This is a genomic window from Lentibacillus sediminis (assembly GCF_002763455.1).
GTDB lineage: Bacteria > Bacillota > Bacilli > Bacillales > Amphibacillaceae > Lentibacillus_D > Lentibacillus_D sediminis_A.
In genome coordinates, this window is sequence record NZ_NIXK01000005.1 from 115,343 (window position 1) to 173,013 (window position 57,671).

The 57,671-nt window shown below is 45.0% G+C and carries 60 protein-coding genes and 1 riboswitch (2 of these 61 running past the window's edge); of the genes, 15 read left to right on the top strand and 45 right to left on the bottom strand.

The features are described from left to right. From CEG13_RS09500 to gltC, 8 genes are all read right to left on the bottom strand, one after another. On the bottom strand, positions 1-1,635 hold the 5' portion of the coding sequence (locus tag CEG13_RS09500; RefSeq protein ID WP_100011645.1) for an AAA family ATPase. Its footprint begins 555 nt before the window's first position; 1,635 of the gene's 2,190 nt are visible here — the first part of the coding sequence; it begins with the start codon at positions 1,633-1,635; its stop codon lies beyond the left edge, outside the window. Positions 1,636-1,710: 75 nt separating this feature from the next. Then, complete coding sequence (locus CEG13_RS18590) at positions 1,711-2,091, bottom strand: hypothetical protein (protein WP_143469662.1); 381 nt, start codon at positions 2,089-2,091, stop codon at positions 1,711-1,713. A gap of 310 nt (positions 2,092-2,401) precedes the next feature. Continuing rightward, positions 2,402-2,878: a signal peptidase II gene (gene lspA / locus CEG13_RS09510; RefSeq protein WP_100011647.1), complete on the bottom strand. Its 477-nt coding sequence runs from the start codon at positions 2,876-2,878 to the stop codon at positions 2,402-2,404. 717 nt (positions 2,879-3,595) lie between these two features. Beyond that, complete coding sequence (locus CEG13_RS09515; RefSeq protein WP_100011648.1) at positions 3,596-5,530, bottom strand: hypothetical protein; 1,935 nt, start codon at positions 5,528-5,530, stop codon at positions 3,596-3,598. Between the two features lie 565 nt (positions 5,531-6,095). After that, positions 6,096-6,629, bottom strand: a complete 534-nt coding sequence (locus CEG13_RS09520; RefSeq protein ID WP_100011649.1) for a VUT family protein — start codon at positions 6,627-6,629, stop codon at positions 6,096-6,098. Positions 6,630-6,640: 11 nt separating this feature from the next. Beyond that, complete coding sequence (gene queC, locus CEG13_RS09525; RefSeq protein ID WP_100011650.1) at positions 6,641-7,291, bottom strand: 7-cyano-7-deazaguanine synthase QueC; 651 nt, start codon at positions 7,289-7,291, stop codon at positions 6,641-6,643. A gap of 473 nt (positions 7,292-7,764) precedes the next feature. Next, on the bottom strand, positions 7,765-8,265 hold the full coding sequence (gene queF / locus CEG13_RS09530; protein ID WP_100011651.1) for a preQ(1) synthase: 501 nt from the start codon (positions 8,263-8,265) through the stop codon (positions 7,765-7,767). 120 nt (positions 8,266-8,385) lie between these two features. Then, positions 8,386-8,432: riboswitch (PreQ1 riboswitch) on the bottom strand. Positions 8,433-8,558: 126 nt separating this feature from the next. Further along, a complete protein-coding gene (gltC, locus tag CEG13_RS09535; protein WP_100011652.1) occupies positions 8,559-9,461 on the bottom strand; it encodes a glutamate biosynthesis transcriptional regulator GltC in 903 nt (300 codons plus the stop codon). 162 nt (positions 9,462-9,623) lie between these two features. On the opposite strand from gltC, the gene gdhA reads away from it, so the two are divergent. Then, positions 9,624-11,006, top strand: coding sequence for an NADP-specific glutamate dehydrogenase (gene gdhA, locus CEG13_RS09540; protein ID WP_100011653.1), 1,383 nt, complete (start codon positions 9,624-9,626; stop codon positions 11,004-11,006). 184 nt (positions 11,007-11,190) lie between these two features. Here the strand turns inward: gdhA and rlmH are convergent, their stop codons facing one another. Then, positions 11,191-11,670, bottom strand: coding sequence for a 23S rRNA (pseudouridine(1915)-N(3))-methyltransferase RlmH (gene rlmH, locus CEG13_RS09545; protein WP_100011654.1), 480 nt, complete (start codon positions 11,668-11,670; stop codon positions 11,191-11,193). A 157-nt stretch (positions 11,671-11,827) separates the two neighbouring features. Between rlmH and CEG13_RS09550 the strand changes: the two genes are divergently transcribed. The 3 genes from CEG13_RS09550 to CEG13_RS09560 are packed head-to-tail and all read left to right on the top strand — an operon-like array spanning position 11,828 to position 13,268. Continuing rightward, positions 11,828-12,376: a PadR family transcriptional regulator gene (locus CEG13_RS09550; protein WP_100011655.1), complete on the top strand. Its 549-nt coding sequence runs from the start codon at positions 11,828-11,830 to the stop codon at positions 12,374-12,376. 11 nt (positions 12,377-12,387) lie between these two features. Further along, positions 12,388-12,735, top strand: coding sequence for a DUF4260 domain-containing protein (locus CEG13_RS09555; RefSeq protein ID WP_100011656.1), 348 nt, complete (start codon positions 12,388-12,390; stop codon positions 12,733-12,735). A gap of 38 nt (positions 12,736-12,773) precedes the next feature. Continuing rightward, positions 12,774-13,268 carry a DUF4188 domain-containing protein gene (locus tag CEG13_RS09560; RefSeq protein WP_100011657.1) on the top strand — a complete coding sequence of 165 codons (495 nt, stop codon included), beginning with the start codon at positions 12,774-12,776 and terminating at the stop codon, positions 13,266-13,268. 231 nt (positions 13,269-13,499) lie between these two features. On the opposite strand, the gene CEG13_RS09565 is transcribed toward CEG13_RS09560, so the two are convergent. Beyond that, the gene (locus CEG13_RS09565; protein WP_100011658.1) at positions 13,500-14,918 is read right to left on the bottom strand and encodes a YfcC family protein; all 1,419 of its coding nucleotides are present in this window, start codon (positions 14,916-14,918) and stop codon (positions 13,500-13,502) included. Positions 14,919-14,978: 60 nt separating this feature from the next. Here CEG13_RS09565 and CEG13_RS09570 point away from each other — a divergent pair, with 60 nt between their 5' ends. Both CEG13_RS09570 and CEG13_RS18595 read left to right on the top strand, forming a co-directional pair. After that, positions 14,979-15,158 (top strand): monooxygenase family protein, encoded by a 180-nt coding sequence (locus CEG13_RS09570; RefSeq protein ID WP_239984614.1) that lies wholly within the window; start codon positions 14,979-14,981, stop codon positions 15,156-15,158. Positions 15,159-15,269: 111 nt separating this feature from the next. After that, positions 15,270-15,437, top strand: coding sequence for a Spo0E family sporulation regulatory protein-aspartic acid phosphatase (locus tag CEG13_RS18595; RefSeq protein ID WP_143469663.1), 168 nt, complete (start codon positions 15,270-15,272; stop codon positions 15,435-15,437). Positions 15,438-15,494: 57 nt separating this feature from the next. Here CEG13_RS18595 and dacB read toward each other — a convergent pair whose 3' ends face one another. Then, the gene (gene dacB, locus CEG13_RS09575) at positions 15,495-17,006 is read right to left on the bottom strand and encodes a D-alanyl-D-alanine carboxypeptidase/D-alanyl-D-alanine endopeptidase (protein ID WP_100011660.1); all 1,512 of its coding nucleotides are present in this window, start codon (positions 17,004-17,006) and stop codon (positions 15,495-15,497) included. A gap of 140 nt (positions 17,007-17,146) precedes the next feature. Here dacB and CEG13_RS09580 point away from each other — a divergent pair, with 140 nt between their 5' ends. After that, entirely contained in the window at positions 17,147-17,506 is a 360-nt protein-coding gene (locus tag CEG13_RS09580) for a Lin0512 family protein (RefSeq protein ID WP_100011661.1), read from the top strand. A gap of 44 nt (positions 17,507-17,550) precedes the next feature. On the opposite strand, the gene CEG13_RS09585 is transcribed toward CEG13_RS09580, so the two are convergent. The 3 genes from CEG13_RS09585 to CEG13_RS09595 all read right to left on the bottom strand — a co-directional run bounded on the left by CEG13_RS09585 (position 17,551) and on the right by CEG13_RS09595 (position 21,745). Continuing rightward, on the bottom strand, positions 17,551-18,717 hold the full coding sequence (locus tag CEG13_RS09585; protein ID WP_100011662.1) for a TraB/GumN family protein: 1,167 nt from the start codon (positions 18,715-18,717) through the stop codon (positions 17,551-17,553). Positions 18,718-19,081: 364 nt separating this feature from the next. Then, the gene (locus CEG13_RS09590; protein WP_100011877.1) at positions 19,082-21,313 is read right to left on the bottom strand and encodes a molybdopterin oxidoreductase family protein; all 2,232 of its coding nucleotides are present in this window, start codon (positions 21,311-21,313) and stop codon (positions 19,082-19,084) included. An 18-nt stretch (positions 21,314-21,331) separates the two neighbouring features. After that, positions 21,332-21,745 carry a hypothetical protein gene (locus CEG13_RS09595; protein WP_100011663.1) on the bottom strand — a complete coding sequence of 138 codons (414 nt, stop codon included), beginning with the start codon at positions 21,743-21,745 and terminating at the stop codon, positions 21,332-21,334. 352 nt (positions 21,746-22,097) lie between these two features. Here CEG13_RS09595 and CEG13_RS09600 point away from each other — a divergent pair, with 352 nt between their 5' ends. Then, on the top strand, positions 22,098-22,634 hold the full coding sequence (locus CEG13_RS09600) for a GNAT family N-acetyltransferase (protein WP_100011664.1): 537 nt from the start codon (positions 22,098-22,100) through the stop codon (positions 22,632-22,634). A gap of 27 nt (positions 22,635-22,661) precedes the next feature. Beyond that, positions 22,662-23,231, top strand: coding sequence for a histidine phosphatase family protein (locus CEG13_RS09605; RefSeq protein WP_100011665.1), 570 nt, complete (start codon positions 22,662-22,664; stop codon positions 23,229-23,231). A 9-nt stretch (positions 23,232-23,240) separates the two neighbouring features. Here CEG13_RS09605 and CEG13_RS09610 read toward each other — a convergent pair whose 3' ends face one another. Then, complete coding sequence (locus CEG13_RS09610; protein ID WP_239984615.1) at positions 23,241-23,579, bottom strand: YqzG/YhdC family protein; 339 nt, start codon at positions 23,577-23,579, stop codon at positions 23,241-23,243. A 115-nt stretch (positions 23,580-23,694) separates the two neighbouring features. Here CEG13_RS09610 and CEG13_RS09615 point away from each other — a divergent pair, with 115 nt between their 5' ends. Next, complete coding sequence (locus CEG13_RS09615; RefSeq protein ID WP_100011666.1) at positions 23,695-24,477, top strand: class I SAM-dependent methyltransferase; 783 nt, start codon at positions 23,695-23,697, stop codon at positions 24,475-24,477. Between the two features lie 208 nt (positions 24,478-24,685). Here CEG13_RS09615 and CEG13_RS09620 read toward each other — a convergent pair whose 3' ends face one another. Further along, the gene (locus CEG13_RS09620; protein ID WP_100011879.1) at positions 24,686-26,401 is read right to left on the bottom strand and encodes an ABC transporter ATP-binding protein; all 1,716 of its coding nucleotides are present in this window, start codon (positions 26,399-26,401) and stop codon (positions 24,686-24,688) included. Positions 26,402-26,628: 227 nt separating this feature from the next. Further along, entirely contained in the window at positions 26,629-27,480 is an 852-nt protein-coding gene (locus tag CEG13_RS09625; RefSeq protein WP_100011667.1) for an AraC family transcriptional regulator, read from the bottom strand. 369 nt (positions 27,481-27,849) lie between these two features. Between CEG13_RS09625 and CEG13_RS09630 the strand changes: the two genes are divergently transcribed. Continuing rightward, positions 27,850-28,230, top strand: a complete 381-nt coding sequence (locus tag CEG13_RS09630; protein ID WP_239984616.1) for a DoxX family protein — start codon at positions 27,850-27,852, stop codon at positions 28,228-28,230. A gap of 403 nt (positions 28,231-28,633) precedes the next feature. On the opposite strand, the gene CEG13_RS09635 is transcribed toward CEG13_RS09630, so the two are convergent. The 10 genes from CEG13_RS09635 to CEG13_RS09680 form a co-directional block, all read right to left on the bottom strand. After that, complete coding sequence (locus CEG13_RS09635) at positions 28,634-29,851, bottom strand: S1C family serine protease (protein WP_100011668.1); 1,218 nt, start codon at positions 29,849-29,851, stop codon at positions 28,634-28,636. A 319-nt stretch (positions 29,852-30,170) separates the two neighbouring features. Further along, complete coding sequence (locus CEG13_RS09640) at positions 30,171-30,959, bottom strand: MBL fold metallo-hydrolase (protein ID WP_100011669.1); 789 nt, start codon at positions 30,957-30,959, stop codon at positions 30,171-30,173. After that, entirely contained in the window at positions 30,956-31,888 is a 933-nt protein-coding gene (locus CEG13_RS09645) for a two-component system regulatory protein YycI (RefSeq protein ID WP_100011670.1), read from the bottom strand. Before CEG13_RS09645 ends, CEG13_RS09640 begins: the two co-directional genes overlap by 4 nt. Positions 31,889-31,890: 2 nt before the next feature. Further along, the gene (locus tag CEG13_RS09650) at positions 31,891-33,195 is read right to left on the bottom strand and encodes a YycH family regulatory protein (RefSeq protein ID WP_100011671.1); all 1,305 of its coding nucleotides are present in this window, start codon (positions 33,193-33,195) and stop codon (positions 31,891-31,893) included. Then, positions 33,195-35,024 carry a cell wall metabolism sensor histidine kinase WalK gene (walK, locus tag CEG13_RS09655; RefSeq protein WP_100011672.1) on the bottom strand — a complete coding sequence of 610 codons (1,830 nt, stop codon included), beginning with the start codon at positions 35,022-35,024 and terminating at the stop codon, positions 33,195-33,197. Before walK ends, CEG13_RS09650 begins: the two co-directional genes overlap by 1 nt. Before the next feature lie 6 nt (positions 35,025-35,030). After that, positions 35,031-35,732, bottom strand: coding sequence for a response regulator YycF (gene yycF / locus CEG13_RS09660; protein WP_100011673.1), 702 nt, complete (start codon positions 35,730-35,732; stop codon positions 35,031-35,033). Positions 35,733-36,055: 323 nt separating this feature from the next. Next, positions 36,056-36,601, bottom strand: a complete 546-nt coding sequence (locus CEG13_RS09665) for a hypothetical protein (RefSeq protein WP_100011674.1) — start codon at positions 36,599-36,601, stop codon at positions 36,056-36,058. A gap of 68 nt (positions 36,602-36,669) precedes the next feature. Further along, positions 36,670-36,999 (bottom strand): HepT-like ribonuclease domain-containing protein, encoded by a 330-nt coding sequence (locus CEG13_RS09670; protein ID WP_100011675.1) that lies wholly within the window; start codon positions 36,997-36,999, stop codon positions 36,670-36,672. Then, positions 36,996-37,286 carry a nucleotidyltransferase family protein gene (locus CEG13_RS09675; protein WP_204758487.1) on the bottom strand — a complete coding sequence of 97 codons (291 nt, stop codon included), beginning with the start codon at positions 37,284-37,286 and terminating at the stop codon, positions 36,996-36,998. Before CEG13_RS09675 ends, CEG13_RS09670 begins: the two co-directional genes overlap by 4 nt. A 123-nt stretch (positions 37,287-37,409) precedes the next feature. Next, positions 37,410-38,696, bottom strand: a complete 1,287-nt coding sequence (locus CEG13_RS09680; RefSeq protein WP_100011676.1) for an adenylosuccinate synthase — start codon at positions 38,694-38,696, stop codon at positions 37,410-37,412. A 195-nt stretch (positions 38,697-38,891) separates the two neighbouring features. Between CEG13_RS09680 and CEG13_RS09685 the strand changes: the two genes are divergently transcribed. Together CEG13_RS09685 and CEG13_RS09690 are read left to right on the top strand one after the other, a co-directional pair. Beyond that, on the top strand, positions 38,892-39,098 hold the full coding sequence (locus tag CEG13_RS09685) for a hypothetical protein (RefSeq protein ID WP_420843798.1): 207 nt from the start codon (positions 38,892-38,894) through the stop codon (positions 39,096-39,098). A gap of 32 nt (positions 39,099-39,130) precedes the next feature. After that, positions 39,131-39,535 carry an HIT family protein gene (locus CEG13_RS09690; protein ID WP_100011677.1) on the top strand — a complete coding sequence of 135 codons (405 nt, stop codon included), beginning with the start codon at positions 39,131-39,133 and terminating at the stop codon, positions 39,533-39,535. A gap of 66 nt (positions 39,536-39,601) precedes the next feature. Here the strand turns inward: CEG13_RS09690 and dnaB are convergent, their stop codons facing one another. The 4 genes from dnaB to CEG13_RS09710 are packed head-to-tail and all read right to left on the bottom strand — an operon-like array spanning position 39,602 to position 44,431. Continuing rightward, on the bottom strand, positions 39,602-40,966 hold the full coding sequence (dnaB, locus tag CEG13_RS09695) for a replicative DNA helicase (RefSeq protein ID WP_100011678.1): 1,365 nt from the start codon (positions 40,964-40,966) through the stop codon (positions 39,602-39,604). Positions 40,967-41,023: 57 nt separating this feature from the next. Next, a complete protein-coding gene (gene rplI / locus CEG13_RS09700; RefSeq protein WP_100011679.1) occupies positions 41,024-41,470 on the bottom strand; it encodes a 50S ribosomal protein L9 in 447 nt (148 codons plus the stop codon). Continuing rightward, positions 41,467-43,443 carry a DHH family phosphoesterase gene (locus tag CEG13_RS09705; RefSeq protein WP_100011680.1) on the bottom strand — a complete coding sequence of 659 codons (1,977 nt, stop codon included), beginning with the start codon at positions 43,441-43,443 and terminating at the stop codon, positions 41,467-41,469. The genes rplI and CEG13_RS09705 overlap by 4 nt, the downstream gene beginning before the upstream one ends. A 46-nt stretch (positions 43,444-43,489) precedes the next feature. Beyond that, entirely contained in the window at positions 43,490-44,431 is a 942-nt protein-coding gene (locus CEG13_RS09710; protein ID WP_100011681.1) for a YybS family protein, read from the bottom strand. Positions 44,432-44,707: 276 nt separating this feature from the next. On the opposite strand from CEG13_RS09710, the gene CEG13_RS09715 reads away from it, so the two are divergent. Next, the gene (locus CEG13_RS09715; RefSeq protein WP_100011682.1) at positions 44,708-45,196 is read left to right on the top strand and encodes a DUF1189 family protein; all 489 of its coding nucleotides are present in this window, start codon (positions 44,708-44,710) and stop codon (positions 45,194-45,196) included. Positions 45,197-45,327: 131 nt separating this feature from the next. Here CEG13_RS09715 and rpsR read toward each other — a convergent pair whose 3' ends face one another. The 7 genes from rpsR to CEG13_RS09750 all read right to left on the bottom strand — a co-directional run bounded on the left by rpsR (position 45,328) and on the right by CEG13_RS09750 (position 50,231). Continuing rightward, the gene (gene rpsR, locus CEG13_RS09720) at positions 45,328-45,558 is read right to left on the bottom strand and encodes a 30S ribosomal protein S18 (RefSeq protein ID WP_100011683.1); all 231 of its coding nucleotides are present in this window, start codon (positions 45,556-45,558) and stop codon (positions 45,328-45,330) included. Positions 45,559-45,594: 36 nt separating this feature from the next. Beyond that, positions 45,595-46,104 carry a single-stranded DNA-binding protein gene (gene ssb / locus CEG13_RS09725; protein WP_100011684.1) on the bottom strand — a complete coding sequence of 170 codons (510 nt, stop codon included), beginning with the start codon at positions 46,102-46,104 and terminating at the stop codon, positions 45,595-45,597. Between the two features lie 15 nt (positions 46,105-46,119). Beyond that, positions 46,120-46,407, bottom strand: a complete 288-nt coding sequence (rpsF, locus tag CEG13_RS09730) for a 30S ribosomal protein S6 (RefSeq protein ID WP_100011685.1) — start codon at positions 46,405-46,407, stop codon at positions 46,120-46,122. Between the two features lie 357 nt (positions 46,408-46,764). Continuing rightward, a complete protein-coding gene (ychF, locus tag CEG13_RS09735) occupies positions 46,765-47,865 on the bottom strand; it encodes a redox-regulated ATPase YchF (RefSeq protein WP_100011686.1) in 1,101 nt (366 codons plus the stop codon). Positions 47,866-48,069: 204 nt separating this feature from the next. Next, a complete protein-coding gene (locus CEG13_RS09740; RefSeq protein WP_100011687.1) occupies positions 48,070-48,267 on the bottom strand; it encodes a DUF951 domain-containing protein in 198 nt (65 codons plus the stop codon). 36 nt (positions 48,268-48,303) lie between these two features. After that, positions 48,304-49,188: a mechanosensitive ion channel family protein gene (locus tag CEG13_RS09745; protein WP_239984617.1), complete on the bottom strand. Its 885-nt coding sequence runs from the start codon at positions 49,186-49,188 to the stop codon at positions 48,304-48,306. Between the two features lie 20 nt (positions 49,189-49,208). After that, positions 49,209-50,231, bottom strand: coding sequence for a YkvI family membrane protein (locus tag CEG13_RS09750; protein WP_100011689.1), 1,023 nt, complete (start codon positions 50,229-50,231; stop codon positions 49,209-49,211). An 86-nt stretch (positions 50,232-50,317) separates the two neighbouring features. On the opposite strand from CEG13_RS09750, the gene yyaC reads away from it, so the two are divergent. Beyond that, positions 50,318-50,935, top strand: coding sequence for a spore protease YyaC (gene yyaC / locus CEG13_RS09755; RefSeq protein ID WP_100011690.1), 618 nt, complete (start codon positions 50,318-50,320; stop codon positions 50,933-50,935). Between the two features lie 173 nt (positions 50,936-51,108). Here yyaC and CEG13_RS09760 read toward each other — a convergent pair whose 3' ends face one another. The 7 genes from CEG13_RS09760 to mnmG form a co-directional block, all read right to left on the bottom strand. Continuing rightward, the gene (locus CEG13_RS09760; protein ID WP_100011691.1) at positions 51,109-51,726 is read right to left on the bottom strand and encodes a transporter; all 618 of its coding nucleotides are present in this window, start codon (positions 51,724-51,726) and stop codon (positions 51,109-51,111) included. 33 nt (positions 51,727-51,759) lie between these two features. Beyond that, entirely contained in the window at positions 51,760-52,464 is a 705-nt protein-coding gene (locus CEG13_RS09765) for a DUF554 domain-containing protein (protein ID WP_100011692.1), read from the bottom strand. A 224-nt stretch (positions 52,465-52,688) separates the two neighbouring features. Continuing rightward, positions 52,689-53,528 carry a ParB/RepB/Spo0J family partition protein gene (locus tag CEG13_RS09770; protein WP_100011693.1) on the bottom strand — a complete coding sequence of 280 codons (840 nt, stop codon included), beginning with the start codon at positions 53,526-53,528 and terminating at the stop codon, positions 52,689-52,691. Further along, complete coding sequence (locus CEG13_RS09775; RefSeq protein WP_100011694.1) at positions 53,509-54,282, bottom strand: ParA family protein; 774 nt, start codon at positions 54,280-54,282, stop codon at positions 53,509-53,511. Before CEG13_RS09775 ends, CEG13_RS09770 begins: the two co-directional genes overlap by 20 nt. A 281-nt stretch (positions 54,283-54,563) precedes the next feature. Beyond that, complete coding sequence (gene noc / locus CEG13_RS09780) at positions 54,564-55,433, bottom strand: nucleoid occlusion protein (RefSeq protein WP_100011695.1); 870 nt, start codon at positions 55,431-55,433, stop codon at positions 54,564-54,566. A gap of 405 nt (positions 55,434-55,838) precedes the next feature. Beyond that, on the bottom strand, positions 55,839-56,555 hold the full coding sequence (gene rsmG, locus CEG13_RS09785) for a 16S rRNA (guanine(527)-N(7))-methyltransferase RsmG (protein WP_100011696.1): 717 nt from the start codon (positions 56,553-56,555) through the stop codon (positions 55,839-55,841). Positions 56,556-56,618: 63 nt separating this feature from the next. Beyond that, positions 56,619-57,671, bottom strand: the 3' portion of a protein-coding gene (mnmG, locus tag CEG13_RS09790; protein ID WP_100011697.1) for a tRNA uridine-5-carboxymethylaminomethyl(34) synthesis enzyme MnmG. The gene runs 834 nt beyond the window's last position; 1,053 of the gene's 1,887 nt are visible here — the last part of the coding sequence; its start codon lies beyond the right edge, outside the window; the stop codon is at positions 56,619-56,621.

Sequence of the window (57,671 nt, forward strand, 5' to 3'; positions counted from 1 at the left end):
TGTTAATACAGAAAACAACGAACCAAATGCCTTATCAATATCAGCTCTGTTGATTTCATCTATAATAAGCCAGTTATTTTTTGGCTTGTTCGTTACTTTATCCTTGACGCAATTTAAGAATATACCTTCATTGAAATATAAGTGCCCTTCTTTGTCAGGAAAATATCCGCCGATCGTTTCATAAGTAGACCAGTTTGATGCTGCAGTTACCATGGTCGAATTAACATCATACATTTTGCATATTCTGCTAGCCAGTTTCGACTTCCCTGTGCCAGGCGGTCCGGTTAATATAATATGCTTACCATATTGAAGTGCTGTCTTCACCTGATCCATGAGAACATCGATGTTTTCAAATACCAGTCCATCTTCAACTGGTTCCACATCAAAATTTACGGTTGGAATTTGTACTCTATTGCCCAAAGTTTCTTTAACCTCTTCGGCATCATATACTCCCTTATCTAATAGACGCTGAATACTTGTATATTTAATAGGGTTTCCCGCACTTGTATGTATTTGGCTCACGTCCACATTAAGTAGTTTATTCCTTAATTGCTTGTCCGCCTTTGTGCCCTCTAAAGCGTACCGTTCTCCTTTCTTTTTATAATCTTTCAATTCGTATACCTCTTTGATTTGATTGTTATATACCGCACAAAAATAGCGCAAATTACCAGATTCCAGCTTTCTTTTACTAAGCTTCCAGGCTTGGCTTGTGGCATTATAAAGCTCGACGGATAACATATCTTCTTTATAACTTACACCGATTTTGATTAAAATTGTGTCGTCGATCTGTTCTTCCTCATTGTTTAACTTCTCTTTACTAGCTGATGCAGATGTCCGCCACATCTCAGCTATTCCGGGAGTTTCATAAAAATCAATTTGGTCAGTTCCATATTCGTCCTCCAGTTTTTCACGGATAATATATAATTGCTTATCCAAATCATTGGTTTCACCATCTTCAATTAAATTAGCATAGGCCTTAACTATACGTTCTTTATGGCCCCAACTTGCAATTCGTTCAAAATATCCCGGCAATAAAAGGTGGAGGATAATATGTTGCATCTGCACTCTTTTTCCTACTTGAGAACGAACCTCTTCTGCTACTTGTTTTAACTTTTCCGGTTGTTCCAGAATTACTTTTCGTTTCTCTATCAGTTGAATCTTCAAATATTCAGCAAAAGAGAACAGGAATGATACTTCAAAGTATTTACTTGCACTATAGAATACACCAGGCATCCCTATACCTTTTTTAAATGCATTAAATACAGGTAATGAAGTATCTATTTCAATATCTTTCCATGAGGCGATTGTTTCGAGTTTGCGTATCTTTGTTTTATAACTGAAGGCTTTTTTAGATGGAAATAAGTAATAAATGAACAATAACTCAATGACAAATTTATAAACATCTTCAGATTCATTGCTCAGCTGCTTTTTTAGCTTATCGTCGAAGGAGTCACCTGGTTCATCAGGACGTTCAATAAAAATAGATCTAAATCTACTCATATTTTCTACAGTCCAAATAGATTCCCCTTCCCATATCAATGATTTGTCGTCCAATAAGCAATTATATTTCCATTTTTCCGCAGCACCGTAAATTGCTTGTTTTTCACTTTCTTTTAATTTGTAGTTAACAGCCAATTACTCCACCTGCTTTTTATGTAGTGTCTTACTATTAAGATACCAAAATGAGAGGGTGAAAACTACACCATAGCTTTAATCCTCAAAATACATATGCAACGTGCCATGGATGTCAGAAACGTATGCTACCTTCGTCTCGGCTACCACTGATTGATTAAGCAAATAAGCATGAACCTCATCAAAATAAACTTGACCCTTACCCGTGGAATTCGTCCTAAATACAAGCAAGGCATTATCGATTCCGCATGTTGCCTTTGCAATATTAACTAATTCTTCAATTCTGGATCGATTACGGACATTCATGATTCCTATTACATTGTCGGGCATGTTTTCACGTTCGCAAAAGAGTTTATCCAATGTCTCCTCATCTTTGTTATAAAGGTTCTCTCGCTCCAAGTGTAAAATGAGATCATACCAATACTCATTATCGTAACTGCCCCACCATGACAAATCCATTGCCCTACTCGCTCCACCATTTGTGTCCTCGGTAAATGGATGATAACCCAACATTGATCCCAGTCTGGAAAAGTACTCTATTTCATTCATTGTAAATGGATGTCTACCATGTTGAACCGAGAGATTAAGCGTATGGTAGTTTTTTACATATCCATCGAATAACTTCATTAAATTTAATTGAGTCAATTTGTACCATCCCATTCTCACTCGTTTATTAAGCGCTTTCAAATGTTTTGCGTCAATCATTGTGCTTTCTTACTGGGAGAATTGTTCCTCTTGTTCAAAGACCTTACAATAAATTTTAAGCATCTTAATTCTGATCCGCTGTCTTCCTCTTTTTCAAAGCCTCTAGGATAGTGGCATCTATAAAAATCAAAACCACACCAAAAATAAGCGCATAATCCGCCAAATTAGGAATTCCTTCGCGAAAGGAGAAATCAATAAAGTCTGTTACCTGATTAAATAAAATTCGGTCAACTGCGTTTCCAATGGCACCACCTGCATAAAGTGCAATCCCTGTTTCCAAAAGCTTTCCATTTATATGGCCTTTCTTCAGCATATAAATACATGCTGCCGCAATGATGATGGCAACGGGAACAAACAGACGGCCATACCCTTCAAATAATCCGAAAGCAGCGCCGCTATTTTGAATGTGTGTAAAGTTTAACACACCCTCCAAAACCTCCATCGTCTCTCCAACATTTAACTGGGAACGAATCCAATACTTCGATAGTTGATCAATGAAAATGACTAGAATAGTAACGCTATAGAAAAGGATAGGAATCACACTTTCTTTGCTTTTGGGTGTGTCGGTTTCTTCATTACTAGTCCACTTTGTTCATTGTGTTTACCACATACTCCTACTATAGCAGATGTCCGCCCATAACTACGGGAGGGACACCTTTTCTTTCATCTAAATTTATCGTCCAAATACTCCCGCACTGGCCCAGGCAATAATTGATAAAATAATCCCTTATATTTTAAATCGAGCAGCCCAGCAATGAAAACAGTAATGAAGATAAACAGTAAAATTGGTTGTTTATTTTTATTGAACACGGTAAGTACTCCTCTTTGAATTGATTATGTGATGTTATTTTAGATCAATCTTACCATAATTATAATTGCAAAAGTGTTTTTTACCTATACAAAAACACCCCAAAAGGTTAGGCTTTTTCCTCTAACTTTAAGGGTGCAGTATTTTTCTGATTATTGCAGATGAATTGAGCCCCGAGTGCGGAGTTTCGACCCAGTGATTGCGGAGGAAAGAGCCACCATCTGCGGATTAGAGAGCCAGTAGGATAAATAAAAAAACTCTTGTATAATAAGAAGGCGTAGTAAAAACATGACTTAATTATACAGGAGGCTCTTTTATCGTAAGGTTCTGGAACTTTATTTGAAGAAATTGGTCAATGAACAATAATTCAAGTACTGGTCACTCTAGAAATAAGATTTCAGAAGTCATTCGAGAGGTTACAGGCACTCGTAAACAACTATTTTATTATGACTATTCATCCAACCCAAGTTTATAAGGTGTGCTGTTAGAAAGCTTTCTTTCTAATAAATTTCCATCATAAATCTCTTTTATAAAGTAATTTTGGAGATTAAATTGTCCGTCCGAATATACGTTCAAGATTCTATTAAACAATGAATTTGTATATGCCTCGGAAAAGTTAACTAGATATGGAACAAGGTTTTTATCAACATAACCATTATGGACTATTTGATTTCTACACTTATAAATGTAATCAACAGTTAATTTAACTTCACTTCTTTTTTCTCTAAATTGTTTTAAGGCCTCTTTATTATCTTTATAAAAAGTGATTGTATTTTCAATTTCATCCAAAAAACTTTCTTTTGTAGTATACTCTTTTAATTCATCCATTCTGTTATAAAAATGAACTAAAGAGACTACAGAATCTTCAGAACGAGACACATAAATTCCAACATCATGAAGGAAATCATTCGGTATATTTATAGTATCATCTCTTTCATATGAACTCCGGCTATAAAATTCGGTTAATCTAAAAAGATCATGAAGAGGTCTGTGTTGTTCCCAAAGAAAATACATATTAGAGATAGTTTCTTTAACGAAATTAAATTTAGATTGCTCAACTTTCTTTGATATGTTTGCTAAACTCTCAATAGCAATCCAATAATTCAAAAGCTTATTTTCTTCATTCTGCCATCGTGCCTGTGACATTATATCCATAACACTTAAGATAGTATTTACTTCATAATACAAATCTCTTTTCCCTAATTCTTCTATAATACGTGAAACTTTTTTGATATCTTCGTATTTTTTATCGCTTAAAAATTTAGGGTTATCCCTACTTAGATTCCTTCTCATTTGTTTATCATCACTAGAACCAAGCAAAGTACCGAAAGAGCCATAATCTTCATCGACTTTTTGACCTATATATTGACCGTCCCAAAAAAATTCGTGGTACTTGTGACCATAATACAGATTTAGTAAATTCAATAAGTTTGAAAACTTTGACTCAGCTATTTTTACTGCAGAATTTAAAGATGTTGCTGTCACTAGAATCTTTGCATTACATCTACTTCGATATTTATATCTATCTTTAGGATCAATCTCTTTACTTCGCTCTCCGATGTAGCTTATATCAAATGTTTCATCAAAATAATCACCTTCTCCAAACATTTTTTCCACATCAGGACTATACAACTGACAGCCAAAGATTGAAATATCATCACTTTCTTGAGGTAATTTAATCATACCCCAAATAGGATAAATAAAAATATATTCGTTTTCATAAGAAAGTAGCTTTTTCCGGAAGAAATCCAATCGATCTTGAATACTCAAACCGTCTATATAATCCTTTCTTTCTTCATCCGTATTTAGTTCTCCCGGTATTTCTTTATAAATTATATATATATCTCCATCATGAATCTGATACGATTGAAATGTTTCTGAAACTAATTTTTTAACATCTTCAATATCCATTCCAGAGGTTACCAAATCAACTATTATTTCTTTTGTCAATTCTTTTATTTTTAATCGATCTTTTTTTTGAAATAATTTTTTCTCTAAAATTGAATACAATTCATCAAATAGAGCATGTGCAAAACTTTGGTTAGAAATTAAACTAGACAATTCTTTAGAGATAACATAAACTGTTCTTTTTTCTTTCTTCTCTAATTTTTCTTTCAAAATAAGCAATTCTTCTCGATAAATACTTATATATTTTTTAGAAATAAGAGAGTCAATTAATTTGATATATACTTTTCTATTATTTTCGCTTTCAAATTGATTTAATTCATACTCATTAATAATGTCTAAAAGAACAACCCTGATATTTACAATATTGATACCAATCATCCCATTTTTAACTTCTTCAGAAATTGAATTCCATTCATCATACCAATAAGTAAGCACTTGGCTATAGAATGAATCATCCTCAAAGATTTTCCAATTCAAGTTATCACCACATTAAGATATTTATTAGTTTAAATCAGTTAAAACTCAACCTTTTATAATTATAGCATGTTGAACGTTAACTGAGATCCCAAGAAGGAAATCATTATTTTTGTTAATCTAATTATTGGATCTAATTTGTACCAACTTTACAAGTCTTTTTTATCATAGATGAAGAGGAATTTACCAGTGAAAGAGCCAGTAAATGCGTAGAAGAAAGTCACTGCTTGTTGGGAAATATTAGACAGCATTGAAATGGTTTTATGCTAATTCAATGGCTGCAATGTATATATTAAGCTGAATTTTTTAGTTGCTGTTCATATGTTTACTATTCGACAAAGTTGATACGGCTCGGAAAGTGACAGGTACACAAAAAAAGAGGTCAATCGTAGAGCTGTGTCATCTATAAAAGGGACGCCTTTGCTTACATAATGGTTCTCTCCTCCGCACTTACTAGCTAATTTATCCGCAAATGGTGGCTCAAAACTCCGCAGAGGTGGCTCATTCCATCCGCAATTTCATTTTCATGCCAATTGAAAGAACTATTCCTGCCATCTAATAAGGTTTTTCACACATAACCAGTTTCCTTACTCACACGAACCTGATTCAAAATCAGAGCCCCAACCATTTGAATGACAGTCTTAACAATAATCTGCCCTAAAATAGCAGCCGGCACCGCCTCCCAAGGCAGTATATTAGCCCCAAGCGGACTCAAGCCAATGACTACGAATATTGCAGAATCAAATATTCCTCCAACAATCCCACTGTAGAACACGCGCCAGGCCAATGGCAGTTTCAATCGGCTATAGATCTCTGTATCAGCTGTTTCAGAGACAACAAATGAAATGACCGATGCCATCACAATAAATAACGTATCACCAAGCATGAATGAAACCGCCGCTGATAAAATTAAAGCGATAAAAATAAACAGATACGTTTTCGCTCTGCCATATTTATTTTGCACAATGTCCCGAAAAATAAAGGTCGCTCCAATGAACAATGTACCCATTGGAACAATAAAAACTCCAAACTGCAATGGTGCAAATGCTGCCGTTACCACATTAGCGATAACAATAGATAATAAGTAAAGTAGTATTCTCATGATATTGCTCCTTATTTTCTCCTATAAAAATCATCAAGCCCTTTTTTTCGCAATTTACAAGCCGGGCATTCGCCACAGCCATCTGCTATTACACCGTTATAGCAAGTTACCGTTCTTTCCCGGACAAGTTCTAGCACTCCATGCTGATCAGCAAGCTCCCAAGTACGAGCTTTGTCCAGCCACATCAACGGTGTTTCAATCACAAACGAATCATCCATAGATAAATTTAAAGTTACGTTCAACGATTTAATAAAAATGTCCCGGCAATCAGGATAACCGCTAAAATCTGTTTCACTGACTCCAATCACGATATGCTTAGCGCCTAATTGACTCGCTAAAACCCCAGCAAATGAAAGGAATAGCAGATTCCGACCAGGAACAAAAGTCGATGGCAGCTCGCCGTTTTCCCCCTCTTCTATCTTTATGTCTTCTTGTGTCAATGCATTTGGAGCAAGCTGATTCAGGAGCGACATATCAAGAATGTGATGTTTGACACCAAGTTCCGCAGCTATTTCCTTTGCACATTCAATTTCCAGACGATGCCGTTGACCATAATCAAACGTCACTGCCTCAACCTCTTCAAAACGTTCTTTTGCCCAGAACAGACAGGTTGTGCTATCCTGACCTCCACTAAACACAACGATTGCTTTCTCCTGCTTCACTATCAGAACTCCCTTGTAACGAAAAAACAGCACCCTAAGAAAAAAGTGCTGCTTCTTCTTAGTTTTTTAACATTTTGGCCAAGAAGCCTCCATCTTCAAGCGTGAGAATGTCTTTAGTCCAACGATAAGGTGGAAATGAATTGGTTCGGTCAAGTGCGTCTTTAAACGTGCTAATTGTCCGAACATGTGTTACCATATCATTATGAAGCGTTCTTTGATAACTGGATATATGAGGTTGCATGGAGAAACTAATAATGCGAAAACCAAGCGAGTCCTTCCATGTGTAAAATATCCAAGGCGCAAAAGAAACTCCGAATCGTCGGACATCTAGGGCAGGAACTGTCCAAAGTAACGCTCATGGAGACGAAAAATTGCTTTCGTTATGGAAGTGAGAAGCTCCCACTTCAAGCGTAGCTAAGTGGGGAGTAGTTCACGAGGGTAGCTAAAAACCACTTCCTTATTCCATTCCTCTTTTATCGATTATCTATTTTCTCCGGATTCAAATCATGGTTCATTAAACGATGATTCGCCATTTCTTCATATTTCGTTCCTGGCTTCCCATAGTTACACCATGGATCAATCGAAATACCTCCACGCGGAGTAAATTTCCCCCAAACCTCGATATATCTTGGCTCAAGCAAGTTAATTAAATCGTTCATAATAATATTGACACAATCCTCATGGAAATCCCCATGATTTCTAAAACTAAATAAATATAACTTTAGTGATTTACTTTCAACAATTTTTTGATCAGGAATGTAGGAGATATACATCGTCGCAAAATCAGGTTGATGTGTAATTGGGCAAAGACTGGTAAACTCCGGACAATTAAACTTCACAAAATAATCACGGTTTGAATGAAGATTATCTACTGTCTCAAGTACCTCTGGTGCATAATTAAATGAATAGTTATTATTCTGATTGCCTAATAAGGACAGATCTTTTAAACCCTCTTTCTGGCTTCGGCCAGACATAAAAAAGCCTCCTTGTACATGTTTCCCAACACTTTTTAAGAGAGGCTTCACCAATGTTCTATAAAAATTTATGTTAAAAACAGAAAAGCCACATCCGTTTATGGACATGGCATTAGTCATGTTTCCATAGTTTTTTATAGAGGGTATCAGCTATGAACCTCTCTTATTCTTAGTTCGGGCGTTCTTTACTTCAGTATACTATATAATATTTGGGTGGAAAGGTCAAATGGGACTTTTAAATTTATAAGTTAAAAAACACCAATCCATTGTTCTATAATTAAATTTCTGCCTGGCTATGAAAATTTTCTAACCGTTTCAAAGAAGTCTATTATAAAATCATAGAAATTTTTTTCTGTGGGAAGTAATTTTCGCTGACTAGGCGTAATAATCCCAACTGTACGGGTTACTTGCTGTTCCATGATATGTAATTTGACTGTAGACCGTGGCAAATTTTCAATTAACGTAATCTCAGGGATCAAACTTACTCCTAGACCTGCCGATACTAATCCTTTTATTGCATCTATATCCTCCCCCTCAAATGATACCTTGGGCTGGAACCCTTGAAATTGGCAAGCGCTGTCCACAATATCCCGAAGTATAAACCCCTCAGGAAATAAAACGAATGAATCATTTTTCAATTGACTGAGTTTAAGTAAGGTATTTTCAGCTAAAGGGTGATTAGATGGCAAGAGAGCGACGATTTCATCAACAAATAATATATCTGTTTTAATGTTTTTATTATGCTTTGGTACTGGTCCGATGAGCGCCATATCCATTTCGCCTTTTACAACGGCATCTACCAGCTGATGATAAGATCCTTGTTTGAGCTGAAATTTCACATGAGGGTAAGACTCTCGAAAGGCAGAGATGACATTTGGAAGCATGTAAGTAGCCAGACTGCTTGGAAAGCCAATTCGAATGGTACCACGATCCGGCTCTGTATATTCTTCTACTTCACGCTGCGCCGTTTCGATAACCTTCATGGCGTGCTGCATATGCTCCAAAAAAATCCTCCCGATAGGGGTTAACTTTACATTTCTTCCTTCCCTTATAAACAAAGGAACTCCCAATTCTGATTCCAAATTAACAATCTGACGGCTAATGGCGGATTGTGCAACATGCAGATCATGAGCAGCCTCCGTTACATGCTCCCTTAAGGCTACTTCTATAAAATATTGGATTTGCTTTAATTCCATTAGGTTCACCTTCTAATTTAATTAATCTCATTTCGGCATTAATGTTATCTAAATTAAGTATTGCTTCGATTAATTATAAATTATAAAATACATTTATGCAAAATAACTGAACTTTCTTTTCTAAGCTTCAATCAAAATTTAGATATAGGGGTATGAATAAAAATGGTAACAATATCATACATCAATCAAGATGAGATACAAAAGGCCAAAGATTATGTCAACAAAGTGTATGAAGCAGTAAAAAAACGTGATCCTCACGAAAAAGAATTCCATCAGGCTGTAAAAGAAATCTTTGACTCACTTGTGCCTGTATTTGTTAAACACCCAAGATATATGGAGAGCGGAATTCTTGAACAAGTAGTTGAACCTGAAAGAATCATTACCTTCCGTGTCCCATGGGTCGATGATCAAGGGAATGTCAAAGTAAACCGCGGATACCGGGTTCAATTCAATAGTGCCCTCGGACCCTATAAAGGTGGAATAAGATTTCATCCATCCGTGAATGCGAGCATTATTAAATTTTTAGGCTTTGAACAAATCTTTAAGAATTCTTTAACTGGCCAGCCTATCGGAGGAGGAAAAGGTGGTTCTGATTTTGACCCTAAAGGAAAATCCGACGGGGAAATTATGAGATTCACGCAAAGCTTTATGACAGAGCTTTCTAAACACATTGGTCCTGATACCGATGTTCCCGCAGGTGATATTGGGGTGGGAGCCAGGGAAATTGGTTATATGTTTGGACAATATAAAAGAATTATGGGCAGCTATCGTGCTGGCGTATTAACTGGAAAGGGGCTTGGTTATGGAGGAAGCCTCGCTAGAACAGAAGCAACTGGATACGGCACTGTTTACTTCGTACAAGAAATGTTAAAAGACAAAGGATTAAGTTTTGAAGGAAAAACCGTGGTTGTATCAGGGTCTGGCAATGTATCGATTTATGCAATGGAGAAAGCCACTCAATTCGGGGCTAAAGTCATAGCATGCAGTGATTCCAACGGCTTTATTTATGATAAGAATGGAATAAGCCTCCAAACTGTAAAAAGATTGAAGGAAGTGGAGAACAAAAGAATTGCAGAATATGTAAAAGAACATCCTCATGCTGAATACCATGAAGGATGCACAGAAATCTGGACAATCCCTTGTGATATTGCTCTGCCTTGTGCCACTCAGAATGAAATCGATGTGAATTCAGCCAAGTTATTAGTAGCTAATGGGGTGATCGCAATTGGAGAAGGGGCAAATATGCCATCTACCCTAGAAGCCATTGATGAGTTCCTAAATAATCGGGTACTCTTCGGACCAGCTAAAGCAGCTAACGCAGGTGGAGTTGCAGTATCTTCACTAGAAATGGCCCAAAATAGTATGAGACTTTCCTGGACATTTGAAGAAGTTGACGCGAAACTACACCAGATTATGATCAATATCTACCGAAACAGTGTAAAAGCTGCAAACGAATATGGCCATCCTGATAACCTTGTTGCCGGTGCTAATATTGCGGGGTTTTTAAAAGTGGCCGATACTATGATAGAACATGGTGTTGTCTAGTCCACAATTTTTAGATTACAAATAACCGGATGGATACACTCCCAATTCACATCATTTTGCTGCCAGTGAAGTTTATCCGGTTATATGTTGTTCTTTGAGCCTTTAAGATTGTATTCGGGCTTTCCTCTCATCCGATGAATCTATGATTAATGCTTTATGCTTTTCTGCTCTATTAAAACCTCATTCACTTATGATACGGTTCCCCCCGCATAATCCGAAACCCCCGATAAACCTGCTCCAACAAAACCAGCCGCATCAGCTGATGAGGAAACGTCATCTTAGAAAACGACAACGCCAGGTCACTCCGTTTCTGCACTTCCTCACTAATCCCAAGCGAACCGCCGATTACAAACGCCACTTTGCTTTTCCCATATGTAGCGAGCTCGTCCATCTTGGCTGCGAGCTGCTCGGAGGAGAGCATTTTCCCCTCGATTTCGAGAGTGATAACATAGGTGTCCGGACTGATGTGTGAAAGGACTCGCTCGCCTTCTTTGCGTTTCACTTCCTGCATTTCGGCGTCGCTCATCTTCTCGGGCGCCTTTTCGTCTGCTGTTTCCTTGATTTCCACGGTTGCATAGGCGCTGAGGCGTTTTAGATATTCCTGGATGCCATGATTGAGGTATTTCTCTTTTAATTTTCCGACTGCGATGATGGTAATTTTCATATGGACCGCCTTTTTTCTGCGAATGTTCTGTTTATGCTTAGTTTACCACAAACCCGGGACAAGAACCGCATTATGACGGAAAATTCTACTTGCAATTGTATAATTTTTCCGGTACTATATATCTAAATGATACATATCATTTAGATAGGTGGTTGAAATGAAGAAACAAAATCATACGAAATATGCGATCTTGGGGCTGTTGACAACGGATTGCCGCACGGGGTATGCGATCAAGCAGATGATTGATCAGAGTTTGAATCATTTTTGGAAAATCAGTTATGGGCAGATTTACCCCATGTTAAAAGAGCTGGTGGAAGATGGGCTGGCGACGGTGGAGACAACCTCCGAGGAGGGGAAGCCTGATAGGAAGGAATATTTTTTGACTTCCAAGGGGGAGGAAGAGCTGCGGCGGTGGCTGGAAACGCCGGTTGGGGAGGTGGCGCCGGAGAAGAATGAGATGCTTCTGAAGCTGTTTTTCAGCCGGCACCAGGAGAAAGATGTGACGATTCGTCAGTTGGAGCAGTACAGGCAGCATTTGGAGGAGCGTTATCAGACGTATGCCATGATTGAGGAGCGGATTCGAAGCCATATGTGCGCGCAACCAGATGCGGCCTATTGGCTCTTTACCCTTGATTACGGGAAGCGCCTAACGGAGGCGGCTCTTGAGTGGTGTGATGCTACGATGCGCGCTATTAGCGAGGGATAGGGGGAGGAAAGTTGAACAAAGTTCTTTTGCATGTTGAGGGGTCTTCCGTTTTGGCATTGAGTGTTTATTTTTATTGGGCTAGCGAGTTCAGCTGGGTGTTGTTTTTTATCTTGCTGCTGGCGCCGGATATTTCGATGCTTGGGTATTTCCTGAATAATCGGGTTGGTGCGGTGATTTATAACTTGTTTCATACGTACAGTCTGTCGATTGGGGTTATTCTGTGCGGCCTTTTACTATCCGCTCCAGCTGTCACGGCAATCGGATTGATTTGGACAGCACACATTGGGATGGATCGCATGGTTGGATATGGTTTAAAGTATCCAACGGCTTTTAAGGATACGCATTTGAATCGGGTCTAGTTCCACGGGCAATTGATTAAACGAAAGGGGTTTTTAAAATGGGAAATTCTATCTATCCGGGCAGGTATACAACAGCAAATGACCGGGACATCGCGGTCTTTCTTATCGGCATGCGTGTGAATAAAAGGCTGGCTGTCAGCAAATGGCTGCCGGTTTTTCGTGCGATGCCTGGGATGATTCGGGAACTTTATGAAAATCAGGAGGAACTTGGCTTTTTGTCAATGGAGAGTTACTTTGGGCTGCGCACAACGGTGATGATCACCTACTGGCAATCCACTGAGGACATTCTGGCGTATGCGCGGGGGCAGAAGCATTTGGCAGCGTGGAAGAATTTTAATCAAAAGGTCGGCACGAGTGATTCGGTTGGGATTTATCATGAGACTTATAGGGTCCAGAGTGGCAATTATGAGGCGTTCTATGGGAATATGCCGCGCTATGGGCTTGGCAGGGTTGCGGAGCATTTGCCTGTGGGGCCGGAGACGGTTTCTGCTGCCAAGCGGTTGGATTTCAGTTCGGAACAGAGGCACATCTGACGGATCCACTCTCATATCCATATATTAGATCATTAAATACTAAAAAAACGGCCCCCTCAAGTGAATGAGAAGGCCGTTTTTTTATATAAACCATAAAGCGTGAACTGCAGCTGTCTTCTGTTAAACTACTAATGATACTATTGATTACAATAACGATGATATCCAACAGCAGATATCCTAATCTCTGACTGTATAGTGGCAAGGTTTGTTCATAGATACCTTTCACCTCTTCTACAGCGGACCATAATTAATGAATTGAGCAATGATTAGAAAAATTATACATAAACTATACCATACCAGTAATAGCGGCCATATAAATTTAATCCATTTCTCCCAGCGTATACCACCGACTGCCAATGTAGCCATAAAGTAACCGGAAGTTGGATAAAAAATGTTTGTAAAGCCGTCTCCCATTAGAAAGGCGAGGACTGCAGTTTGCCTTGTAACACCTGAGATGTCAGACAACCCTGTCATAATAGGCATAGTAACCATTGCCTGGCCGCTTCCGGATGGTATCAGGAAATTTAAGAGACCTTGGATACCCATCATCATAACAGCTGTTAAAGAATCGGGAATTGCACTAACTACTTGCCCCAAGCCATATACAATGGTATCCATTACCTGGCCTTCCTCTAAAACAACTGCAACAGCTCTTGCGATACCAACAACAAAAGCTCCCAGTAAAATCTTTTGAAAACCTTCATTAAATGATTCAGCAATTTGACTTGGTCTTAAACCCGCAACTAGTCCAGCAATAATTCCGATAAGAGCGTATATACCTGCCAACTCTGTAAAATACCAGCCATATTCTAATAGTCCATAAATAACAATCCCGAATAATATCAACAAAGTGAATGCGGTAAGAAGCTGTCGCTTGGTTGCTTTCGCTGTGGACACGTCATTTAAACTTTGGCCAGACTGTTGTGTCGACTGACTTTCATCAGAAACAATACTTAATTCCGGGTTATTTTTTACCTTTTTGGCATAACGCCACACAAAAACAATGCCAACTGCTAAAATGGAAAATAAAATTACTACGCGATAACCAATTCCCGAATAAAAAGGAAGTTCTGCTATTTGCTGGGCTGTTCCCAGGTTTGCTGGTACCGTTAATGCTATCGCAAAACCAGCAATAGTAGACACCAGCACAATACCGCCTGCAGTTATTTTATCAAATCCTAACTTTAGAATGAGTGGCAGGATTGCCGGTAAGTAAATCAACGAAAGTTCAATTTGACCTGTAAAAGTCGTAAATAAGGCAAATGGTATCATGAGCGTCGGAATAATCCATAATCCTTTATCCACGAAGGCATTTGCTAACTTATTCACACCAATTTCAATGATGCCTGTTCTTTCGATAACAGCAAACATTCCTCCAATCATTATAATCCCAAAAATAATTGGAGCTGATTGAATCAATCCTAATGGTATGGATAATACAAAGTCCATTATACTAACCGGTGGGGCATCCGTATTCTCATAAGTACCTGGTTGTATAATTGCTGCGCCACTCTCATTTTCTACTCTATCAAACTGACCAGCAGGGATAAGATAAGTAGCAATGGACGCGATTACAATCATAATGAACAAAATGACATAAATGTGTGGAACTTTGCCCGGATTTCCTTCTGCATTTCCATTTTTACTCATTTTTTGCCTCCTAAAATTTAATTGCTTACCAGATTACCAATATTTCCACAATATGTCCAGTTGTTTATCGACGCCAATGATACGGTTGGGATTTATCATGAAACCTATAGGGTTCAGATAGACAATTATGAGGCGATTTATGGGAACATGCCGCGCTATGGGCTTGGCAAGGCTGCGGAGCATTTGCCTGTGGTGCCGGATACGGTTTCTGCGGCTAAGCGGTTGGATATAGGTTCATGAACATGACAGCTCTCTTTCCATATTCTAATCACAAGCACCGCACCATATAATAATTACACGTTTGAGTCGTGCATCTAAGGGAAATTATATGATCGAAAGCGTGGTGGAAGTTTGGAATCGGAGAAGGAATTGGATATCCGGATTCAGCAGCTGCAGTCAAAGCTGCATAATGCTTGTGAGAGCAAATTGAATCAGGATCAGATCATCCGTCTTTCCCGGCAGCTGGATCAGTTATGCCAGGAAAGGGATCATCTGCAGAAAGTAGTAAGCAGCAGATAGACATGGGAAAAGCTGTCCCCACTCTTTTAAAAAAGGGAGACAGCTTTTTTGTTGTCATTAGGGACCGGGGTCTGGGTCTCCAACCACATGTCCCGCAAGCACCCTCGCAATCTCATCCTGAATATCCGTCACGGACTCTGCCAGATAATTATTAATCATAATCGAGAAGGCGAGTTGTTCCCCGTCAGCTGTGGTGACGTAGCCGGCCAAGGCAGACATGCCGGTCAGAGTGCCAGTTTTCGCAAGCACATTCCCTTGTACGGGGGCTTCGATCATCCGGTATCTTAGTGTGCCGCCGATAAAGCGCTCAGGGTGGCCGGCTACTGGCAGTGATGCCTCAAACGTCGGAAACCAGTTTTCTTTCTGAACCCCATACAGCAATTTGGTGATTTCATTAGCTGGGATCATGTTTTTATGCGACATGCCAGAGCCGTCACGCAAAAGCATGGTCTCAGTGTTCAGGCCGAACTTTTCCATTGTCTGCCCAATCACGTCCAGCCCTGCATCCCAGCTACCCTCACCCTCGAGCACTTTACCCATTTCTTTTGTCAGTACTTCGGCGTGTCCGTTATTGCTCAGTTTCATGAAGCGGGTGTACAGCTCCTTGATTGTCTGAGACTCTTTTTCTGCTAACAGGGTCGCATCCTCCGGTGTTGCGGCAAATTTGATGGAAGATTCGCCGGTCAGCCGGATTCCCTGCTCCTCAAGAGATTTTTTAAACATATCCATGACATAGCCAGTCGGCTCCCATACGGACACCCACGATTTGGAACTCGCGCCGCCGATTGGCATTTCCCCTTCAATCACTATGGTGTTATTGCCATGCTGCCTCTCAATATCAATGTTCTTCTCCTCAGTTGCTGCGACCATTGTCGTGTTGTTGACGACCTTGACATAGTCCGTCTTTGGCGTCAGTTCCACATTCACCTTAGAGCCCTCGCCAGCATGCACCTCCACAATAACAGTGCCGGCATCATAATCGGTGTCCGGGGCGAGGGTGAGGGCGGAGATTTGCGCACCGGTGTAGAATGGCTCATCCGACCAATTGAGATCCTGGGACAAGCGGACATCGTCATACCAGGTGTCATCACCGATGAGATCACCCTTGATTTGCTCGATCCCCTGTTTTTTCAGCTCCTTGGCAAACTGATCGAGGTCCTCTTTCAGCAAGGTAGGATCCCCTTTGCCCTTTAGATAAATATCTCCATTTAGTGTCTTGCCACGCACGTCGCCATCAGTCCAAACTTCCGTGGAAAAGCGATAATCGGGACCGAGCGTTTCCATCGCCGCAGCACCAGTCAGCAGCTTCATCGTGGAAGCCGGGTGCAGGCGGGTGTCTCCATTTTCCTCATACAGCAGCTCACCTGTTCCAGCGTGCCGGACGCTCACTCCGGTGACTGCCCCGTCCAGTCGCTCGTCCTGTAGCACCGCATCTATTTTTTCCTCCAGGCTGCCGGATGCATCCTGCGAGGCCTGAATCATTACATTGTTTTCCTGCTGCGGCAGCGACAATGCCACCAACAAAAGACCCGCCAGCAACAGAACCGGAATTCCCCATTTTGCCCGCATGTCACGCACATCCTTTCCTGAATATATTTATGTCCACATTCGCCCCGGCATAACCTCAGGTGTTTCGTCTCCAGCTGACGCGGGAAAAGCATTTATGTAAACCGAACGTGCGGAACGATTCTCTAAAAGGAGTGTTTGAAATGGAACAGATTTTATTCGTGCAAACGGGGACGGGAATTGATGTTCATGGGCAAAATATCACCAAGGCTGCTGTCCGGGCGACAGAGAACGCCATCTGGTATAATTCCATGCCTGGCATCGAAAAGGCTCTCCCTGGCGAAAGTTTGGATAATATGCAGGTGAATGTAAGGCTGGCTGTACCGCTCGACAGGGACAAGCTTGATACCAGCCAAGTGAAGGAAGCGATCCCCTATGGCAATGTGAATGTGGAACTCACCGAGGGTGGAATGGCCACCTCGAGCGGGATTATTTTGAAGGATAAAGAGGACGACAATGACATGATGTATATCGTGAATGCCGCGGTGGAAGTCGGGTATTGATGACATGCAAAAGCCTCTCCGGTCAAAGAGAGGCTTTTTTCATGCTATAAATTTTCCAAGAACAAGCGAATCACATCTGCGCCGCCGATGAAGGTGCCGAGTGAACTGCCGAGATTCGACAGGACGACAACGAGCAGGATGCGGGTGACCTTGTTGTTCCAGAAGCCTTTCACATTAAAGACATCCTCGCTCAGCCGCTCAAAATCGCCGACGTTGGGCCGCTTGATATAAGCCTGGGCCAGCCCGGCGAACCACCCCGCGGCGATTAGCGGATTCAGTGACGTGATCGGCGCGACAACAAATGCGGTCAGAATTGTCAACGGATGGCCTAGTGCGGCTGCTGCTCCAATTGCGGAGAGCGAGCCATTCCAGATGACCCAGCTGATCGACTGCTGTACGCCGGCCGACGGGTTCATCATAAATGTATAGGCAATGATCGCCAGGATGAAAATTGGGATCGACCAGGCGATGATCTTTGGCCATTTGGACTTCGGCGGCACCTGGGAAAGCCGCTCCAGGTCATGATCGCGATGGATTTCCTCCTTGATTCCGGGCACGTGGGCCGCTCCCAATACAGCGACGACCTTGTCCCCTGGTGCTTCCTTGATTTTTTGCGATAAGTACTGATCCCGCTCGTCAATCAGCGGTTTTTTTAATTTCGGAAAATGCTCGGTGAACTCCTTGAGAATCGAATTCAAGGTGTCTTGTGATTTCATTTTCTCCAGCTCTTCCTCGCTGATCGTCTCCTTGCTGAAAATCCCGCCAATCACCTGTGTGAGCAGGAGTGCTTTCCCTTTAAACCCGATATTGCGCCAGATGCGGGCAAATGTCGTTTGAATGTTGCGGTCGGCCAGCACCAGCTCGGCACCGGTTTCTTTTGCCGATTCGATTCCCTGAATCATTTCCTGTCCGGGGCTGATGCCAAACTGCTTGGCCATCCGGTTTTGGAACGAGGAGATGGCCAAATTCATCAAGAGCAGGGTCGCCTTTTTCTCTTTAATTACTTTAAATATATCCATATTCTTCCATCGGTTGCCTTCCATGATTGACTGGTAGCGCTGCTCGTCCAGCTCAATGCAGACAGCGTCCGGCCGTTCCTGAGCTACGACTTCCTTTACTTGTTCAGCGCTGTTTTTCGATACATGGGCGGTTCCGATCAGAATCAGTTCTTTTTGTCCAAGTTGGATGCGCGTTATATTTTCCTCCGACATGCTGTACCTTCCTTAGTTGCGTGATTTCCCTTATTATACATTATTTGTGGGGGGTGTTGGGAATAAAAATGGTTTTTTTGATGGGGTGGCGCGATTTGAGGTGTGGGGCGCGCGACTTGAGGCGATGTCCGCGCGATTTGGCGGATGGGCCACGCGACTTGAGGCGATGTCCGCGCGATTTGGCGGATGGGCCACGCGACTTGAGGCGATGTCCGCGCGATTTGGCTGCGGGTAGCGGGACGAACAGGTGCAAACGGGGCTGTGTGTGAAACAAATGAGCCCACGAATTTAGCCGCTCCAAGCAATTAGAATTTCCCCATAAAAAAGGGAAAACCCCATCTCAGGGATCCTCCCTCAATCTCTATTAAATCTTCTCCACCCGGCAAGCAGCGTGTTTCAACACAGGCTGATGCGAAAGCGGATCAACGGATTCATGCGTCAGCTCATTCGCAGCCTGTTCGCCTTCCCAATCGCCGTAGTGGAATGGCACAAATACTTCGCCCTGGCGTACCACGTCACCAATTCGCGCGGGTACGTCGATTGTTCCTCTTGGAGAGGTGATGCGCACGACCTCATCCTCTTTGATTGCAAGTTTGTCTGCATCAGTCTTATGAATTTCGACATAAGCTTCCGGCGCTTTGTCATCCAAGTATGGACTCCGTGCTGTCTTGGTGCGGGTGTGCCAGTGCCAGATGATCCGGCCGGTGTTGAGCCACATCGGGTAGTCTTTCTTTGGTTTCTCCGGTGTGCCGAAATAATGTGTCGGATGGAAGATCGCCTCTCCATTTGGATTGAGCTCTGCAAACTCCTCACTGGTATTCGGGCGCCCTGTATCAATATCTTTGCCGAACGACTGGGCCACATCATGCTCTGTCGGGAAATGACCCTCGGAGTACAGTCTTACCGTGCCCTCCGGCTTGTCTTTTGGCGCCGGCCAATGGATACCGTTTTCCTGCTCGAGCCGGTCGTAGGTCATGCTGGTCATATCGGACGGTCTGCCTGCAGAGACTTTCTTCCATTCCTCAAACGCCTCTTCCGGCTCGCTGTAATCAATCAGCGGGTTGCCGTCCTTGTCCCGGAAGTCCATGCGTCTGGCAAATTCCAGCAGGATGTCAAAGTCGGATTTAACTCCTTCTGGCGGCTCAATTGCTTTGCGCAGCACATTGATCGTGCGGTCGCCATTTTCCATCGTACCAGTTTTTTCGCCCCACATCGCCGGCGGCAGGACGACATCTGCTACCTCGGTGGTGGCGGTTAAAAATGGATCCTGCACCACGACAAATGGTTTTTTCATTGCTTCTCTCACTCTTTCGCGATGCGGCAGCGAGACAAGCGGATTGGTATGGATATTCCAGAAAAAGCCGATCTCCCCGCTTTCCATCAGCTCCAGTTGCTTGATGATCCCTTTTTCCGGTCCGGTCGGCAGCTTTTTCTCATCAACATTCCACAGCTCGGCAATGTCTTTCAAATGCTCAGGGTTCTCCGGATTGCGGTTGCCCGGATAGGTCCCCACCCCGCCAACGGTGCGGTTTCCTGAGGAGCTTGGCTGTCCGGCGAGATGCAGCGGTCCGGAGCCTGGCTTGCCGATCAGCCCTCGCATCAGGTGAAGGTTGTTGATCGCCACACAGGTCGCGGTCGCATCATTGCTTTGATACACGCCCTGCAAGGTGGTCGACACAAGACTTCCGGTTTGGCCAAGCTGCTCTGCTGCCCGGGTAAGTTCGTCCACCGGGATGTCGGTCACATCGCTCGTGCGCTCGATATCCCATCCTTTGAGTGATTCTTTCATTTCCGCAAATTGAATCGTGTGCGCGTTAATATAATCGTGATCCAACCAGTCCCGCTCCACAACATAGTTTAGCAGACCATTCAGCAGCGCAACATTGGTTCCTGGATGGATTTTCAGATGCAAATCTGCTTCCTTGGCTGATAGAGTTTCCCTTGGATCGACGACAATTAAGTATGGTTTTCCTGTCTTTTTCTTGCGTTCCATGATGCGATCAAACAGAACAGTGCCGGTTTCGGCCGGGTTGTGTCCAAACAGCATCACGGTCTCCGCTTCATCCAAGTCTTCAAACGCCGCGGGTACGCCGTCCGAGCCAAAAGACTGCAGCAGGCACCATTCGGTCGTGGCGGTGCACAGCCGGGTATTGGCGTCAAGCAGGTGAGTGCCGATTCCGGCGCGGCCAATCTTGGCTATGGTATAATAATCCTCCAGGAAACCCTGGCCTGTTGAATAAATCGAGATACTGTTTTGCCCGAGCTTCTCGATCGATTCCTTCGCTTTTCTGGTAATCAGCGACATGGCCTCCTCCCAGCTGGCAGGCTGCAGTTTGCCATGGTCATCGCGGATCAGCGGTGTCAGCAGCCGATCCTCACTGTTATTGGGAATCCACTGGTCTTTTGCCTTGGGGTCAAGCCGTCCCAAGTTGATCGAATGGTCTTTGTTCCCTCTGATGCCGATGATGTGATCGTCTTTCACAGCAATATCTGTGCCGCAGCCGATTGAGCACAGATTGCAAGTGCTATGCACCCAATGATCGACTTCCTCTCCTTGTTCCACATGGATATTTTGTTTCGTGGGTCCCCACGCCATGTTCATCCCTTCTTCCTTTTAATGTTTTAAGTATAATGGCGGTGCGATAAACCGCATGTCATCCTCTGTCAAAAAGCCGGTATGCTGTGCCATTTCATTGAGCTCTTCCTTCGTATGACCGAGCAATTCTTCAATTTTGTCGAGTTTGTCCTCATCTACGGTGTGATCCTGCAGGGCAATCCGCTTCCACGAATGGAAATTCAGCTTTGCCGTCTCATCATCACGGTAAATGATTTTCAGCCATTTGATGACCGCATCTTTTTCCGGCTCTTCCTTCTTCAGCTCCTTCAGCACGTTTTGCAATGTTGCTTTCTTCTCCTGCAGCAAACGCTGGAACCTTACTTCCCACGGGTCTTCGTGGATCGGCAGCCTTGTGAGCACCTGATCCACTGTCTGGTCAATCTCATGTAAGTACGAATACAAATCAGCCACAGCTTCACCCCTTTTTCGAATTTATAAACTTGTTTACCACAAATTCAGTTATTGAAACACGGAGGGTGTTGGGAAATTTGGGTGTAGTTGCACGATTTGAAGTGTGGGACTCGCCCGATTGGGCCCTGAACTCGCTCGACTCGATGGTGTTCTCGCCCGATTTGATCTGATACTCGCTCGATTCCGCTCTGGACTCGCCCGCCATCTCACTCGTCCCATCACCCCATTTTTTCTTATAATCGAAACCAGTCTAGAAAAAGTGGCATATTTTCCTTAAATATTTTTATTTTTTCAGACCATTGTTATGGTATAATATTAAATTATCTAGTCACTTTGATGGGAGGATTCCGGGATGAAAATCAATGATTCTATTACATGGAGGCCATTCACTAAAGAAGATGCGGACGAGCTGTTCCGGCTTACCGACACGTCCAGGGAAATACTAAGGGAGTGGCTGCCATGGGTGGATGCGACCACCAAACCGGAGCATTCGCTCAACTTCATCGAGGGCACGCTAAAGGCAAATAAAGAAGAAACAGGGCTGACAGGAGCTGTAATCTATCAGAAGAAACTCGCTGGTGCTTGCGGTTTTAACCAACTGGACTGGGCGAACAGGATTGGCTATATTGGCTACTGGCTCAGCCCCGCTGCTCAGGGGAATGGCGTGATGACACAGGTGTGCAGCGCGCTGGTCGATTATACTTTTGACACCCTTTCCCTGAACAAAGTGGACATCCGGGCAGCGGATCAGAACCTGAAAAGCCGTGCGATTCCGGAGCGGTTGGGATTTGTGAAAGAAGGACAGATTCGCCAGGCAGAATGGCTGTATGGTCACTATGTTGATCATGTGGTATACGGGATGCTGAAAGATGAATGGAGAAAGCACTAATTTATAATTAAATGGGGGGTTTTTGCTGTGACAACGATTTGTTTAATCAGGCATGGGGAAACGGATTGGAATGCGACAGGCAGACTGCAGGGAAAAACGGACATCCCGCTGAATCAAACAGGGATCCGGCAGGCTGAAGCCTGTGCGGCATTTCTCGATGCGGCAGATTATGACGTGTTGCTTGCCAGTCCGCTCAAACGGGCTAGACGCACCGCCGAAATCATTAATAATGAACTCCAGCTGCCACTAGTTGTGATGGAAGATTTCAAGGAGCGGTCATTCGGTGATGGAGAGGGCATGACCTTAGAAGAACGGCGGAAAAAACATCCGGACAAAATATTTCCCAATCAAGAGGAAATCGAGGACTTTACCCAGAGAGTGATAGCAGGAGTCAATCAAATCACCCTCGATTATCCAGATAAAAGTGTCCTGCTAGTGGCTCACGGTGCCGTCATTAAAGCGATTCTCACGCATGTGTCCAACGGGGAAATCGGCCATGGTAAGCCAAAACTGCTCAATGCCTGCATCAGCAACATTCATTTCAAGGAAAACAAATGGAATGTGAAGGACTATAACCGGGTGGAGCATTTGGGCTGATTAAGGGCTTCACCTGTCTGTCTCTTCAAATGTAATTTTCTCGACCTTCTCGGTTTCCCGGTCATGTTCTATCTTCACGTAAACGCCAAACTCTTTGTCATTTTCATTCAGCCATAATTTGAAGGTTTGCACCGTGATATCATCACTCGTATGACTGCCTTGATACATATAGTCGACAATTTTCGCTTCCGGATATTCCTTCATTGTTTCTTTAACCGCCATCCTGCCCCATTTTGCATATGGCGGAATTTCTTTATCCGTTGCAGGCCCGGCGGGTGTTGCTTCCACCACGGCCAGATTGCCGGCGAGCAGTAAAGGCATAAGAAAGATAAGCATCAATTTCTTCATGAATAACAGCTCCTTTTTCTCAGTATTTGCTCGCTGTCAGATTACTATTCAAGTGGAAATGGTCGATATTTCCCGGGAAATATCGACAAAAAATTAAGTTGAGGAGAGAGTGAAGGTGGATATTATCAAGCAAAACCGCGTGGCGTGGGATAAAAAAGTTGAAGATGAATCGCCATATACGAAACCCGTATCGCAGGAAATAATAAGTAGAAGCAAGTCAGGGGATTGGCAGATTTATTTGACTCCGACTAAAGCGGTACCGAGGGAATGGTTCCCTGCCTCACTGAAGGGTTTGAACATCCTTTGCCTGGCGTCCGGCGGCGGGCAGCAGGGACCAGTGCTGGCTGCGGCAGGCGGTGATGTCACTGTGGTTGACTTGTCTGAGAAGCAATTGGCCAGTGACCAGGCTGTTGCCGAGCGGGAAGGGTTATCATTAAAAACTGTTCAGGGCGACATGGCAGACCTCCATTTTTTCGCAGATGAACAATTCGATCTCATTGTTCACCCGGTCTCCAATGTTTTCGCAAAAGACATATTACCTGTCTGGAAAGAAGCATCGAGGGTGCTGAAAGACAAAGGAATGCTTCTTTCAGGATTCATGAACCCCGTGTTATATATTTTCGATGAAGAACAGGATGATAAGGGCAATTTGGTCGTGGCCAACAGCATTCCCTATTCCTCGCTTGATCCGCTTACAGATGAGGAAACAAAAGCCTATATTCAGGCTAAACATACGATCGAGTTCAGCCATACGCTGGAAGATCAAATTCAGGGACAGATTGATGCAGGGTTTGTTATCACAGGAATGTATGAAGACGACTTCGGAGGAAACCGGGCTCTTGATCAATACATTAAATGTTTCATGGCAACCAGATCGGTGAAAATGAAACCGAGCTGAAGTACCATTTTCCGATTAAGTATACGGGGGATGAAAGAGCGAGATTATGTTTTTTGGAAATGAATCGATGATTAGATTGCGATTTTTCATATTGACCAAGGAAAACTCTCTTGAAATCTTTTATATCTATGGTGAACTTCGCATGTAAAAAACGCCCGGACCACGACCAACCGTGCAATCCAAGCGCTTTTATCCCATTAAACATCTATCACCGCATCTGCACCTTATGCAAATGAGCAAATATACCGTCACGCTGCAAGAGTTCTTCGTGGCTTCCTTCTTCCTCGATTCCCTCTTTGGTGACAACCATGATGCGGTCGGCGTTTTTGATGGTTGCCAGCCGGTGCGCAATGACCAAGGTGGTACGGTCTTTCGCCAGTTCGTTCAGGGCTTTTTGAATAATTGTTTCCGTCTCTGTGTCGAGTGCGGAAGTTGCCTCATCCAAGATCAGGATTGGCGGGTTTTTCAGGAACATCCGGGCAATGGCGATCCGCTGCTTCTGGCCGCCTGAGAGTTTCAGGCCGCGCTCGCCGACCTGCGTCTCATAGCCGTCCGGCAGTTCCTTGATAAATTCCTCCATATGCGCCTGACGTGCCGCACGTTTGATTTCCTCATCGGTGGCATCCAGTTTGCCATACGCAATGTTTTCCTTTAACGTGCCGGTGAATAGAAAGACATCCTGCTGCACGACGCCAATTTGATTGCGCAGTGATTCTTTCGTCATATCGCGAATGTCCATTCCGTCGATAGAAATACCTCCACCCTCTACGTCATAGAAACGCGGGATTAGGGAGCAGATTGTCGTTTTCCCTGCACCGGATGGCCCGACAAAGGCTATAGTATCTCCAGCTTTTACCGAGAAATTGAGCTTCTCAAGGACAGGTGCCTGGGTTTTTTCATAGCCAAAGGTGACATGGTCGAATGTGATGTTCCCTTTCAGACTGTCCACTTCTTTCGCTCCTTCCCGGTTTTTTACATCCGGTTCGACATCGAGCAAATCGGCGAACCGCTTGAAGCCGGCCATCCCTTTTGGATACATTTCCAAGAGGGCGGTGATTTTCTGAATTGGGTTGAACAGCACATTGACGTACAGCACGAAGCTGACCATTTCCCCGTACGTCAGGCGCTCGTTGAAGACCAGCCAGGCGCCAACCACCAGAACGACCAGGGTCATCAGGCGCATGAGAATATAAATGTTCGAATGCACCACAGCCATCACTTTATAGGCACCAATTTTCGCTTTGCGGAAACTGTTGTTGTCCTTTTTAAAGCGCGTCATTTCAAACGTCTCATTGGTGAACGACTGCACCACACGCACGCCGGAAACCGCGTCTTCCACCCGGGCATTAACCCCGGCAATTTCTTCATACATTTTCTTCCAGGCCTTGTTCATCTTAATATTACTGAAGGCGATCAGGAAAATCAGAATCGGGACCGCAACCAGAATAATCATGGCAAGCGTCGGATTCACAAAGAACATGATGAAAAAGGCGCCGATGAAGGTCATAATCGCAATGAAAAAATCCTCCGGCCCGTGGTGGGCAAGCTCTCCGATATCAAATAAATCATTGGTTATCCGGCTCATGATATGCCCGGTCTTCGTATTGTCAAAAAAGCGGAAGGACTGCCGCTGCACATGCTGGAAGAGATCCTCCCGCATGTCCGTCTCAATATTTATCCCCAGTTTATGCCCGAGATAGGTCACCACATATTGCAATCCTGTGCTTAACAAATAAATGAATAAAAGCAGAATACTTACCGTCACAATCAGGTTCCAGTCATCACCAGGCAGCAGCTCATCGATGAAATACTGCACGGCTATCGGAAAAGCAAGCTCCAGTATTGCGACAATCACCGCAGCTGTAAAGTCTATGATGAATAACCGCTTGTGCGGTCTGTAATAAGAGAAAAACCGGCGTATCACTTGCTGCACTTCCTTTCTTTGTCTAAGGGAAATTATAAGCGATTTTGGGGTGGCTGTCACTATTTGCGGTGCGGTTTTTGTCGAATTTGCGGTTTTGAAATAATCGTTCGGCATAACCATATTATCCCGAAAAAAGAAAGACGCCTTCTTATTCAAGAATGGCGCCTGTTGTTATTGGGTAGATCATTTAAATTAATGTGTTATCTTCCAAGCAATAACTCTCCCCACTATTTAACAGGGATCCATATTTCTGAATATAAATTAGGACTTGAAGGATCTTCATCCGAATAAACCTCTAATTCCGGTGTACCCGCATGCTCATAGCCACTTGATGGGAACCATTCCGAGAATATTTTTTTCCATACCCCTTGCATCGCATTTGGCATTGGTCCGTGAACTTCAAATACAGCCCATTTTGATGCGGGGATGTCCAAGGTTGATAGGCCATCCGGGATATCACCCTCACATGCTGTGCCGATCCAATAATCGATTGTCTCATTGTTCTTATCAACACATACACCCAGCACGCCTTCGATGGGACCATTATTTAATTTAAATAATAATTCGTCAGTCCCATTTCCATTTAATTCATCCCACATTTTTGGGATCTCTGCCTGATTCTGCCCATTGACCAATGAAAATTCCTGCTTCATCCCTGCTGCCCGAAATCCATCCATTTCGATAACTCTGTATTGCATAGGTTCTGCCCCTTTCAGACTCACCTGTATCACCAGGCGGTTATAAGATTTTAGCTTTCCCTTGTACTTTCGCGCATCACTTGGGGTTGCACCATGCTGACGCCTGAAAGCCTTTGAGAAGGCTTCGGGAGTGTCGTAGCCATATTTGCAGGCGATATCAATAATCTTGGCGTTTGTTCTTATTAACTCATGAGCGGCCAATGTTAAGCGCCTGCGTCTTAGATATTCGCCGACAGAGACATCGGTCAAGATCGCAAATGCACGCTGAAAATGAAAGACGGAGAAATTTGCCTGGTGTGCAATCCTCTCTATTGAAATATCATCCAGCAAATGGTCTTCCATGTAGTCAATAGCTGTCTGCAATGATTCAACCCATGTCATATCGCTCTCTCCCTTATTTCAATCCTAACAAGTCTTCACCAGTTAATCCTGTCATTCTGTGCTTTGTTGTGACAGAATGCCCGGTTGGATTTAGTCCATTATTTTAAAATCAACTTTAACGACAATAGAGAACCATTTTAATTATGATTCCCTTTCCCTGTTCCGTTGCATGTCGAGGTGCATTAAGTCTGTTGTAAACCATGCTTTCGTTTAACATTATTATAACACCCGTCTATAAAAATCAGCTAAATTAAGGCGAATTGTATGTTGCCGACAATTGCATTCGTTTGATATATCCCAAAAAAGCTTGTCAATCTTTCCCGGGTTTGTGCATATACATTAAATAATCCAAAAGATTGGGGGATTTATATGGCTTTTTATATGGACATGCCGAGGTGGATTTGCTATGCAGTGGCCTATGTGTTTATCACATCCGGCCTCGTCAAATTGCTGGATGGCAGTTTCCGGGAAGTTTTTGCAGAGCTGGCTTTTCCGTCACCAGAAACGGTTTTGCTGCTGGTTGCATTGACGGAGATTGCCTGTGGAACATTAATCGCCGTCCGAATGTATCTTAGATATGCTGTCCCGCCGCTAATTGTCATCATCCTGGGTGCGCTGTTTTTGACTAAGGTTCCTGTGCTGCTGAATCAAGGCGTTTTAGCATTCGCTTTTGAAGCCAGACTGGATATTGTCATGCTTATCCTGTTGCTGCTGCTTTGGCATCGAGTTCGGGGAAAAGTTGTGAATTAATGTGGTATAAGCTGTTGGAAACCAGTGGATAACTCGTTATTTCTGTGTAAATTGACGAGTTATCCACATTTTTATGCACATATGCACAGTTGTTCGTAATTATTTAGTATAGAAATTAATGTTCTATACCATATCTTGATTTTATTAACATATTTATCAACAGCCTGTGAGTAAGTGGGATTTTGTGTGGATGTTAGGGGGTGGCGGTGGCATGTCTCCTGCTTCTATCGGTTGATGCAGTGCTTTTTTTATTTGATGTGGTTTTCTGGTTGATGTTTCCATTCGACGGTTGATTTCCGCCGATTCCCGTCGATTTAGCCTCCTCCAGTCCATACCCCACCTCACCCCTATCCAAACAAAAAAGCCATCCTCCCCTTTTAGAGAAGACAGCTTTTCTCCATTCTTATTGCGTACCTAATTCAATCGTCGTCTCAGCACGCTCGCCATCACGATAATAAGTAACAGCAACCTCATCGCCGACTTCTTTTTCATGATAAAGGATTTTCCTTAGATCAATCATATTCATCACCGGCTCACCGTCGAGTGCGGTGATGACGTCAAAGCGCTGCATTCCTGCCTGGTCGGCTGGGGAAAGAGTCTGGACGCTCCATACGTAGACGCCGCCTTCCACCTCATCAGGGAGGTTTAGCGTGCCCGACCATTCGGATTGCGGCACTTCGTCAAGCGAGTAGATTTCCACACCGAGAAATGGGCGGATCACTTCGCCTGTTGCTTCCAGCTCACGGACGATCGGCATAGCCATGTCGATGGGGATGGCGAAACCAAGACCTTCGACGGCTTGCTGATTAACTTTCATTGAATTGATACCAATCAGCTGTCCGTTAATATTGATCAGCGCCCCGCCGCTGTTGCCGGGATTGATGGCCGCATCGGTCTGGATGACTTCTGCCTGCCAGTCAGCCCGGCCGTCCATGTCAAAGTCCTGCGGGATCGTGCGCTGTGTGCCGCTGATCACGCCCTGGGTGACGGAGCTTGAGAACATCAGGCCGAGTGGATTGCCAATGGCGATAGCGGGTTCGCCGACTTTGACATTTGCCGAAGAGCCGATTTCGATGACCTGCTCCACCGGTCCCGCGTCCATACGCAACACAGCGAGATCAGAAAACAAATCGCCGCCGATGATTTCTGCCTCGACGCGCGTGTCATCGTCCAGCACGACTTCTACGGTATCGGCTCCCCTGACAACATGCTGGTTGGTGATCACATAGGCGGTACCATTTTCCGTTTTGTAAATGACACCCGAGCCTGTGCCTGCCTCGTTGCCGCCTTCTTCCGGCTGCTGCAAAGAGTCTCCTTGCAGCTGGATGTTGAGCACCCCGACCACGGCAGGAGTAACTTCATCCACTACCTCGGTGATTTGCGTCGATACATCCACCGTGACATTGGTAATACCTCCGCCCGCGTTACCAGGCCCTGTCTGGATGTTCGCCTGATCGTTATGACCTGCTGTTTTCTGCTGACCGTTCGATTCCATAAACGCCGGCACCGCAACGGTCACCAGCAAAATACCGATGATCACGCCTAAGAGACCAGGTATGAGCCAGCTGTTTTTCTTTTTCCGATGCGGATTTGTCGGGTAATGCTGATTATAATAGCCCATGATCCATCCCCTTACTTTCCCTGTATCATTAAGAAAACTTCCGGCTGCCTCTTTGCCTTCCGTTATCCTCCTATTAAAAGTGTATACAGGAAAGCGGAAATTAATCCAAACTTACCGCAGATTAACAGGAAGTAAACCTCCACCACAAAATTAAAAGTAGGCTAAATATGTTAGGCGGGGGTAAATGCCTGTAAAGACCCGCTCATAAGAACAAAGACTAAGAACGCCACGTCGTGTGGCAACGTCTTTGTGATCCACATCCTGTGGGCAGCAACTAACATTCAATGGGCAAAAGCGCCCTATTGAATGAAGTTTCACTTTATGAGCCCACCTCATATAATGGTGTCGGCATAGACGGATCAGTGTCATGCAAATCAAGCTGGATACCTCGCTCTTTCAGCACATGATCCACGGACATCCGCGCGAGATCTTTCATATTATTATCCTGGCTTAAATGGGCCAAATAAATGCGTTTGGTGTTATTATCAATAATGTCGGCAATGGCCAGGCCGGAGTCCTCATTGGACACATGGCCGGAATCGCCGAGGATCCGCCGCTTCACATTCCACGGATAGCGGCCGACCCGGAGCATCTCCACATCATGGTTGGCCTCAAAAATATAGGCATCGGCTGCTTCCACCGTTTTCTTAATACGCTCGGACACATAGCCGAGGTCGGTCACCAGGGCAACTTTTTTGCCGTCATGGCGGAAGGTGTAAAACATCGGTTCTGCCGCATCATGCGAGACGCCAAAGGATTCGATCTCCATGTCGCTGAAGGTTTTCATTTCTTCCATGCCAAAATAAAATTTCTGATCAAGGGTCAGCTTGCCGACACCCGACTCCATGGCTTTCCACGTTTTTTCATTGGCATAGATGGGCAGGTTGTGTTTTCTGGCAAAAATCCCCAGTCCCTTGACATGGTCGCTGTGCTCGTGAGTCACCAGAATGCCGGTCAAATCACCCGCATCCCTGCCGATCCCGGCAAACAGCTCGTCCAGCTTTTTCCCGCTAAGACCCGCATCGACAAGTATTTTTTCATTTTCTGATTCTATATAAAAGGCGTTTCCGGTACTGCCGGATGCCAGTACACTAAAACGTAAGGTCATTCTATCTCACTCCGATTTTCTTCTGGCTGCTGTTGTTTCGCTTCCAGCAGATTGAGCACAGGCTCTTTTAACTCCTGATCATTGCTTAATGTCTGGACGTTCGTGATGGCCAGATCGATTGAGTCCTGTAAAAATCTGTTTGCCTCACTTGGGGAAGGCACGCCCTCGATCGCGTTCACGAAGTAATTCCGCTCTCCGTTGACCACTACGTTATAGGTTGGGGCAAATACTTGTACCCCGTCTTGGAGCGGCACCCGTGTGAAATAGCCGAGGTTCATACTGGAAATATGATCTTCCGAAAACAGCTGATTTTGCGTGTACAAAATTCCCGCGGCCCGGATCGGCTCAATCAGCGGCTGTTGCTCTTCCTGAGACTCGGCCTCTGCCAGCATCGTCTGGCTGAGAAACACAAGTTCATTTTGATCATTTAAAAAGCCCAGCATGACCGCACTTTGGTTAAAATAAATCGGCCGGTCGTCATTTGTCTGGAAAAAGATCAGTACATTATGTTCGGTGTTCCAGTCCCAGTACGTATAGGACTCCGGCGCGAGGATATGCGGAGTCACCAGGGAACTGATTTCATCCGCTGTGGCATCCTCGGAAATGGAGATCGGTTCGTCCAGGAGGGAAACGATGTAATTATCCGAGATAACCACTGATTCCTGTCCTTCCAAACCAGCCAGCTCTCTCTGCCCCTCCGTGGAAAACTCCCGCTGTGCCGCGGAGATATAGGATTCCTCCGATACATTTAAATTAATATTTTCCATTGTAATATTCTCTGACTCCAACTGGTCCTCAATGGATTGTTCCTGTGAGCCAATCAAATTTAAGTCGGCCTGATCCTGCCTCTCCAGAAACTGAAACAGCAAATAAACGTCCAGGATAAGGAAACAGAGAATAAACAGTGTTTTTATATTGCCCCATTGCATCCTCAGTTCCCTCCTTCCATTGGCGTCCTATCCTCAAAGTGTACGGTTGTCCAATTTCCGCCGTAATTCATATACCATTTCGGCTCGAGTACTACTGAACGCTGCTCCTCATCCAGATAATTGAGCTGATAGCCCAGCGTCACTGCCTGCAGACTATCTTGATCGTAACTCTCAAGTTCTTCTATAACCTCATATCCGGAAGGCAGGTCAATCGGCGCCTCCTCAAAATCCAGGTAGTCACTTAGATTGATCAGCGGCCGCCTGTAGCGGATCAGCCCGTTAGACCCCCACTGCTGTTCAATCGTGGCGAGGTTGGAACTGTTAAAAACAGGCAGTCCATTATAATGCATCTGATAACGGATAAGATTTTGATTTGTCTCAAGTTCCATCAGACGGTAATTATCGGTCCAGCCGCCATGTGCGTTGATATTCTGAATGCTGCGATCCAGCAAATCAATCGGGGCGATCATAGCATTTTCAGATGATGGATTATTGTACTCCATGCTGGCACCGAACTGATAGACATTCATTCCACGCTCGCCGTCACTGTAATAGGACTCACCGCGAGTTCCTGTCGTGGCATTCTGGACATTCACGGCAGCCGGATTGCTGAACAGCGCGTTGACCATAATATGTGGTTCAATTTGATCCACTCCGGATGTGTATCGCCGCAGTGTCACTGAATCTGCCGGCAAATAGATCCGGGACTGGCCTTCTTCATAGGCAATTAGCTCCCGTAACCCCTCAAGCGTCGTCATCGGCTCCCAAAGCGCATCATAACTTTGCGGATTGTGAATGAGTGCTGTGGCCTGCTGTCTTCCGTCCACCGACAAAAATTCCACTTCAATCGAGGACTGCTGTGGCAGGAAGGTAAAATACATCCGATCAAATGACCAGCTTGGCGGTTCAATGCCATCTCCTTCAAAAGTAAACAGCGAATTGATGAGTTCCATCGGCAGGGCATCAGGGAATACCATCTCCACCTCATAGTCCTCACGTTCGCGGTCCTCGGCCAGATCGGTTGCAAAATCCTCCAGCGTCCAGGACTGCATCTCCCGGTATAAATTTTGCTGATCACTTGGATCCTTATAACCGTAATGGTTCTCACCAGCATGAAATATAATCGAACTCGGCTGAATAATGTCCTGTTCGGTTTGCTCGCCGCCGCCGATACTCACCTCATCTTCGGGGGGAGTACTGCTCACCGTCTCCAAATTGGGCTGATAGCTCCACAACCCAAACGTCAAGAGCAGACTCACACCAATCAGGAATACCAATACAAATGATTTAATGGTTTCCAGCTTCATTATGCACCCCTCCGCTTCTGCTCGATCAGCGGAAGTGTAAAGAGGATCGTCGTCCCTTTACCTTCTTTGCTCGTTGCCCAGATTTTGCCGTGATGGGCCTCTACAAGTTCCTTGGAAATTGCAAGGCCAAGCCCGGTGCCGCCAAGTTTTCTGGTTCTTGCTTTATCGGCACGGTAGAAACGTTCAAAGATTTTTTCCACCTTGTCATAGCTGATGCCCATGCCCTCATCCCGGACACTGACCAGCAGATAGTGCCGTTTGGCTTCTACTTTCAAGTTGATTTCTCCGCCCTCCGGCGAGTATTTTATCGCATTGGTAATGATGTTATCCAGCACCTGCGTCATTTTGTCCTTGTCCATCCATACGTGGTAGCGGCCACTCGGCAGGCTTCGCTTAAGCGATATATGTTCTGGCAGATTCATTTCAAAGCGATCAATCACCTGATGGAAATAATCGATAAAATCAGCGCGTTCCTTCTGCAGCGGATATTCTTCGGCATCCATTTTCGACAGCTGCAAGAGATCATTGACCATCCGAATCATCCGGTCTGTCTCCGTCTGCGTGACATGAAGAAACCTCGGCGCGATCTCTTTGTCCTCCCAAGCCCCGTCATTCAATGCTTCGAGATAGCTCTTCATTGTCGTCAATGGGGTGCGCAGTTCATGCGACACATTGGAAACAAACTCCCGCTGCTCCTGTTCCGCTTTTTCCTGTTCGGTCACATCGCTGATGACGGAGATAAACCCGCTGATGTCGCCTTCCTCGTCAACGATGGTCGAGAAGTTCGCTCGTACCAGAAAGAACTGATCCTCACTGGAGAAGTCAATAATCATCGACCCGCTGTCATGCAGTTCGGTCATATCAACCACTTTCTCTTCCAGCTGCAAGACATCAATTAAATCTTTCCCTCTCATATCGTCCGGATTATGCCCAATCAGCCGTCCAGCGGCATCATTCATCAGTGTAACCGCCCCGGCATTGTCGGTGGCAATCACCCCGTCGGACATGTTGGAAAGGACCGAGCTCAGTTTCAGCTGTTCCTCCTCAATCGTGGCATAGGAATGCTTCAGCCGGGAGTTCAAGTCATTGAACGTGTCAGCCAGCAGCCCGATTTCATCCTTGGAATAGACATTTACCTTTTGGGTGAAATCCCCCCGCGCCATCGTTTGCGCCTGTCTGCGCATCTCGGAAATCGGCTTGGTAATCGTCCGGGCCACAATCACACCGATGATAGCCGAGACGGCAATCGCAAGCAGAGACCCCCTGAGGAAAATATTGTTGATGTTCTGCACCTGATTATAGACACCTTGCAGCGAAGCCTCGAGATAAATGACGCCTTCGACATTATTTTCATTATTAAAAATCGGCACCGCCTGCACGCGGACCGGTTCGCTTATTTCCCGATTGTACCCTGTTTCTTCCACTCTGGTATCTAATAAAAGTACGTTCTGCACGATCTCTCTGCTCGTTCTCTTCCCAACAGCATCCTGATTCAGGGGATCATTTGTCCCAAGAATCCGGCTCTGGTTGTCAATCACTTCCAATGTCGTAATGTCCTCTGCGTTAACATTAGAAACAATACTCTGAATCTCCTGCTCTAAGGTCGGTCCCTCACCTTGATCACTGCGCTCCCTGTTGAATGCCTGCTCCAGATTTAAGCTTAAGAGATCCACACGGTCGTCAATGGAACTTTCAAACGTCTCCATCAATTCTTTTTCCAGTTCACTTGTAAAAAACGACCCGATCACCTGGATAGCTACAAGCAGCAAGAGAATATAAATCACCGTGAACTTTGATTGAATCGAACGAAAAAAACCGACTTTATTCATAGGCAACTACTCCTGCTCAGGATTTCGTAAATAATAGCCAACTCCCCGGCGGGTCACGATCCACGTTGGGTTGCTCGGATTCTCCTCAATTTTTTCACGAAGCCGGCGCACGGTTACATCCACGGTACGAACATCGCCGAAATAATCATAACCCCACACCGTTTCCAGCAGGTGTTCGCGTGTCATCACCTGGCCAATATGGCGCGCCAGATAATGGAGCAGCTCAAATTCACGGTGGGTCAGCTCAATCTTCACCCCGTCCCGCGAAACGATATAGGCGTCCGGATGAATCACCAGAGCACCGATATTAATGTCTTTGGACTGTTTCACTGCATCATCCGGCACCTGCTGTCTCCGCAGGTTGGCCTTCACCCTGGCAATCAGCTCGCGGTTGCTGAACGGCTTGGTCACATAGTCATCCGCGCCCATTTCCAGTCCCAACACCTTGTCAATCTCCGAGTCCTTCGCCGTCAGCATAATAATCGGCATGGATTGAGTTTTGCGGATCTCGCGACATACCTCATTGCCGTCCCTCTCAGGCAGCATAATATCAAGCAAAATCAGATCCGGGTTCTCCGTTTCGGCCAGTTCAATCGCCTCATCGCCGTCATAGCCGACGACGACCTCATAGCCTTCTTTTTCCAAGTTAAATTTCAATATATCTGCAATTGGCTGTTCGTCATCTACCACAAGTATTTTCTGGCTCATTTACGCCACATCCTTTTCACGGTTACTCTAGCCTCTATTTTACCGTATTTTGGCGGAAATGTCTTGGGTTGGGGGGATTTCTTTTTTGGGGAGGAAAAAGTGCAGTGCCTGTCACTTCCCGAATTTTAGTGCCTGTCACTTCCCGAATTTTGTCGAAACTGCTCTGCAGCTCCGGAAATATCCTTCGCGCTCTTTAGGAAAGTTAAAAGACCCCGCAGGAAATGACCTTCCTCCGAGGGGGTGATGCGTTGCCCTAAGGTGCGCGACCGGCCGAAGCAGTATAAATAAGCAGCAGCAAAACTTACGAAATGAGCTTTAAAACACTAAAACACAATAAAAAAGTTGTTGGCGAAGAAGAGGGTATTTACACCCGTGAGCACCCATTTCCTCCAGCCTTTTCCGAGTGCTCCGGCTAACATTCCAATTAAAGGGATAAGGATTAACCCCAATAAAAAAAGCCCCAAAACCGCGAATGCAATATAATCATCCAGAAAAAGGACGGAAGCGAACCAGAGGGGTAGTAAAATCACACATGCCAGTGAGGTGCGGTGAAACTTTTTCTCATAGTCCCTTACCCATTCTTTGGCAACCAGGAAATAAAAATCATCTTCCTCTCTGTATTCCCGAACGTTCATAAACGCTTCAGCCAATATTCGTGAGCCTTTTGTTTTTAACGTGTTGGGTCCATTTGTCAAATCTTCATTTAAGTGATTGCCCTCAAGCAGGACGGTATAAGCTCTTTTCATTGTCGTTATGAGTTCCCGATCTCTGCCTTTTTTCCGCAATTTGTCATTATTTTGACGCAGCAGTAAATAGCAAAAGAATCTTAGTGTTGGCAGTAAAAGCCGGGAAAGGGTTTTGCGAAACATGTAACACGGCCTTTCTAGTTTTTGTGTTTTGTCATGTTGTTAAAAACATAAGGATCGATTTACTTTGGTTACTCCTGCAGCAGTTTAGTTATTTTCACCTTTAAAAGTGGCAGCTCTTTGTCGAGTACATTCCAGACTATTTCATTATCAACCCCAAAGTATTCATGGATCAATACATTTCTCATTCCTGCCATTTCACTCCATGGTATATCATTTTCTCTTAACTTTAAATCTGCAGATAAATGCTTTGTTGCTTCACCAATAATTTCCAAATTCCTTATGACTGCATCTTGGATCATTTTTGAACTAAAATAATCCGTTTTACCATTTGGAATATAACTCTCGATACTGTTGATACATTCTAAAATGTGAGTTAAATACATTTGATCATTTTTCATAATGAAATAGCCTCGTTCAATATTTCTTCTTTAATACTTGAATGAATAGAATTCTCCGTGACGACATCCACATCTCTACCAAGCAGGCTTTCCACCTCTTGCTTAAATCTGATTAGATCAAAAAGACTTCTGCCCTCTTCAAAACTTACCAATAAGTCTATATCACTATTTTTTTGTTCCGCTCCCTTTGCGACGGAGCCAAATAACTTCAAGCTTTTTATCCCATGGGCCTTGGCACTCGTTATTAATTTTTCACGGTTGTCTTGTACCTGCATATAAATCGACAAAGAAACCCACCTCCAAGGTACGTTTTATATTTATATCTATTTTAACATATACGGGAAATTAATTATTGGTTCTAAAAAAATGACTGCTATCCTAGGGGAGAGCAGTCATTTTTTATATGAGCTTTAGCTATACACACTCCGCACAACATTCGTCTGCGAGCGATCCGGACCAACGGAAAAGACAGACAGCGGAATCTTGGTCAGCTGGGAAATGCGCTCCAAGTAGTGACGGGCATTCTCAGGCAGATCTCCCAGATTACGCACCCCGGTGATGTCCTCGGTCCAGCCAGGCATTTCTTCATACACCGGTTCACATTCTGCCAGGACAGACAGACTTGCCGGAAATTCTTCCATGATTTCTCCTTGATAGCGGTAGGCGACACAAATTTTCAGCGTCTCAATTCCAGTTAGAACATCGAGCGAATTAAGCGAAAGATCGGTAATCCCACTGACACGGCGAGCATGGCGCACGACCACGCTGTCAAACCAGCCAACCCGGCGTGCTCTGCCTGTCGTAGTGCCATATTCGCGGCCGACTTCGCGGATTTGTTCACCTATTGCATCATGCAACTCGGTTGGGAAAGGGCCATCACCCACCCGAGTGGTGTAGGCTTTCGACACACCGACGACATGATTGATCTTTGTCGGGCCGACCCCGGAACCAATCGTCACTCCTCCTGCAATAGGATTCGACGAGGTAACGAACGGATAGGTTCCCTGGTCGATGTCCAGCATCACACCCTGCGCCCCTTCAAATAGCACACGGCGTCCCTCATCCAGTGCATCATTCAAAACAACGGAAGTGTCGCACACATACTGTTTCATCTGCTGGCCGTATTCATAATACTCCTCCAAAATATCTTCCACCCTTAGAGGCTCCACTTCGTATACTTTTTCAAACAAACGGTTTTTCTCTTTGAGATTTTGCTCTAATTTCTCACGGAAACTGTCTTTATCCAGCAAATCGGCAATCCGGATTCCGCATCTTGCCGCTTTATCCATGTATGCCGGGCCGATCCCTTTCTTGGTCGTGCCGATTTTATTGGCGCCCTTATCGGCCTCCTGGAAAACATCCAGCTGCAGGTGATACGGCAAAATAACATGGGCACGGTTGCTGATACGAAGATTCTCGGTGGAAATATTGCGCTCATGCAAATAGGCGATCTCCTCGACAAATGCCTTTGGATCAATCACCATCCCATTGCCAAGCACACAAATTTTATCATCAAAAAATATCCCGGACGGAATTAAATGCAATTTATACGTTTCGTTATCAAATTTAATGGTATGCCCCGCATTGTTTCCCCCTTGATAACGGGCCACAACCTCGGCATTCTGCGATAGAAAGTCGGTAATCTTTCCCTTTCCTTCATCGCCCCACTGCGTTCCAACAACAACTACTGAGGACATGATGCACCTCCACTGAATAATGTAAAATATGTTTTTTGTTAAGTACAGGGCTAAGTTTATCAGTAATGGTGGGGGAAGTCAATTGGATTACGAACAATATTTACTTTTGATCTATTATTGTTCGGTTAAGATCAAGAGAAGTTATGTTAAACTATAGGAAGGAGGGTTCCGCAAACGAACCGCGATTAGAAAAAGGTGATAAACTTGAACGCATGGAAAGAATTTATATCCAGTTTTTTGCTGATCATCAGCTGGTTTATTTTTGCGGTAAGTGCGTATTTGCTATATTGGACAGTTATCATGCCATTCTATTTTATTATTCCTTTTCTGATTTCCTTATTTACCGGTTTGTTATGCCTTTGGTTGTCAAGAAAACTGGATGACAGGAAAAAGGACATGTAGTTGGGCGATACACAAAATAAAGGAGCATGATAATGGACAAAAATTGTGCTTTCTGTCACCCGGAAATTGAACCTGAGCAAAAAATTGTGTTAAGTAATGAGCATTGCATGTTCTTACAGCTGAACCAATCGCAAATACCAGGCAGCCCACTGGAGGGTGCTGGTGTCATTGTGCCTAAGAAACATCGAAGAACCGCATTTGAATTGTCGCAGGATGAATGGAACGCAACCTATACGCTACTTCAAGATGTGAAACAATATTTAGATGAAGCGTATAAGCCACAGGGTTATAATCTCGGCTGGAATTGCGGGGAAGTTGGCGGTCAGCATATTTTTCATGCTCATTTTCATGTGCTGCCGAGATATGAGGATGAAACGCTGGCAGGAAAAGGGATCAGGTATATGTTTAAAAGTGGAAAAAATCAGAGGAAGAGTTAGAAGGTCACTTTCTTCATTCCCAACAAAAAAACAGCCCTTCCACACAGAAGGACTGCTTCCCCACTCTTACACCGGCACCGGAGGAATATCGCTCTCCTGATAACGGTGGTCCAAGTCTACAAACTTATTATACTCTTTGACAAACGCCAGCTCGACCGTACCAGTCGGGCCGTTACGCTGCTTGGAGATGATAATTTCGATAATGTTCTGCTGCTCCGACTCCGAATCATAATAGTCATCGCGGTACAGGAAGCCGACAATGTCCGCATCCTGCTCAATGCTTCCCGATTCCCTGAGATCCGACATCATTGGACGCTTGTCCTGCCGTGATTCCACACCACGGGACAGCTGCGACAGGGCAATCAGCGGCACATTCAGTTCCCTGGCCAACCCTTTCAAGGCGCGGGAAATCTCGGAAACTTCCTGCTGGCGGTTTTCCCGGGAATTCCCCGATCCCTGGATCAGCTGCAGGTAGTCAATCAGAATCATGCCCAGGCCCTGCTCCTGCTTGAGACGGCGGCATTTGGAGCGGATTTCGCTGACACGGATGCCCGGAGAATCGTCAATATAAATCCCCGCATTGGACAGCGAGCCCATCGCCATTGTGAGCTTGCTCCAGTCATCGGCCTGCAGCTGGCCATTCCTTAGTCTTTGGGAATCAATGTTTCCCTCCGCACAAAGCATCCGCTGCACCAACTGCTCCGCTCCCATCTCTAAGCTGAAAATCGCGACATTTTCATTACTGTTGACGGCGACATTTTGCGCCACATTCAGGGCAAAAGCCGTCTTACCGACAGACGGACGGGCCGCAACGATAATCAGATCATTCCGCTGAAATCCCGAGGTAATCCGGTCGAGATCGCGAAAACCTGTCGCCACTCCTGTCACGTCATCACTGGCCTGGTGGAGCTGTTCAATATTGTCATAGACTTCAATCAGCACATCTTTGATTGCTTTAAAGTTCCCAGAGTTTTGCCTGCTGGACACTTCAAGAATGTTTTTCTCCGCTTCATTTAAAACATCATCCACGTCATCCTCTTTTTCAAAGCCAGATGTGACAATGTCCGTCGCTGTGCGGATCAGCCGCCTCAGCAGCGCTTTTTCTTCCACAATTTGACTGTAATACTGAATGTTTGCTGCTGTCGGTACACTGCCCGCCACCTCGGAAAGATAGGCAACGCCGCCCGCTTCATCGAGCTGTTTGGCGTTTTGCAGATAGGTAGTGACGGTAACCAGGTCAATTGGTTCCCCGCGATCGGCCAGTTTCATCATGGCGGCGAAAATCCGCTGATGGCCTGCCCGGTAAAAGTCTTCTGCAACCAACAGCTCTGACGCAGTGGTGAAAGCTTCCGGTTCCAAAAAGACCGCGCCGATCACCGACTGCTCTGCTTCAATATTATGCGGCGGTATCCGCTCATTCCATTCGTTCATCGCAACGGATCCCCCTCCTTTTTAGCAAGGCTTCAAAACTTTACATACAAACAAAATCTACTGCTCGCTCACATGCACCTTCACCGAACCGGACACTTCCGGATGCAGTTTTACAGGCACAGTTGTGTAACCAAGGGCACGAATCGGCTCATCCAATTCAATTTTCCGTTTATCAATATTATAACCATACTCTTTTTTCAGGGCATCGGCAATATGCTTCGACGTAATCGAGCCAAACAAACGGCCGCTGTCGCCGGATTTGGCTTTTAATTCCACGGTCAGATCAGCCAGGGTGTCCCGTAAATCCATCGCTTCTTCTTTTTCTTCCTGCTCCTGCTGCTCGGCTTTTTTCTTTTGTGTCTCCAAGGCTTTCAAATTTCCTGCGGTGGCTTCCTGGGCAATATTATTTTTCAGCAGGTAGTTGCGTGCATAGCCGTCCGACACGTTTTTCACTTCGCCTTTGTTTCCTTTGCCTTTTACATCTTTCAGGAATATTACCTTCATCCTTCTTCTCTCCCCTCAAAGTAATCATCTAATATATCTCTTAATAATGCTTCTGCATCATCAAGTGTGGTGTCTTCAATTTGCGTAGCGGCGTTGGTTAAATGTCCGCCGCCATTCATTTTTTCCATAACCACCTGCACATTGACTTCTCCGAGCGACCGGGCACTGATGCCGATCCTGCCGTCATCGCGTTCGGAAATCACGAACGAGGCATTGATTCCGCTCATCGTCAAGAGCGTATCTGCCGCCTGCGCAATCAGCACATGTCCATAGGTTTTGCCGCTTTCCGCCTTGGCGATGGCAACCGTGTCACGGAAAACTTCAGAGCGCTCAATCAGTTTCGCTCGTTTCACATAAAGATCGAGATCCTCTTTCATAAATTGCTGGACTAAGATAGTATCGGCCCCTTTGGCACGCAGATAGGAGGCGGCGTCAAAGGTCCGCGACCCCGTTCTCAATGAGAAACTTTTCGTATCCACGATGATTCCCGCCAAAAGCGCTGTTGCCTCGAGCATTCTCAGCTTCAACGTTTTCGGCTGGTATTCCAGCAGCTCGGTGACCAGTTCTGCGGTCGAGGAGGCATATGGTTCCATGTAAACAAGGGTCGCATTTTCGATAAAATCTTCCCCGCGTCGGTGGTGGTCAATCACCACTTTGTAATCGGTCAAATCAAGCAGCTCGGGGCTCGCGACCATGGACGGCCGGTGTGTATCCACCACCACAACGAGGGTGCGTGTCCCGGTGATTTCCTCTGCTTCCTCCGGGTCAATGAAGTCCTCCCAGAGGCTCTCCTCATTCTGGATAGCCTCAACCAAGCGGTACACCCCTGTATCCACATCATCCGGATCAAAGACAATATAGCCATCCACGTCATTCGCCTTGGCGATGTTCAGAATACCGATCGCCGCACCAAGCGAGTCCATGTCCGGGGATTTATGCCCCATAATCACGACATTGTCGCTGTAACGGACCAAATCTTTCAGCGCGTGGGAAATCACGCGCGCCCGGACGCGGGTCCGTTTTTCCATTGGATTGGTTTTCCCGCCGTAGAACCGGACTTTTCCTTCTTTATCTTTGATTGCCACCTGGTCACCGCCGCGGCCCAGCGCCAGATCAAGACTGGATTGTGCCATGTCGCCAAGTGTCGGCAGGTCAACATTTCCCACACCAACGCCGATGCTTAACGTTAATGAGTTGCCGCTTTCGCCATTCAATTCCCGCACTTCATCGAGAATATCAAATTTTGCCCGCTCCAGCCGCTGCAGGATTTCTTTTGTCCCCACAGCCAAAAACCGCTCCTGGGACGTCCGTTTTAAATAAAATCCCTGATTGCCCGCCCAGTCATTCAGCAGATTGGTCACCTGGGAATTCAGCTGGCTTTTGGTGGCATCATCCATGTTCTGGGTGATTTCCTCGTAATTATCCAAAAAGATGATCGCCAAAATCGTCTGGTCATTATAATAAAGTGTCTGCAGCTCGGACTGTTTCGTGCGGTCAAACAAATACAAGAGCCGCTCCTCATTTTTTACCGCCGTCTGAAACTCATAACCGCCGACTTCAATCCATACTTCCTTTTTATTTTCATTGATGGCCGGAATCAGAGCCTCTGACAGCTGATTAAGCGAATCCCCAACAAGGGAATCATCTCCCTCGGCAAATTTGTTCATATATGGGTTCGCCCATTCAACGAGGTAGTCCTCATTATATAGAATAATTCCAAATGGCATTTCCAAGAGTGCCTCTTCCCCGACCTTTTTGACCCGGTGAGAAAGGGTGGAGATGTACTGCTCTGTCTCATGGAGCAGCGTTCGCTCGGTACGTACACTATAGTAAAAGGAAACAACTAAAAACAGCGTCATAATGAGACCCAGCACCCATTGGAAATACCAAATCACAGCCAGAAGGATCAGTGAGAGCACATAAATGACCCATAAATGGCTGCTTAATGCTGGTTTCTTTTGTAAATTTGGCATTCCATTCATCTCCTAATTTTTACAAGACGTGTGTTCATTTTCCGTTTTACTTACCATTTGAAAGACGTTCCCTTAACCGGAAGCCCATGTCAATGATTCCCAGTATGCGCACCAGATAAAGCAGTACCGGGGGAACCAGGAAAGCGAACACGACCAACAAAACTGGAATTGCTTTGGACCATTTTTTTAAATGGGCGTAAAAGAAAATAAACGAAAAACCCTGGATCATTAAGAGTATGCCTGTGAGCATCAGCACATTTTGCGCCGCCAGAAATAGGATGCTGCCCGGTTCCGGGAACAGCGACACAATCAATGCCACCAAATAAATCCAAATCAGGGCAATCGGGAATTCCAGTTGGCGAAAGGGCGGGAAATATAAGCCTTTTCGCTCGATCCGGTTGATCACCTTATAGCCCATCCACTGGCTGATAAACGCCATGGCAATTGCCGCCATAGCGAGACCCACAGGAAACAGATCAATCAGATAATCGACCTGTTGTTGAAGCAGCTCCTGCACTTGCTCGGACTGCTCCACCGCACCAAATTGCTCGAGAAGCCCTTGCGTCATTTGCATGGATTCCATTGCGAGCATTTCAAATTCTTCTATCCAATTCACCTGTAAAATAAATTGCGTAAACAGAAAGGCAAATACCAGCCCAATAATGAAGCCGAATGTCCCCCTCGCCCATGTTTCATAAGCAGAGACCTTCTGGTAAATCGCGCTTCCAATCATAATACCGCCAAGCCCCATCATCACCGTCGTCGGCAAGGAGAAAATAGTAGCGAAAAACAGACTGAGCACCAATGCGGCACTCATCATCAAGAGACCCGCCTTCCAATCATGCCGCGATGCATATAGGATAAAGGGAATAGGCAGCAGAATGAGACTGAGTATATTTAGAACTGGTATGAACACGGTGATGAGCAATAGCAAGATAAATACACTTGTTAATATTGCCCCATCGGTTATTTTTTTCGATTGCTGCATCTATGGCACCTCATCTAAACTCTGTAACTTACGGTAGAATTTTTATATGTCATTAGTATATGATAACATGATTCAGGCTGAAATGGTTGTCGAAACCCGACGAAAATATTATTTCCCGGGCAATAACTTGGCATTCTTTTGTAGAAAAATATCACCTGAGACGGGTCTAGCCTGTCTACGTTGCAAATTGTCATTGTTTTTTCATCAGATGATAAGCTTTCCGGCTGTGATTCCATTATAATGAAGGGCATACAATATATTTAAGGATGAACATACATGAGCATTCTGCAAGCATTTGTACATAGTATCAAACTCCCGAGCAAACATGCAATCTTCCGGCTTAACCGGCTGGGGATGGATCATACTGTTGGTTATATGTTTATTTTATTATTTTTGGTTTCCCTTCCCTCGCTGATCGATCAGCTCACCGCTACGAGCGGCTTGGGAGCAGATATGAATATCGTATTTAAGCTGATCTACTTTTTTATGTTTTATTATTTGCCACTGACGATTTTCGTATTTCTGCTGCTTTGCCTGATTGCCTATATCGGGGTCTGGATTGCCAGATCACTCGGACGGAAATTGCACTTCTCAATTTTGTGGAAAATGAGCGCCTATACGACGACTATTCCATTTCTTTTGTATGCGGTGGTGGCACTGCTTTTTCCGGTGAGTGATGTCTATTTGCTGCTGACTTCGCTGTTTACTTTTGTGATGCTAGTGCGGATTATTACGGTGTATCCGAGGAGGAAGAAGCGGGGGTAGAGTGATCGATCCTCTCCCGCTGATTAAACCGCCCGTTCTTCTGAATCACCTCCGTGCCCTGTCAAAGCCCTCCATCCCAAATCAAAAAACCCCCAAACCCGGCTCTCACCGGATTTGGAGGTTTTTCCTTATTACTCAGCCACATATGGCAATAGTGCCATTTGACGAGCACGTTTGATTGCTGCGGTCAATTTGCGCTGATATTTTGCAGAAGTTCCAGTTACACGACGTGGAAGAATTTTTCCGCGTTCAGAAATGAAACGTCTCAGCAAATCAACGTCTTTGTAGTCGATGTGTGTAATTCCGTTCGAAGTGAAATAACACACCTTCCTGCGCTTTCCGCGTCCGCGACGAGCTGCCATTGTAAAACCCTCCTTTGTTTATTAATTTCACCGTCACTAAAACGGTAAATCATCATCCGATATATCAATTGGTTCTCCATTATTTTTGAATGGATCATCTTGATTTTGGTTTTGGTTGGACGAAAATTGATTTTGATTCTGATTTTGAAATTGGTTCTGGTTCTGCTGGTATCCTGCTCCCGCTGCTGCTGGAGCTCCTTGCTGCTGTCCTCGCTGCTCGGATCTTCCTCTCGATTCGAGAAATTGCACACTGTCGGCGACAATTTCGGTCATGAAAACCATCTTGCCGTCCTGCCCTTCAAAATTCCGTGTTTGCACACGCCCGTCCACACCAATCATACTGCCTTTTTTCATATAATTGGCCAGGTTTTCAGCCGGTCGGCGCCAGACAACACATCGAATAAAGTCGGCTTCGCGCTCTCCCTGCTGATTGGAAAAAGGACGATCGACAGCAACAGTGAAATTGGCGACTGCTACGCCACTGGCTGTATAGCGCAAATCAGGATCCTTCGTTAACCTGCCTACAAGCACGACACGATTTAACATCAGAACCACTCCTTATTATTGTTCATCTCGAATTGCCATATGACGAATAATATCATCAGAGAACTTAGCAAGACGATCGAATTCATTGATCGCTGTTTCATCACTGCTGAAGTTAATGACAACATAGTATCCATCACGGTAGTCTTGGATTTCATAGGCAAGGCGTTTTTTGCCCCGCTCATCCACTTTTGTGATCTCCGCACCGTTGTCGGTCAGCACTTTGTTAAACCGCTCAATTAAGCTGGTCTGCGCTTCTTCCTCCATGTCCGGGCGGATGATGTACATGATTTCGTATTTTCTCATCCGTAGCACCTCCTTTTGGTCTTAGCGGCCCTCACCTTAGTAAGAGCAAGGAGTAATTTATCGTTCATTACTCACAATAGTGTATTATACCAAACCTTTTTCAAAATAACAAGCCTTCGAGAATCCTGATTTTTGCTATTAGCTATAACGCAATAGATTGTTGCCATTTGCCCCGCAGCCCGGATACACTTCGCTTTCCGGGGGCGGCTGTTGAGCCTCCTCGCGCTGAGCACTAAGGGGTCTCCCCGATGCCTATCCTCCCCCAGGAGTCTACGTGTATCCGGGCTGCTAATGTGGAAATAGATGCTTAGACATTTCCTTAGAAAACAGCCTTGCTATTAAATTGCCTTTCCAACTTTACACATTAAAACGGAAATGAATCACGTCTCCGTCTTTTACAATGTATTCCTTTCCTTCCAGGCGGACGTTGCCGTTTTCCCTGGCACGAGTCATCGACCCTGCCTCAATCAGATCTTCATAAGAGACCGTTTCCGCGCGGATAAACCCACGTTCAAAGTCGGTGTGGATGATACCTGCTGCCTGCGGTGCCTTGATGCCTTTTCGGAATGTCCAGGCGCGCACTTCCGGTTCCCCCGCCGTAAAGTAGGTGGCGAGACCCAGCAAGCTGTAGGAGGCCTTAATCAGCTGATCCAGTCCGGATTCGGCAATACCGAGATCCTCCAGAAACATTTCTTTCTCTTCCGGGTCCAGCTCGGAAATTTCCTCTTCAATTTTTGCACAGATGACAATGACCTCTGCGTCTTCTTTTGCAGCAAACTCCCTCACCTTTTGCACATGCTCATTCGCGTCAGCATCTGCCACTTCTTCCTCGCTGACATTTGCCACATACAGGGTTGGTTTGCTTGTTAAAAGATGGAGTCCTTTAACGATCTTCCATTGTTCCTCAGAAAAATCAAGGGCACGGACTGGCTTTTCATCCTCCAGCCCTGTCTTCAACTGCTCTAGCACATTAAGTTCAGCAAGGGCATCCTTGTCTTTTTGCCTTGCCAGCTTTTCCACCCGCTGGTGCCGCTTGTTGACTGTTTCCAAATCGGCCAGAATCAGTTCCAGGCTAATCACCTCGATATCATCAATCGGATCAATTTTTCCGGAGACATGGGTGATATTTTCGTCGGAAAAACAACGGACTACCTGGCAGATGGCATCGACCTGGCGAATATGGGAAAGAAACTGGTTGCCAAGACCTTCCCCCTTGCTTGCCCCTTTGACAATGCCGGCAATATCGGTGAATTCAAATGTAGTTGGGACGGTTTTCTTTGGATTGACTAATGCGGTTAATTTATTTAAGCGATCGTCGGGCACTTCCACAATCCCCACATTCGGGTCGATCGTAGCGAAAGGGTAATTTGCCGCTTCCGCCCCCGCTTGGGTGATTGCATTGAACAATGTGGATTTGCCCACATTGGGAAGCCCGACAATTCCTGCTGTCAGAGACATTCCATTTTTCACTCCTTAAGGATTACCATTCATATGAACGCGTACCCTTATTATAGATAGTAGCAACTTAAAAGACAAGCAGCCAAAAAACAAAAATAGACCACCGAAGCAGCCTATTTTTGTCTTCTACCCTATTATTTTAAGTTTTTCTCTCTATTACACTCTCAATAATACCTGTTTGTTGGAGGTTTCGCAAATTTTAGCTTATTTTTCACCTTTTTCCAAGACCTTTTTCATCTTCTTGGAAAACTCCCGCCTTGGGATCATGACACTGTGCCCGCAGCCCTGGCATTTAATCCGGATATCCATGCCCATGCGGATAATCTGCCAGCGGTTCTCGCCGCAGGGATGGGGTTTTTTCATTTGTACGACGTCATTCAGTCCGAATTCTTTGTCCGCCATTGGTCTTTCTCCTTTTTTCTTCCATTATAACACGAGTTACTGCTCTGTTCCCCGATCCTTACGCAGCTGCTCCTGTTCCTCACGGCTATACATCACGATTCGTGGAGACGGGATCTCGATGCCGGAAGAGTAAAGTTTATCCTGCATCTCTTTGCGGATATTGCGCTCCCCAGCCCACTGGTAGCTTGGCAGAGTATCCGCTATAATCCGGATAACAAAGTGGGAAACATCCAGGGTTTGCACACCGATGATTTCCGGCACGCCCAGGATGAAATCGTATTTATCCGGCAGGGTTTCCGCCACCTCGCGAATCAGCGCCTCTGCCTCTTCCACACTGCTTTCATACGGAATATTAATATCAACAATGGAAAGCCCATTATGCGTCGAATAGTTGGTGACCTGGGTGACATTGCCGTTTGGCAGAATGTTCATCTCTCCGGTCCAGCTCAATATTTGTGTTGTGCGCAGACCAATTTCCTCGACCGTCCCCTCAATACCCGAGGTTGCTACATAATCGCCAACCGAGAACTGATCCTCAAAAATAATGAAAAACCCGGAAATGATGTCACGCACCAGGTTCTGGGCACCAAAACCAATGGCAAGTCCGACCACACCAGCACCGGCAATCAATGGTCCGATGTCAATGTTAATCACACCGAGAATCATGACAATCGCAATAAAATAGATAATATATGCGACCACGTTTTTAATTAATTTTTTCAGGGTGTTTTCCCTGCGTGCGGTCAACCGGATCGGGCCTTTCTGTCTGTTTTTAAACAACCGGTCCACCAGACTCCTTACTACTTTAACAATTGTGAGCGCCAAAATGATAATAAGGAAGATTTGCAAAAGACCCTCGGCTATACTTATCCAGAAATCAGGTCCTGTAACATACGCCCATAATTCTTGTATTGCATTCATATCAATTTCCTCCATTTCTGCTAGCTCCTCCTCTCTAATTTATACCATACTGGATACAATAATAAACGGGTTAACACGTATAAATTTAAAATCCCGTAAACCGGATAGATATAAGCAATCAAAGTAGAGAAACCAAATGTGGTCAACGGAACCATTGTAGCTAAGGTAACCATCACAATCAAGCTTAACGGCTGCTTAACATGCTGCTGAATTCTGGTGACAATCCCCAGCATCCCGGAGGCTGCCGTGGTGAAAATCGCAAACCACAAAAGAATCCCCATAAATATCAGCATCTCGAACGGGTAATCACGCAGAATGGCAAATAGTGGAATTTCATATAAAATCACTTCATCAGCAATCTGAATCAGGCTGTTGTTATAGACATACGAAACAATTCCCAAAATCAGTCCGCTCCCTAAACAGGCAATCCAAATCTCCTGTTTGGACTTCACCTTATTGCCGATCGCACCAAGCACGGCAATCAGTGGCAGAATATTCAGTGCGGTAAACGGAAAAGCAGCCGTCCAGTTGCGCTGTTCGTCCCAATGCGAAAACAGCGCCAGTTCTTGATCCGCCGTGAATAGCAGCAACACAAACAGCAGACCTCCTATTAAAAGTGGCAGAATCAGCTGATTGATTACCAGAAGCCCATTAATTCCTCTGATGAACAAAACGATGAGTGCAACCACCATAATCACTATCCCCGGCCACTGCGACAGGTGAAACGCCTGCCCGGTCGCCCCGCTGCCGGCAATCATCACCACAGTTGTCGTAAACAAATAGACAAATATCATCACATCATAAAAGCCTGTCAGCCTTTTCCCGACAATCTCCCTTAACACAGGCAAATAATACGAGGACTGCTGCTTGTAGCTGATCTGCAGAATCACCCCGCAGGAAATCGAGAAAAATAGAACAAACAGTACGATAGCCAGTCCGCTTTCATGGCCAAAAAACTGCCACAGTTCCCTCCCTGAAGCATACCCCGCCCCAATGGTGGTACCAATAATTAAGAACATCCATTTCAGCCCTGCACTCCACATCTGTTTTCCTCCAATATTTTAGAATCCATGTATAGATCGATGGAAAAATCCGTATACTATACCAATATGTTGGTGGAGGATAAGCTATGAATCTGATGAGACGTTTTGGCCCCAATATGAAAAATTTCCGCATGCAGCATACGGACCCGATGATCGTATCAGCAATGAGTAAACAGATCATCTCCTGGCTTCCTGCATTTCCGCGCGAATACGTTGTCGTCTTTATAGGCACAGACCGTTCCACCGGCGATGCCCTCGGGCCGTTGGCTGGGAGTTATTTTTCTGCAATGAAGCCGAGGCATATGACCGTATATGGCACGCTGCATGAACCAGTGCATGCCACCAATCTTGCCGACCGCCTCAAGGAAATCGAGCAAACGCACCGCCAGTCATTCGTGATTGCCGTGGATGCCTGTCTCGGCAAAACCACCTCTGTAGGCCATCTGATTGCCGGTGTCGGTGCGGTTAAGCCTGGAGCTGCCCTAAACAAGCCTCTTCCTTCTGTCGGTGATATACACATAACAGGTGTCGTCAATGTCAGCGGGTTTATGGAGCACTCCGTTTTGCAAAACACCCGATTGTCCGTGGTCGTAGATATGGCTGAGAAAATAGCCGACGTCCTGGAGCAAGTGGATTTATCATTAAAATATAAAAATATTGGTCCATCCGTGGTTTGGAAACAGGAAGAACAGGGTACACTATAAATATGTTAACCCCCCTTATTTTATAAAGTGAAAGTGTCCTGTCTCTCCTCCTCGAGGTGAGGCAGGTGCTGGAACTGATTTGATGAGAAATAAAAAACAACGAATCACGGATAGACTCGTTGTTTTAATGGATGAAATTATTAACATGGCGGAGGGCCTTTTTTTTATGCCTTTTAACTTGCTTCTTTTTTCCCCTTCCATTCCTGATACACTGTTTCCACTCTGTGAAATCCCCATTGCAGCACCAGCCCTTGGATAACAATGCCAATGACCGAAGCCGCTGTCAGCAGCCAGATGGAGAGCGCATGTTCAATCGTAAACAGGCGATGGCCAAAAAACAGCATGTGTGAAATAACGGCAAACAATCCCTCTGCGTAGCTCAGGATCGTTGTTTCCGTCTGCCAGACAACCAGCCCTTCCACCAGGAGAAAAAGCACAATTCCAGCCAGCCCGACGAATTTTGTCCGCGATGAGAGCTTATTAATGTAGGGAGTAACATAATATTTCGTGATGGTTTTAATCCGGAACAGGGAAAGAAGCCTGACAATCCGAGCCATCTGGAAAAACTGATCCAGCGGAATAACTGCAATCAGCAAGAAAGGATTTTGCTTAATAAAGTCCCATTTTTTGTCTGCCAGAACAAGCCGAACCATAAAATCGACAGCAAATACCAGCCAGACAATCCAATTGATCGTCGAATTGTAGGTGTTTTCCGTCCAGATTGTCGCAATCGTGAGCATGACGAGCAGCACCATCAGCCCTTCATATACGGTTTTTGCCACTCCCTGCATAATGATCCCCTCTTAGAAAGTCTGGTTTTGTTTTTAAAACAGCTGATAAATATAATATATCAGCACAACGGTAGCAATGGACGGCAGAAGATTTCCGACCCGGATCTGGGTGATTTTTAATAGATTCAGCCCGATCGCAACAATTAAAAGCCCGCCCACTGCTGTCAGTTCCACAATCAGACCGTTAAGAAATGCTTCCGGCAGCCAGCGCTCAATTTGTGTTGCCAACAAGGCGATAGATCCCTGATAGAGCACCACTGGAACGACCGAGAGAATCACTCCTGCACCTAAGGTCGTTGTCAGCACCAGGGCCACAAACCCATCCATTATCCCTTTGGTTACCAGGATTTCATGATCTCCCCTGAGACCACTGTCCAGAGCACCGATAATCGCCATTGCCCCGATCACAAAAATCAGGGAGGCCGTGACAAACCCCTGCGCGACACTAAAATTTTCATTTTTTGTAGTGAATTTACTGCCAATCCAATGCCCCAGACGGTTCAATCCTTCTTCCAAATGAATTAACTCCCCAATAATTGCCCCAGTCAGCAATGCCAATAGCACGACAATAATTTCCTCGGTGGAAAAAGCCATCTGTAATCCTATTAATAGTACGGCCAGGCCAATTCCGTGCATGACCGTTTCTTTATACCTCTCAGGAATTCTTGTAAAAAAAAGTCCAAGCAAACTGCCGATGATGATTAAAACTCCGTTGACGATTGTTCCATATAAAACCATTATTTCAACCCCAATTATTAGAAAACTTGGCTTTTCGCCAAGCCTTTACGGCGAAAGCCTTAGTTGCACTTATGCAGGGTAAGAAAGTTTTATACTTTCTTACCTGCCCAGAAAAATAAGCCTGTCAGCCCGATTGTTTCACGTGGAACAATCAGAAAAAACCTGTATTCCTGCCTTTAAACGGAAAGACTGACGCGCTTACTGCGTCAGTCTCCCAGGTCTTGCTATCTCCCCAAATACTCAACCAGTCTTTCCAAATCATCATTGGAATGAAACTCGATCTCGATTTTCCCTTTTCGCTTGCCTTTCTGGATCTTCACAGCAGTACCGAGCCGTTCCCTTAGCATCGATTCCCGCTCCTCAAGGAAAATATCCTTTTTCGGCTTGGTTTTCTTTTTCGCAACCGGCTTTTCATTAAGTTCAAGAATCAGCTTTTCCACCTGGCGAACATTGAGGTTTTCTTTGCGGATCCTGTCCAGCACCAGCAGTACTTTATCTTTATCCTTAATGCCCAAAAGTGCACGGCCATGTCCCATAGAAAGTTCACCATTGCTGATACAGGCAATTGCTTGGTCCGGCAGGGAAAGCAGCCGGACGATATTGGCAATGTGGGAGCGGCTTTTCCCAAGACGGTGGGAAAGCTCTTCCTGGGTGATTTTCAATTCATTCATCAGATTCGCATAAGCATGGGCTTCTTCAATTGGCGTCAAATCCTCGCGCTGCAGGTTTTCCAGCAGTGCCAGCTCCATCATCTTTTCATCGGTCAATTCTTTGATAACAACCGGAACTGTATCAAGCCCAGCCTCTTTTGCTGCCCGGTAGCGCCGCTCGCCGACGACAATTTCATAGCCTTTAATGCTCTTGCGGACGATCAGCGGCTGAATAATTCCATATTCGAGGATCGATTCCTTTAATTCCTCAATTGCATCCGCATGGAAGGTCTTTCTCGGCTGATACGGATTCGGCCTGCATTCCTGGATGGCTATCTCCTGGATGGAACCCTCCTCATGCTCTTCAATATCCTCGAAAAATGCACCAAGTCCTCTACCCAACCCTTTCGCCATTGGCAATCACTTCCTTCGCTAATTCAAGATAGACCTCTGCACCTCTTGATTTCGGATCATATGTGACAATCGGCTGGCCATGACTCGGCGCCTCTCCCAGTCGTACATTTCTTGGAATGATAGACTGATAGACTTTATCCTGGAAATACTTTTTCACTTCTTCTATGACCTGAATGCCCAAATTGGTCCGCGCATCCAGCATCGTTAGCAATACCCCTTCAATCATCAGTTGCTTATTCAGATGTTTTTGTACGAGGCGGATCGAATTCAGCAGCTGACTTAGCCCTTCCAGCGCATAGTATTCGCACTGCACCGGAATCATCACTGTATCGGAAGCTGTCAGGGCATTGATTGTCAACAGCCCCAATGAAGGCGGACAGTCAATGATAATATAATCATAGTGCTCTTTCATGCTTTCCAATGCCTTTTTCAAGCGGATTTCCCGTGAGATAATTGGCACTAACTCAATTTCCGCGCCAGCAAGCTGAATGGTTGCAGGGATGACATCTAAATTGCTGATATTCGTTGATACCCACACTTCCTCGGCCGGCAAATCCTCGACAAGTACATTATAAATACACTGATCTACATCAGCTTTATTAATCCCAACGCCGCTTGTCGCATTCCCCTGGGGATCGGTATCAATTAAAAGCACCTTGTGACCCAAATGAGCCAGACAAGCGCTTAAATTTACCGATGATGTTGTTTTTCCCACACCACCTTTTTGATTCGCGATGGACATTATTTTTCCCATGTTGACACCTTCCTATTAAAAACTTGCTTTCCTCTATTTCTCGTTATGCATTGATTGAAATACTGTCACTCTATTTTAGCATGATTCGCGGATGGACATCTGACTAAACTGTACTTGTTATGAAAACTTAATTTCTCTGAAGGGTGGGACAGCGGAAATTACATTGAACTTCTGCAAAACGCACGTTGATAAGTGAAAAGGAACCCATCTTTTCGGAAAAAGATGGGTATGCGATTGCAGTTAAAACTGTCAAGTAAGTATTCTAAGATGTTATGATGATATTATTTCTTCTTCGGTATTTTGATCGTAATTTGATAGTAATCATCGAGTTCCTGCTCATCGGATTCGACATCAACTCCCGTGTCAGAGACCATGGAGAGTGACTGACGGATGGTATTCATCGCAATGCGGACATCCTTATTAAAACCTTTTAGCTTCGGGCGCTGCTTTTTCGGCGCCTCGTTTGGCTGTTCCATTTTGCTGATTCGCTCTTCGGTTTGCTTTACATTCAAGTCCTGTTCCAAAATAGCTTGGAGAAGCTTTGTCTGTTTCTCCGGGTCACTCAATTTAATCAACGCACGGGCATGGCGTTCGGTGATCTCTTTATTCAGCAATGCCTGCTGTACTTCTTCCGGCAGTTTCAGCAAACGCAATTTATTAGCAATGGTGGATTGATTTTTGCCTAAACGCTGCGCCAATGCCTCCTGTGTAAGGGAATGAATCTCCAGCAGCCGGGCATAGGCACTCGCTTCTTCAATGACCGTCAGTTCTTCCCGTTGCAGATTTTCAATTAAAGCAACCGAAGCTGTCTCTGCATCAGTCATATCACGGATAATCGCAGGGACGGCTTCCCATTCGAGGAATTTCACAGCCCGCCATCTGCGCTCCCCGGCAATCAGCTCATATTGCTCCCCTTCTGTGTTCATTTTTCGGACGACAATCGGCTGGATCATGCCATGGGTATTGATCGTTTGCGCCAGTTCTTTGATTTTCTCTTCACTAAAAATCGAACGTGGCTGGTACCGGTTTGGTTCAATTTTATCAACAGAAAGCTGAATCACTTCATCCGGATGGAAAGTTTCTTCCTCCGCTTCTGCTGCGTCGGATTTATCTTTTTCTCCCAACCCAAAAATTCGATTAAAAGGACTCACCTTATCGACACCACCTTTATCTTCAAACTCACTGTTTATGTAGGTTTATCATGTAAATAATTGCAATGTTTCACGTGAAACATTGGCAAGAGATGTATGATATACGAAAAAAACGCCGCAACAGAAAAACTGCTGCGCGCACCCAGGGGCCGTTTCCGTTTCTTCCTATATTTTATCACAAAAAGCAGAATAAAAGTAGTTTATAGTTTAAAAGATTTTTAGAAGGAAGCTGTCTTTCGGACATTTTTAGTCTTTCTATAAATAGATTTTTCCTATCACGAAATCTATAGACTGCGACATAACCCACCGCTCCGGAAATACGCTACGCTTTCCGCGGGCGGCTGGTTTTGTCGCATTTTTCATCACCCTCAAGGATTAAAAACAACCTCTCATCACAAAAGACACTTACTCCAACGGCTCCTTATTAGGCGTTCCTGCTTTTCTCGGATATTTCTTCGGGGTCTTGCGTTTTTTGCGAATCAGTATCACCGACCGCTCGCTTTCCTCCTGTGGCAAAGCAAACGTATGAATGGATTCCGCTTTTCCTCCCAGTATTTCCAGTGCAGAAGAGGCCGTTTTCAACTCTTCTTCCGCCTGTGCACCTTTCATGGCAATAAATACGCCATCCTTTTTCGTCAAAGGAAGACATAATTCGCTCAAAACCGACATTCGCGCGACAGCCCTGGCTGTGACAATATCATACGTTTCCCGAAAGGAAGCATTCTTTCCGAAGTTCTCTGCCCGGTCATGATAAAATGCCACATCCTCAAGTCCAAGTTGTGTGGCCAAGTGGTTCAAAAAACCAATCCGCTTTTTCAGGGAGTCGACAATCGTTACCTTTAGCTGCGGATAGCATATTTTCAGCGGAATGCTGGGAAAGCCCGCGCCGGCACCGACATCACAGATCTGTCCGCCCTTGGAAAAATCATAATAAAATGCAGCAGACACCGAATCATAAAAATGCTTCAGATAAACATCTTCTTTCGCGGTCAATGCGGTGAGATTCATCTTTTCGTTCCATTCCACCAGGGTTTGAAAATAGACAGCAAACTGCTCCATTTGCTGTTCAGTCAAGTCAATTCCCTGTTCCTTTAATGCTGCTCTGAAATTTTCCGGATTCATTGGATCATAAACTCCTTATGTAGGTTCAAAAAGATCACCTGCTATCAGATGATCTTCCTGAACTTAATTGGCTACCCGTGCGATGTTGCCTTGTTCGATATAGACAAGCAGAATCGATACGTCCGCAGGGTTGACGCCGGATATCCGGGATGCCTGCCCTACTGAAAGCGGGCGCACTTTCTTCAGTTTTTCAATCGCTTCTGTGGCTATACCGCTGATTTGGTCATAATCAATGTCCTCAGGAATCTTCTTGTCTTCCATTTTCAGCATGCGAGCCACTTGGTCGTTCGCTTTTTTAATATACCCTTCGTATTTGATCTGGATACCTACCTGTTCTTTTACATCTTCAGGCAGGTTTTCTGCAGATTCAATCATCCGGTCCACATGGACATAAGTCAACTCGGGACGTTTAAGCAGATCGTAGGCTTTGACCGCTTCTTTCAGCGGTGCGCCGCTTGCCTCTGTCATGATTTCATTGACAGCTTCGGACGGTTTCACCACGATTTTGCCTAAACGTTTTTTCTCTTCTTCTACAAGCCGCTTTTTCTCAACAAATTTCTCATAGCGCGCTTCGGGTATCAAGCCAAGCCCATGGCCGATTTCCGTCAGACGCATATCGGCATTGTCATGACGAAGCAGCAGGCGGTATTCGGCACGGGATGTGAGCAGACGATATGGCTCATTTGTACCTTTAGTCACCAGGTCATCTATCAGCACGCCGATATAGGCCTGCGAGCGGTCCAAAATAACGGGATCTCTGCCAAGTACTTTGGCCGCGGCGTTGATGCCGGACATAATCCCTTGTGCCGCCGCTTCCTCATAGCCGGATGTGCCATTAATCTGGCCAGCCGTAAACAGTCCAGAGATTTTTTTCGTCTCCAGCGTCGGCCACAGTTGGGTCGGCACAACAGCATCATATTCAATCGCATAACCGGCGCGCATAATTTCTGCGTTTTCCAGGCCAGGGACACGTTTTACCATCTCATGCTGCACAGATTCCGGCAGAGAGGTGGATAATCCCTGTACATAAACTTCCTCGGTATCTCGGCCCTCAGGCTCCAGGAAAATCTGATGTCGCGGCTTGTCGTTAAACCGAACAATTTTATCCTCAATCGA

Coding starts and splice junctions, on each gene's coding strand:
- CEG13_RS18590 (WP_143469662.1), bottom strand. CDS start 2,091: ATGGATTTGTCATGGTGGGGCAGTTACGATAATGAGTATTGGTATGAT.
- CEG13_RS09520 (WP_100011649.1), bottom strand. CDS start 6,629: ATGAGAATACTACTTTACTTATTATCTATTGTTATCGCTAATGTGGTA.
- queF (WP_100011651.1), bottom strand. CDS start 8,265: ATGTCTGGCCGAAGCCAGAAAGAGGGTTTAAAAGATCTGTCCTTATTA.
- gltC (WP_100011652.1), bottom strand. CDS start 9,461: ATGGAATTAAAGCAAATCCAATATTTTATAGAAGTAGCCTTAAGGGAG.
- gdhA (WP_100011653.1), top strand. CDS start 9,624: ATGGTAACAATATCATACATCAATCAAGATGAGATACAAAAGGCCAAA.
- rlmH (WP_100011654.1), bottom strand. CDS start 11,670: ATGAAAATTACCATCATCGCAGTCGGAAAATTAAAAGAGAAATACCTC.
- CEG13_RS09550 (WP_100011655.1), top strand. CDS start 11,828: ATGAAGAAACAAAATCATACGAAATATGCGATCTTGGGGCTGTTGACA.
- CEG13_RS09560 (WP_100011657.1), top strand. CDS start 12,774: ATGGGAAATTCTATCTATCCGGGCAGGTATACAACAGCAAATGACCGG.
- CEG13_RS09565 (WP_100011658.1), bottom strand. CDS start 14,918: ATGAGTAAAAATGGAAATGCAGAAGGAAATCCGGGCAAAGTTCCACAC.
- dacB (WP_100011660.1), bottom strand. CDS start 17,006: ATGCGGGCAAAATGGGGAATTCCGGTTCTGTTGCTGGCGGGTCTTTTG.
- CEG13_RS09580 (WP_100011661.1), top strand. CDS start 17,147: ATGGAACAGATTTTATTCGTGCAAACGGGGACGGGAATTGATGTTCAT.
- CEG13_RS09585 (WP_100011662.1), bottom strand. CDS start 18,717: ATGTCGGAGGAAAATATAACGCGCATCCAACTTGGACAAAAAGAACTG.
- CEG13_RS09590 (WP_100011877.1), bottom strand. CDS start 21,313: ATGGCGTGGGGACCCACGAAACAAAATATCCATGTGGAACAAGGAGAG.
- CEG13_RS09600 (WP_100011664.1), top strand. CDS start 22,098: ATGAAAATCAATGATTCTATTACATGGAGGCCATTCACTAAAGAAGAT.
- CEG13_RS09610 (WP_239984615.1), bottom strand. CDS start 23,579: ATGAAGAAATTGATGCTTATCTTTCTTATGCCTTTACTGCTCGCCGGC.
- CEG13_RS09625 (WP_100011667.1), bottom strand. CDS start 27,480: ATGACATGGGTTGAATCATTGCAGACAGCTATTGACTACATGGAAGAC.
- CEG13_RS09630 (WP_239984616.1), top strand. CDS start 27,850: ATGGCTTTTTATATGGACATGCCGAGGTGGATTTGCTATGCAGTGGCC.
- CEG13_RS09635 (WP_100011668.1), bottom strand. CDS start 29,851: ATGGGCTATTATAATCAGCATTACCCGACAAATCCGCATCGGAAAAAG.
- CEG13_RS09640 (WP_100011669.1), bottom strand. CDS start 30,959: ATGACCTTACGTTTTAGTGTACTGGCATCCGGCAGTACCGGAAACGCC.
- CEG13_RS09645 (WP_100011670.1), bottom strand. CDS start 31,888: ATGCAATGGGGCAATATAAAAACACTGTTTATTCTCTGTTTCCTTATC.
- CEG13_RS09650 (WP_100011671.1), bottom strand. CDS start 33,195: ATGAAGCTGGAAACCATTAAATCATTTGTATTGGTATTCCTGATTGGT.
- walK (WP_100011672.1), bottom strand. CDS start 35,024: ATGAATAAAGTCGGTTTTTTTCGTTCGATTCAATCAAAGTTCACGGTG.
- yycF (WP_100011673.1), bottom strand. CDS start 35,732: ATGAGCCAGAAAATACTTGTGGTAGATGACGAACAGCCAATTGCAGAT.
- CEG13_RS09665 (WP_100011674.1), bottom strand. CDS start 36,601: ATGTTTCGCAAAACCCTTTCCCGGCTTTTACTGCCAACACTAAGATTC.
- CEG13_RS09670 (WP_100011675.1), bottom strand. CDS start 36,999: ATGAAAAATGATCAAATGTATTTAACTCACATTTTAGAATGTATCAAC.
- CEG13_RS09680 (WP_100011676.1), bottom strand. CDS start 38,696: ATGTCCTCAGTAGTTGTTGTTGGAACGCAGTGGGGCGATGAAGGAAAG.
- CEG13_RS09690 (WP_100011677.1), top strand. CDS start 39,131: ATGGACAAAAATTGTGCTTTCTGTCACCCGGAAATTGAACCTGAGCAA.
- dnaB (WP_100011678.1), bottom strand. CDS start 40,966: ATGAACGAATGGAATGAGCGGATACCGCCGCATAATATTGAAGCAGAG.
- rplI (WP_100011679.1), bottom strand. CDS start 41,470: ATGAAGGTAATATTCCTGAAAGATGTAAAAGGCAAAGGAAACAAAGGC.
- CEG13_RS09705 (WP_100011680.1), bottom strand. CDS start 43,443: ATGCCAAATTTACAAAAGAAACCAGCATTAAGCAGCCATTTATGGGTC.
- CEG13_RS09710 (WP_100011681.1), bottom strand. CDS start 44,431: ATGCAGCAATCGAAAAAAATAACCGATGGGGCAATATTAACAAGTGTA.
- CEG13_RS09715 (WP_100011682.1), top strand. CDS start 44,708: ATGAGCATTCTGCAAGCATTTGTACATAGTATCAAACTCCCGAGCAAA.
- rpsR (WP_100011683.1), bottom strand. CDS start 45,558: ATGGCAGCTCGTCGCGGACGCGGAAAGCGCAGGAAGGTGTGTTATTTC.
- ssb (WP_100011684.1), bottom strand. CDS start 46,104: ATGTTAAATCGTGTCGTGCTTGTAGGCAGGTTAACGAAGGATCCTGAT.
- rpsF (WP_100011685.1), bottom strand. CDS start 46,407: ATGAGAAAATACGAAATCATGTACATCATCCGCCCGGACATGGAGGAA.
- ychF (WP_100011686.1), bottom strand. CDS start 47,865: ATGTCTCTGACAGCAGGAATTGTCGGGCTTCCCAATGTGGGCAAATCC.
- CEG13_RS09740 (WP_100011687.1), bottom strand. CDS start 48,267: ATGGCGGACAAAGAATTCGGACTGAATGACGTCGTACAAATGAAAAAA.
- CEG13_RS09745 (WP_239984617.1), bottom strand. CDS start 49,188: ATGAATGCAATACAAGAATTATGGGCGTATGTTACAGGACCTGATTTC.
- CEG13_RS09750 (WP_100011689.1), bottom strand. CDS start 50,231: ATGTGGAGTGCAGGGCTGAAATGGATGTTCTTAATTATTGGTACCACC.
- yyaC (WP_100011690.1), top strand. CDS start 50,318: ATGAATCTGATGAGACGTTTTGGCCCCAATATGAAAAATTTCCGCATG.
- CEG13_RS09760 (WP_100011691.1), bottom strand. CDS start 51,726: ATGCAGGGAGTGGCAAAAACCGTATATGAAGGGCTGATGGTGCTGCTC.
- CEG13_RS09765 (WP_100011692.1), bottom strand. CDS start 52,464: ATGGTTTTATATGGAACAATCGTCAACGGAGTTTTAATCATCATCGGC.
- CEG13_RS09770 (WP_100011693.1), bottom strand. CDS start 53,528: ATGGCGAAAGGGTTGGGTAGAGGACTTGGTGCATTTTTCGAGGATATT.
- CEG13_RS09775 (WP_100011694.1), bottom strand. CDS start 54,282: ATGGGAAAAATAATGTCCATCGCGAATCAAAAAGGTGGTGTGGGAAAA.
- rsmG (WP_100011696.1), bottom strand. CDS start 56,555: ATGAATCCGGAAAATTTCAGAGCAGCATTAAAGGAACAGGGAATTGAC.